This window comes from Reichenbachiella sp. MALMAid0571, from assembly GCF_040151475.1.
GTDB lineage: Bacteria > Bacteroidota > Bacteroidia > Cytophagales > Cyclobacteriaceae > CAXBNB01.
In genome coordinates this window covers 1-57,671 of the sequence record NZ_JBDKWG010000111.1, presented here as the reverse complement: position 1 = coordinate 57,671, position 57,671 = coordinate 1, and the positions used below count along the sequence as shown (strand labels likewise).

The 57,671-nt window shown below is 38.5% G+C and carries 32 protein-coding genes (1 of these 32 running past the window's edge); 30 read left to right on the top strand and 2 right to left on the bottom strand.

What is annotated here, in order from left to right; all coding sequences use genetic code 11:
- Both AAOP42_RS06430 and AAOP42_RS06425 read left to right on the top strand, forming a co-directional pair.
- Positions 1–1,016, top strand: partial view of a SusC/RagA family TonB-linked outer membrane protein gene (locus tag AAOP42_RS06430; RefSeq protein WP_349527650.1) — the 3' end only. The gene continues 2,326 nt to the left of window position 1, outside the view; 1,016 of the gene's 3,342 nt are visible here — the last part of the coding sequence; its start codon lies beyond the left edge, outside the window; it ends in the stop codon at positions 1,014–1,016.
- 12 nt (positions 1,017–1,028) lie between these two features.
- Complete coding sequence (locus AAOP42_RS06425) at positions 1,029–2,528, top strand: RagB/SusD family nutrient uptake outer membrane protein (RefSeq protein WP_349527649.1); 1,500 nt, start codon at positions 1,029–1,031, stop codon at positions 2,526–2,528.
- A gap of 118 nt (positions 2,529–2,646) precedes the next feature.
- Here the strand turns inward: AAOP42_RS06425 and AAOP42_RS06420 are convergent, their stop codons facing one another.
- Positions 2,647–3,285: a 3-keto-disaccharide hydrolase gene (locus AAOP42_RS06420; protein ID WP_349527648.1), complete on the bottom strand. Its 639-nt coding sequence runs from the start codon at positions 3,283–3,285 to the stop codon at positions 2,647–2,649.
- Between the two features lie 278 nt (positions 3,286–3,563).
- Here AAOP42_RS06420 and AAOP42_RS06415 point away from each other — a divergent pair, with 278 nt between their 5' ends.
- From AAOP42_RS06415 to AAOP42_RS06315, 21 genes are all read left to right on the top strand, one after another.
- Positions 3,564–4,187, top strand: a complete 624-nt coding sequence (locus AAOP42_RS06415) for an RNA polymerase sigma-70 factor (protein WP_349527647.1) — start codon at positions 3,564–3,566, stop codon at positions 4,185–4,187.
- 306 nt (positions 4,188–4,493) lie between these two features.
- A complete protein-coding gene (locus AAOP42_RS06410) occupies positions 4,494–5,489 on the top strand; it encodes a FecR family protein (protein WP_349527646.1) in 996 nt (331 codons plus the stop codon).
- 120 nt (positions 5,490–5,609) lie between these two features.
- Entirely contained in the window at positions 5,610–8,897 is a 3,288-nt protein-coding gene (locus AAOP42_RS06405; RefSeq protein WP_349527645.1) for a SusC/RagA family TonB-linked outer membrane protein, read from the top strand.
- A gap of 11 nt (positions 8,898–8,908) precedes the next feature.
- Positions 8,909–10,618, top strand: coding sequence for a RagB/SusD family nutrient uptake outer membrane protein (locus AAOP42_RS06400; protein ID WP_349527644.1), 1,710 nt, complete (start codon positions 8,909–8,911; stop codon positions 10,616–10,618).
- A 166-nt stretch (positions 10,619–10,784) separates the two neighbouring features.
- Positions 10,785–12,065, top strand: coding sequence for a polysaccharide pyruvyl transferase family protein (locus AAOP42_RS06395; RefSeq protein WP_349527643.1), 1,281 nt, complete (start codon positions 10,785–10,787; stop codon positions 12,063–12,065).
- Between the two features lie 90 nt (positions 12,066–12,155).
- Positions 12,156–15,317 (top strand): FAD-dependent oxidoreductase, encoded by a 3,162-nt coding sequence (locus AAOP42_RS06390; RefSeq protein ID WP_349527642.1) that lies wholly within the window; start codon positions 12,156–12,158, stop codon positions 15,315–15,317.
- A 6-nt stretch (positions 15,318–15,323) separates the two neighbouring features.
- Positions 15,324–16,298: a hypothetical protein gene (locus tag AAOP42_RS06385; RefSeq protein ID WP_349527641.1), complete on the top strand. Its 975-nt coding sequence runs from the start codon at positions 15,324–15,326 to the stop codon at positions 16,296–16,298.
- Between the two features lie 234 nt (positions 16,299–16,532).
- Positions 16,533–17,870: a Gfo/Idh/MocA family protein gene (locus AAOP42_RS06380; protein ID WP_349527640.1), complete on the top strand. Its 1,338-nt coding sequence runs from the start codon at positions 16,533–16,535 to the stop codon at positions 17,868–17,870.
- Between the two features lie 206 nt (positions 17,871–18,076).
- A complete protein-coding gene (locus tag AAOP42_RS06375; RefSeq protein WP_349527639.1) occupies positions 18,077–18,865 on the top strand; it encodes a sugar phosphate isomerase/epimerase family protein in 789 nt (262 codons plus the stop codon).
- 180 nt (positions 18,866–19,045) lie between these two features.
- Positions 19,046–19,597: an RNA polymerase sigma factor gene (locus AAOP42_RS06370; RefSeq protein ID WP_349527638.1), complete on the top strand. Its 552-nt coding sequence runs from the start codon at positions 19,046–19,048 to the stop codon at positions 19,595–19,597.
- Positions 19,598–19,669: 72 nt separating this feature from the next.
- Positions 19,670–20,653 (top strand): FecR family protein, encoded by a 984-nt coding sequence (locus AAOP42_RS06365; RefSeq protein WP_349527637.1) that lies wholly within the window; start codon positions 19,670–19,672, stop codon positions 20,651–20,653.
- Positions 20,654–20,795: 142 nt separating this feature from the next.
- Entirely contained in the window at positions 20,796–24,161 is a 3,366-nt protein-coding gene (locus AAOP42_RS06360; RefSeq protein WP_349527636.1) for a SusC/RagA family TonB-linked outer membrane protein, read from the top strand.
- Positions 24,162–24,183: 22 nt separating this feature from the next.
- Positions 24,184–25,800 carry a RagB/SusD family nutrient uptake outer membrane protein gene (locus tag AAOP42_RS06355; protein WP_349527635.1) on the top strand — a complete coding sequence of 539 codons (1,617 nt, stop codon included), beginning with the start codon at positions 24,184–24,186 and terminating at the stop codon, positions 25,798–25,800.
- Between the two features lie 31 nt (positions 25,801–25,831).
- A complete protein-coding gene (locus AAOP42_RS06350; protein WP_349527634.1) occupies positions 25,832–26,881 on the top strand; it encodes a glycoside hydrolase family 18 in 1,050 nt (349 codons plus the stop codon).
- Between the two features lie 38 nt (positions 26,882–26,919).
- Positions 26,920–28,134: a BT_3987 domain-containing protein gene (locus AAOP42_RS06345; RefSeq protein WP_349527632.1), complete on the top strand. Its 1,215-nt coding sequence runs from the start codon at positions 26,920–26,922 to the stop codon at positions 28,132–28,134.
- Positions 28,135–28,158: 24 nt separating this feature from the next.
- On the top strand, positions 28,159–29,154 hold the full coding sequence (locus AAOP42_RS06340; protein WP_349527631.1) for a discoidin domain-containing protein: 996 nt from the start codon (positions 28,159–28,161) through the stop codon (positions 29,152–29,154).
- A 488-nt stretch (positions 29,155–29,642) separates the two neighbouring features.
- Complete coding sequence (locus AAOP42_RS06335; protein WP_349527630.1) at positions 29,643–30,248, top strand: RNA polymerase sigma factor; 606 nt, start codon at positions 29,643–29,645, stop codon at positions 30,246–30,248.
- 66 nt (positions 30,249–30,314) lie between these two features.
- On the top strand, positions 30,315–31,322 hold the full coding sequence (locus tag AAOP42_RS06330; RefSeq protein ID WP_349527629.1) for a FecR family protein: 1,008 nt from the start codon (positions 30,315–30,317) through the stop codon (positions 31,320–31,322).
- Between the two features lie 156 nt (positions 31,323–31,478).
- Positions 31,479–34,931, top strand: a complete 3,453-nt coding sequence (locus AAOP42_RS06325; protein ID WP_349527628.1) for a SusC/RagA family TonB-linked outer membrane protein — start codon at positions 31,479–31,481, stop codon at positions 34,929–34,931.
- Between the two features lie 18 nt (positions 34,932–34,949).
- Positions 34,950–36,662, top strand: coding sequence for a RagB/SusD family nutrient uptake outer membrane protein (locus AAOP42_RS06320; protein ID WP_349527627.1), 1,713 nt, complete (start codon positions 34,950–34,952; stop codon positions 36,660–36,662).
- Positions 36,663–37,124: 462 nt separating this feature from the next.
- Positions 37,125–38,573 carry a carbon starvation CstA family protein gene (locus AAOP42_RS06315; RefSeq protein WP_349527626.1) on the top strand — a complete coding sequence of 483 codons (1,449 nt, stop codon included), beginning with the start codon at positions 37,125–37,127 and terminating at the stop codon, positions 38,571–38,573.
- A gap of 149 nt (positions 38,574–38,722) precedes the next feature.
- Here AAOP42_RS06315 and AAOP42_RS06310 read toward each other — a convergent pair whose 3' ends face one another.
- Positions 38,723–40,177 (bottom strand): Gfo/Idh/MocA family protein, encoded by a 1,455-nt coding sequence (locus tag AAOP42_RS06310; protein ID WP_349527625.1) that lies wholly within the window; start codon positions 40,175–40,177, stop codon positions 38,723–38,725.
- Positions 40,178–40,652: 475 nt separating this feature from the next.
- Here AAOP42_RS06310 and AAOP42_RS06305 point away from each other — a divergent pair, with 475 nt between their 5' ends.
- The 7 genes from AAOP42_RS06305 to AAOP42_RS06275 all read left to right on the top strand — a co-directional run.
- Complete coding sequence (locus tag AAOP42_RS06305) at positions 40,653–41,864, top strand: tetratricopeptide repeat protein (RefSeq protein WP_349527624.1); 1,212 nt, start codon at positions 40,653–40,655, stop codon at positions 41,862–41,864.
- 42 nt (positions 41,865–41,906) lie between these two features.
- Positions 41,907–44,954 carry a caspase family protein gene (locus AAOP42_RS06300; protein WP_349527623.1) on the top strand — a complete coding sequence of 1,016 codons (3,048 nt, stop codon included), beginning with the start codon at positions 41,907–41,909 and terminating at the stop codon, positions 44,952–44,954.
- 194 nt (positions 44,955–45,148) lie between these two features.
- Positions 45,149–46,261, top strand: a complete 1,113-nt coding sequence (locus AAOP42_RS06295; protein WP_349527622.1) for a tetratricopeptide repeat protein — start codon at positions 45,149–45,151, stop codon at positions 46,259–46,261.
- Positions 46,262–46,264: 3 nt separating this feature from the next.
- Entirely contained in the window at positions 46,265–49,342 is a 3,078-nt protein-coding gene (locus AAOP42_RS06290) for a caspase family protein (protein WP_349527621.1), read from the top strand.
- A gap of 158 nt (positions 49,343–49,500) precedes the next feature.
- Entirely contained in the window at positions 49,501–50,988 is a 1,488-nt protein-coding gene (locus tag AAOP42_RS06285) for a WD40 repeat domain-containing protein (protein ID WP_349527620.1), read from the top strand.
- Positions 50,989–51,078: 90 nt separating this feature from the next.
- Complete coding sequence (locus AAOP42_RS06280; protein ID WP_349527619.1) at positions 51,079–54,699, top strand: caspase family protein; 3,621 nt, start codon at positions 51,079–51,081, stop codon at positions 54,697–54,699.
- Positions 54,700–54,776: 77 nt separating this feature from the next.
- A partial coding sequence (locus AAOP42_RS06275) for a WD40 repeat domain-containing protein (RefSeq protein WP_349527618.1) occupies positions 54,777–57,671 on the top strand: 2,895 nt, incomplete at its 3' end.

The window sequence follows — 57,671 nt, the reverse complement described above, 5'->3', positions numbered from 1 at the left end:
AAGCAGGAGTTAATTTAAACAGACTCGTAGATCAGTCTTTACAATGGGAGACAACAACTATGACAGATTTTGGATTGGATGCCAGCATTAAAAATGGACTGTTCACATTCACTGTTGATTGGTATAACAAAATAACGGATGGTATCTTATATCAGGTTCCGGTACCTGCAAGTGTTGGGTTATCAGCTCCAACAGTTAATGGAGGGAAAATGAAAAATACAGGTTGGGATTTTGAGTTGGGACACAACCATAAAATAGGAGAGCTAAGCTATAATGTTAGTTTCAATTTATCAACCTTCAAAAACGAAGTATTAAGTATTTTAAGTCCTACTTTGGGTACATATACTGTTCAGGAGGGACTTCCTTATAATTCTTTGTTTATGGTCGAATGGATAGGGATTTTTCAAACTCAGGCTGAAATTGATGAAGGACCTCTGCATCCATATAATCCAAAGCCTGGAGATTTAAAATTTAAAGATCAGAATGGTGATAATGTGATTAATTCTGAAGACCGTAAAGTAATTGATGGGGCTTTTCCTGACTTTTATTATGGCGGTAGTATTAATGTTTCTTGGCGGAATTTTGATGTTTCAGCATTTTTTCAGGGAGTTCAGGGAGTTAAGAATTATGTAGTCAACTGGGGATTGACACCATTTGTCCAAGGGGCTGCACCCACACAGGAATTGGCTGATAACAGATGGACTGGTGCGGGTTCTACCAATGAATATCCTGCCATTTATCGGGCTGGTTATAATCCTGTTATGGGCACTACATCTACTTTTCTTCTGCAAGATGCTTCTTATCTGAGATTGAAAAACCTACGAATTGGATATAATATACCTACTGAAATAGTTGAAAAGATTGGGTTAAAGAATGCTCAGGTATATTTTTCAGGTGACAATCTATTAACATTTACCAAGTATCCCGGTTTGGATCCTGAAAGAATTGGTGGGGGCTCTTTTAGTGTTTTCCCACAACTTAAGACTTTGGCGTTCGGATTAAAGGTAAAACTCTAAAAATATTGAATTATGAAATATCTAATAAATAATATTAAAATTTTCTTTATTGCGATTTTTGCTATTTGTGTAAGTTCTTGTTCAGATTTTCTGGATAAGAACCCTCTTGATCAAATATCAAGTGAAACTTTTTGGCGAAACGAAAAGGAAGTAGATATGGCTTTGGCTGGAGTGTACAATAGACTAAACAGCTGGACATTTAGACATAAGGATGGGTCTTTGGACGTAATGGCAGGCGATGCTTATGGAACGGTAATCAATTTGGCACAAGGCCTTATTGAACCCACATCTGGCAGTATAATTAATACAATTTATAATGACTGCTATAGAGGAATTAGCTCATGCAATTTTTTTCTTGATAATGTGGAAAATGCACCATTGGATCCTGAAAGGATAGACGTGTATAAGGCAGAAGTGTATTTTTTAAGAGCATTGTTTTATTTTACACTCACAGAGTTTTATGGAGGGGTACCTTTATATGATCATTCGGTAACCATCGATGAGGCTATCGTGAAACAAAGTTCGAAGGAAACGGTAATAGCTCAAGTAATTAGTGACTTGGATTTTGCTATTGACCATCTTGATAATATTTCATATTCTGATGGACATGCAGTTAAAGGTTCCGCATTGACACTAAAAGCGAAGGTATTACTTCATCAAGGAAAATGGCAAGAGGCTGCTGATGTTGCAGATGAGGTAATTCAGGATAAAATATTTACACTTCATGATGATTTTCGTACATTATTTTTAGCTAGTGGTCAAAATGACAATCCTGAGATTATTTTTTCAACTCGGTTCCTAACTCCTAATTTTACAAGCGATCTGGATATTCGTTTTTCATGGCATGGAGTTCTTAACCCATTGCAGCAACTGGTTGATGCTTACGAATGTACCGACGGACTTCCTATTACATCTTCCCCCTTGTATGATCCTTCTGATTGGAAACTTAATCGTGATCCCCGACTTATAATGACGATAAAGGAATATGGTGAAACAGCTATTAATTCTGCAGGTGAAGAGGTGGTCTTTAACTATAATAATGTTTCTGGAACTCTTTACAATCCTGTTAAATATTGTAATTGGGATGCACTGCCCATTGATTACAGTACACAGAGTGAACAAGACTGGATACACCTCCGGTATGCGGATGTTTTATTGATGTATGCAGAAGCTAAAAATGAAGTTTCTGGTCCTGACCAATCTGTGTATGACGCTGTAAACGAAGTGCGTACCAGAACAGGTGTGGATATGCCAGAGTTACCTTTGGGATTAAACAAAGATGAAATGAGAGAACGAATTAGAAATGAGAGAAGGGTTGAATTTGCCCTGGAGGGAATTCGATATAGTGATGTAAAGAGGTGGAAAACCATAGAGGATTACGTTCCAACGATTCAGGATCCGGGAGGGGTAATGCGTATGTTTGACCCTAGTAAGCATTATTTATTTCCATTTCCTCAGAGTGAAAGGGATATTAATCCACTTTTGGATCAGAATCCAAATTATACTCAATAACAATGTGCCCGTTATATCAATAATGTAATAAAAAAATAGGAGGTCAGTATCTGACCTCCTATTTTTTTATTACGCCTAAGCGGTCTGTCCTATCAAAATACAGCCAATTAACTTCGAATTATTTCAAAGGTTTAACCATAATGTCTTTATAAAAAACAACACTTCCCGGATCGTGCGCCTGCAAGGCAAAGGTTCCCTCTGAAATCAATCTATGTGGATGATTTCCTTCTCGTTTTGGGTTCTCCGGTTCTGTATAATCTACGACTACAATATCATTTATTTTAATGATAACTCTTTTTCCCTCAACCTTGACATACTCCGTGTACCAAACATTGTCTCCTACATAGGTTTCTTTTACATCAACTATATCATATAAGCTACCAGTGCGTTTCCAATCCCCCTGTGTATTGTTTACCTGAACTTCATAGCCCATTGATGGCCATCCATCCTCCTGGTACTTTGTATGAAAATAAATTCCTGAATTGGCACTGGGTTTGGTCATAACTGTAGCTTTAAATTCGAAATTTTTAAACTCATGATTTTCTACATCGCCCATATAAAACAAATGTGCCTTAGGTCCGGCAACCTTAATAGTGCCATTTTCTACTGAAAAAGAAGCCGCATTTTCACCAACTTTCCAACCGTCTAAATTCTTGCCGTTAAACAATTGAATCCAGCCCTTATTTTCTTTTTGAGCAGAGGCAGTTGTTAAAACTCCCAAACTCAACACAAGCACTATTAAGCATTTTATTTTCATGGTATTATTTTTTAGTTTCAAATTTAGTAATGCTAACATATAAAAAATGACTTAGAATCAACCTACCAAATACATAAGTTATCCGGATTTCTTAGGATAAAGTATTTCATGTCCAAATATCTTTATTTTACAGGATTTCTTTGATACCAGAAGTCAACTATTCTGCTTTGTTGATATGATTTAGCTAATAGTGGTTGTTGAGTAATTCCTTTACTCTCGACTTTTTATTTTCTATTCTATTTATTATTCCTTAATTTGTCCGTAACAAATCACATCAAATGGAAGCATTTCAGGGCAATAAGGAACTACTCGGACGTATTGCATTAAAGGACGATGAACAGGCTTTTACTGTTTTTTTTGATCGATATCATACGAAGCTTATTCAGTTTGCTCTTCTTTTTGTTCCTCAAATTGATCAGGCAGAGGACGTTGTATCCAATGTATTGATACGCTTGATTAAGAACGCCAATAAAGTATTTGAAATGGATAATCTGGAAGGTTATCTTTTTATGTCAGTAAAAAATGAGTCCATCAATTTTATCAAAAAAGAGAACAAACACAAAATGAATATTTCCGATATCGACACGGATTTTTTCTCACATGAGTTTGTAGATCCGATGGAGAAGTTGATCGAAAAGGAGCTTCGGGCATTGATAAGTCATACCATTGAAGGTTTGCCCCTCAAACGCAAGATGGTTTACAAACTAATCAAAGATGAAGGCATGAAGTATCAGGAAGTGGCTGAGTTGATGAATATTTCCAAAAGGACGGTGGAAGTACATCTTAAATTGGCAGTGAAAGAGTTGAGAGCTACTGTTCGCAAATACTTATCTGAGAACGAAGACAAGCCCGGCTATATGGATGTGGTTAAAACCCTCTATGCAGTTTTGCTTGTAGGTTGATTTTTTAAAAGAATATCACTGATCTTAAATTTATTGAGGTGTGATTTAACTATTGATTATCAATGAGTTAATTAGAGTCTGTCTATAAAGTACTATCCACGCTTTACTAAGCTTTTAAAGATTGGTAAAGCTGTTAAAACAGTAAGCTTTAAGAATCCTGAAAGGCTTCTCAAAGCACATTATAGACAGACTCTAGTGTTTAAGGGATTATGTTTTTCATCTTCAGGAAAAAATAAAAAAAACTACATTTTCCATTACGTATTTTTTTCGTGGCTTTTGTTTTTATAGTTGAAGTTCAAAATGACTATGAATAATTACCACGATTTAGATGACATAATAAGCAAGAAACTTTCAGAAGGCTTATCTGAAAAGGAGCAGGCTGTATTTGAAAGTTGGCTTGAGGGCTCATCTGAAAACAAAAAGGAATTCGAATACTTATCAAAAATTTGGAAAGAAAAATCCAGAGAGCCCAAATTAATTAATTCAGAACTCAAAGCCAGAAATATCTGGGATCAGGCTAAAAATGGTTCGAAGGGTACTTTCGAAAAAGATACTCCAATAAATTTTTATCGATATTTCAAAATCGCTGCAATGATAGTGGTTGTGTTGGGCATTGCTTTTTTTACTTATCGGTTTAGTGTACCAAACCAGCAAAAGACAGTAGAAATAGCAAGCGATGAAATTGTGAGGAGTAGCAGTCCATCGGGGAGCAAAACGCGTGTGGCCTTGCCCGATGGATCCATAGCATGGCTCAATTCAGATAGCTATGTAGAGTTTCCGAGAAACTTCACTAACGATGCAAGGATCGTTGATTTGGTAGGAGAGGCCTACTTTGAAGTGAGAAAAGACAGTCTGAGGCCTTTTACAGTACGGAGTTTTGGAGCTAACACAACTGCTCTTGGTACCTCCTTTAATATTTCGGCTTTTCCGGAAAATGAAATTGTAGATGTTCACCTTATTACTGGTAAGGTGTTGGTGAATAATGTAGTGTTGAGACCGGGAGAAGGGGCTTCTTTTGACAGGAAAAATGAATTTATCAAAGTTTCACAAATAGATACAGATCAGGTGTTGGGCTGGAAGGATGGCATCTTGCTATTTGATGGAGACAATTTTCAAACCTTTATAAAGAAACTCGAGAGGTGGTATGGATTGGATATTACCGTAAATGGAAAGCCGAACAAGACCTGGTCGGTAAAAGGAAGATTTGAAAAAGAATACTTAACCAATGTGCTACAGGCCGTGGGTTTTAACAAGGCATTTACCTACAAACTGGATGATAAAAAACTGGAAATCAATTTCTAATCAAAACCAAATATATATGAGAAAGGAAAAATACCAGACAAAATAAAAAGCTGCGACAAGTGAGACGGCCACAGCTTTTATGAATGTTAATTTATTTACGACTAACAAACACTTAAAATTATGAAAAAAAAGTATTTACGCATAATTAGGATGACATTATTCTATTCAACACTATCGATTTGTCTTCAATGCATTTTTCTTCAAATACTCATTGCCGGAGATTTAAAATCTCAATCTGCAAAAAGTGTGAAGCAGGTTTACCTTGAAGTAGAGTTTGAAGATGCCCAATTATTGGAAGTTTTCAGGGAAGTGGAAAACAAAACCGAATACAAGTTCTTTTTTGATAAAAAGGATGATTTCTTGAATAAAAAATTCAACTTAAAAAGAGGAACGTTGACAGTTGAAAACCTGCTTTTAGCGGTGGCCAAAGAATCAGATGTTAAATTCAGACAGGTCAATAACAATATCAGCGTATTTGGTAAGGGCAGAGAACAGGATTCTATTCTGGAAGTAGAAATAATGGCAGATGTTGAAGTATCAGGAACCATCACAGATGAAAATGGTGCAGGACTACCAGGTGCTTCTGTAATAGAAAAAGGTACCACTAATGGAACTACTACTGATTTGGAAGGTAATTATAGACTTAGCCTCTCTGATGATGCTACTCTTGTAGTTTCTTTTGTAGGGTATAAAACTTCAGAGATTATACTTGGGGGCAGGTCAACTGTTGATGTACAAATGGAACTTGATTCGGAGCAGTTGGAGGAGATAGTGGTGGTGGGATATGGTACTGCCAAAAAGAAAGATTTGACAGGAGCTATTGCTAGTGTGGATTTGGATAAAACCAGAACTATTCCTAACACAAATGCAGTTCAAAGTTTACGAGGAACCATTGCAGGTGTTACGGTTACTGACAATGGAAGACCCGGATCGGATGCTTCTATCCAGATTAGAGGAAGAAATTCCATTACTGCAAGCAATGCTCCTCTCATTGTTTTGGATGGAATTATTTACGCCGGAGGCAGATTGTCCGATATCAATCCTGGAGATATCGAATCTATACATATTTTAAAAGATGCAAGTTCTACAGCAATTTATGGGTCGTTAGCGGCTAATGGTGTCATTGAGATTACTACTAAGAAAGGTAGCACAGATAAGCCAACCATTTCCCTGAATACCTACTATGGATCATCTGATTACGCCCATATTCCTGATTACCTCAATGCAGAGGAGTATCTGGCTGCCAGAAAAGATGCTGAAATTGCAGATGGAGGAGCTGTACCTTTCCAACCTATAGAACTAGAGAATATCGCTGCTGGAAAGACAATTGAGCCTTTTGAAGAGATAAAACAAAATGCACCTATGTTTAATGGTGAATTAAGTGTGTCAGGTAGAACAGAAGATATTAAATACTACATGTCTGGTTCGTATGCCAATACCAAGTCTCCGGTTATGGGAGATAATTTCAGTAGGCTATCCGGACGTTTGAATCTGGATGCTGCTGTTACTGATTGGTTGGCAATTGGATTAAATACGGGTTATACATCAAGGGACAATTCTGGCAACAGAGCTAATTTGGCTCATGCTAGTTGGCTGAGTCCTTATGCAAGTTTATATTATGATGATGGAGTGCCAAGAAAACAACCTCAGGATCTTGGTCTTGTTAGTAATCCGTTATATGCAACGCTTTGGAATCAAAATGAAAGTAAGCAAAAAACATTATTCGTCAATACTTATGCAGATGTACAACTACCACTAAAAGGACTGTCCTATCGTTTAAACGTAGGATACACGCAAAGAAATGATATAGAATTTAACTACAGCCCTTCTTATAACAGGGATGAGTTTTTTAATTTGGGTAGTGGAAATAAAAACCACTATGAAGCCAGAAACCTTACTTTGGAAAACATTCTGAAGTATTCAAAGTTCTTGGGACATCATGAAATCAATGCTACTTTGATGTATGGTATATACGAGCTTCATGATGAAAGTTCATATTTGAGTAGTAACAATGTTTTCAATGATGCATTGGGCTGGAATGCGCTGGAAATTGGGGAAAATTTCAACATCAACACCGGGGCTGGAGAAAGCCAGCAAGTATCAAGTATGGGCAGAATTGGATATCGTTACAAGGGCAAATACATTTTTGATGTCAGCTTGAGAAGAGATGGTTATTCAGCTTTTGGAGAGGGAAATAAATATGGAATTTTTCCTGCAGTAGGAGCAAGTTGGAACCTGATCGATGAAGACTTTATGGCCGGAGTTGAACTTATTGATAATTTAAAATTACGTGTGTCATGGGGTAAAAATGGTAACAGGGGGGTAGGCCGTTATTCATCTTTGAGCAATGTGAACAGTACCAAATATACTTTTGGAGATGGGACAGCTGCTACGGTTGGGTTGTATCCAACTTCTTTTGCCAACCCTAATTTAGGATGGGAAACAACTACCAGTACAAATATAGGTATTGACTTTGGAATATTTTCTTCCCGTATAAGCGGTTCGATAGAATACTATCGAAGTAATACAAGTAATTTGCTTTTAAGTCAAAAGATTCCAAACACCAATGGATTTGAAACTTTTTTGAGAAATATAGGAGGTACTTCCAACCGAGGAGTGGAACTTAGCCTTAACTTTACTAACATTCAGACTGGGGAGTTTACATGGAGTTCTAATGTGGCCTTTACCATGAATAGGAATAAAATTCAAAAGTTGACTGGAAATGATCTGGATGAAGATGGTATAGAAGATGATGATATAGCAAGTAAGTGGTTTATTGGCGAGCCTTTGGGTTCTAACTTTGATTATGTTTTTGATGGTATATATCAAGAGGGGAATGACTTTTCTGCTATACCGGGTACTCAGGCTGGCCATATCAAATTCAAGGACATTGACAATGACGGGGTGATTACTCCTGACGACAGGCAGGTGATCCATTCCGATCAGCCTAGCTTTACTATGGGGATTACTAATAGTCTCAGTTACAAGGGTTTCAACCTGATGGCAGTACTGAATATAAGACAAGGAGGCTATAGTGCTAATTCAGCAATTAACCCCGGAACCAATTTTTATGATCTGGCTAATATTTTTGATTTGCCCTATTGGACTCCAGACAATCCAATAAATACTCATGCTGCAATTAATTATAAAAACCCTCTTGGATATGGTTTTTATCAAAGCAGAAGTTTTGTACGCTTGCAAGATGTGTCATTGAGTTATTCTATTCCAAGTATCATAGTTGAAAAGGCGAGTTTAGGAAGTGTACAAGTATATGTAAGTGGAAAAAATCTGGCTACCTGGACCGATTGGATTGGTTGGGATCCTGAACATGGAGCAGGTGGTCTTGACCCGGGAAATAATGGGCCACTGATGAAAACATATACTATTGGTGTAAACATTCAATTCTAAAATCTAAAATCATGAAAAACTATATAAAACTTATTTCGGTATTCATATTTTTAACCGGAGTTATTAGCTCTTGTAGCGATTCTTATTTGGATGAAGCTCCATTGGACAGGTTTAGTCCTGAAAATTTCCTTGAGAACGAAGCGGGATATGATGCTGCAATTGTAGGTCTTTATCAGGCCGCAAGAGAAGAGCATCAAATTGCATCTAATAATTTTGAATACATGTCGGTAGGCACTGATCTTGCCCAATGGGGAAGAAACGACAGTCGTGGTTTGAAAGACTATTCTTTATTAAATTCAAATTACAGTGCAGCAATTATTTATTGGGATTGGGCTTATAAGGAAATGCTCGTTCGGACAAATTTAGTTCTTGAAGGTATTGATAACCCTGCCTTGGATATGACAGATGCGGTGAGAAACAATATTAAAGGGCAGGCATTGTTTTTCAGGGCTTATACCTACAATTTCTTAACCAACATTTATGGACAAGTACCAATTATAGATTCCAGATTGACGGAACCAAAATTTGATTTTGTGCGCACAAGTCGCGAAGCGGTACTCAGGTTTGCTGCTTCAGATTTGGAGGAGGCTACTCAGTTGTTGGCTATGGATGTTGACGATGGAAGAATTCCCAGAGCTGCTGCTTATCATTTATTGAGTGAGGTATATATCTCTTTGGGATTGGAGACAGGCGACAACTCTTTTTATGATCAATCAATTACAGCAGCTGGCAAGGTGATCAGTAAAGAAGCTGGAGATTATGAGATCATGATGAGTAGATTTGGGCCAGCGAGCGCAGAGCCGGGAGATGTATTCTCTGATGTATTTGCTCAGGGTCAAATCAACAAATCTTCTGGAAATAAGGAAGTAATGTGGGCATGGCAATTCGAATCCTTTACTCCAGGTGGAGGCAATGATTCCAATAGAGGAAATGGGGGGCCAAGGTATTGGGGAACCGAATATGATAAAATTACAACTCCTAATGGATTTAAGAATACTCCAGCGGATACTATTATAAGAGGGATAGGAGTGAATTCTCCTACCAATTATGTGAAATACGATATTTGGAAACTTGATCCAAATGACATGAGAAATTCCAAATACAATATCAGACGGACATTTTACTACAACAATGCGGATGATCCGGAGTATTTTGGTAAAGAAATTAAGGCAGCAAGAGGAGAAGATGGTAATCTGTATGTAGCAGAAAATGACGGAACTATCACTACTCAATTACTTGATACTTTGAGGGAATATTACCCTTGGATAAGGAAAATTGATGGTGCACCTTGGAACGATGATGTGGCTAGTGGAAACAGTTCAAAGGATTTTAGTAGAATGAGAGTTGCTGAAACTTATCTTTTGAGAGCGGAAGCTTATTTTAGAAAGGGCAATTTGGATGCAGCAGCACTGGATATCAATGTTGTAAGAGCCAGAGCCAATGCCATACAAATTTCGGGCTCGGATGTTACCGAAGACTTTATTTTGGATGAACGAACCAGAGAATTGATTGTGGAAGAACCAAGGGTAAGGACTTTAATACGCATGGGACGTTTGGTTGACAGAGTTCGTACTTATAATTCAGCACCATCGGTAATTGGTGGTGTTTCATCCGGTACTACCATTCAGGATCATAATAAGTACTGGCCTATACCACAAAAGGTGATTGATGCCAATGTTGGAGCAGATTTCGGCCAGAACGACGGTTATCCAGGTGGGTGACATATCTGATTTGTAGCAGTTAAGAATTAAATTTCAACAATGAAGAATAGTGAACATTCATCGTTCTTCATTGTTTTAAAGTTAGCAAATTGGACATGCTTACATTCTGGTATGCGCCTACCTCTGTGGAATGTATCAATAGAATATAATTAAGAAACCTGTAACTATGAATAATTACAACAGAAGAGATTGGTTGAAATCAGCTTCTATGGCGGGCATTGGGTTGGTCTTGCCATCAGGCATATTGTCATGTGTGAACAAAAAAAATCATCCGAGAACATTGTTGCTGGTATCAGGTTGGCAGGATGTCAATATTGGAGATATTGCACATACTCCAGGGCTGTTGAATGTGCTTCAAACATTTCTACCAAAAACTGAAATCATATTATGGAAAAGGAACAAGAGTGAGAAAGTCAAAACACTTTTGAATAAGAATTTTCCAAAAGTGAAAATTATTTATGGTAATGTGGATAAGGAATACAATGTGGATAGCTCTGAAGTAATTGATGCTTTTGATGCCGCTGATGTGATGATTCATGGATCCGGGCCATCAGTAGTAGGTAGAACAAATTTGGAGGCTTGGGTGAAACATTCCAACAAACCTTTTGGAGTATTTGGGACGACTATCCAGCATATAGACGGCTCACTACAGGTTTTGCTCAAAAAAGCCTCATTTATCTATACCCGTGAAACGCTTTCAATTGACGTTTTGAAAAAAAGTGGCATTAAAGGAGATCATATTTCGTTTGCCCCTGATGCAACTTTCTTTTTAAACATACATGATGATGCCACAGCCGATTCGTTTTTGAAAACAAATGGGCTGGAGGATAAAAAATTTATTTGTGCCATTCCTCGGCTGAGGTATACACCTTACCACAAGTTCAAAAAAGTCAATTGGACAGAAGAGAAAATCAAGCAAGTGGAAGAAGTGAATGCACTGAAAAAAGAAGCAGATCATGCTAAGATGCGTGAGGCGATGATTGCCTGGGTGAGAGAAACGGGTAACAAAGTACTTGTATGCCCTGAAATGACTTATCAGGTTGACATCATGGATGAATTGCTTATTAATCCACTACCTGATGATGTTAAGCCTTATGTCGTGAAAAGAGGTTATTGGTTGCCAGATGAAGCAGCCTCTGTGTATGCCAAAGCGCATACATTGTTGAGTTTTGAATGTCATTCACCGATCATAGCCGCAGTGGAGAGGACGCCTATGTTTTACCTACGGCAACCAGAGGACACCATTAAAGGCCACATGTATTATGACCTTGGTTTTGACGATTGGGTATTTGAAATAGAAGAAACAGAAGGCAAGCAAATAGCAGATGCCCTTCGGAAAGTTTGGCAAGACTATGAAGGAGCTAAATCCAAATTGAAAAAATCGAGAACGGAAGTTGAGAAAATTTACGAAAGAAGTACGGAGACCATCACCACATTATTAGGATGATTTTGGATGACTTTGCTTTTTCGAGGATTAAAGAATTAATAATAATTGAATAAATGTGTCATAGATACAATTCATAAAAAAACGCAAAAAATGAAAAGAAGGGAATTTTTGAACCTGAGCATACCAGCCACAGGTGCCATTTTGGTGTCGCCTGGATTTATCAATTACCAGTTAGAAAAAGAAATCAATGCACAATTTTCAAATGATGTAGCAATAGATCAATATGATTTGGTAATCAATGGGGCTGGTTTGTCTGGATATTTTGCAGCTATGGAAGCAGCGAAGCAAGGAAAAAATGTGTTAATTGTTGAAAAAAGGACAAGTCCCGGATACGAGATCACTGCCAAACAAAAATTGTGGATTGGTACAGAAGGTTTTGACTCGCTCAGTAAAGAACTGAAGCGACTATTGTTGCCAGAGGGTGAAAAAGATGAAGTTTTAAACTCAGAAGGGAGTGGTGTGAATGGCAGTCAGTTTGATGATGAGTTGCTGTTGTTTGGCGGAAGTATCAAAAAGGGCATGTTGCGAAACCTGCTGCAACAAAAGATTCATATCCTGCTAATGACAGATGTGTGTGGGGTACTTTCTGATGGTGAAAATATGCGAGGTGTTCTGTTGGCTGGAAAACATGGACTGCATACCGTTAAGTGTAATGATTTTATTGACAGCTCAGATAATGTGTTGTTCAGTCGTGGGTTGGTTGGAAATGATTATCAAATAGAAAAGGCTGGCTTTGTGATGGAAGTGTTGAAGGTAAAGAATCCACAAAAAAAGGAAATAGTTGCAGCAGAAAGCCTGGGACTGTGCGACCAAAAGATTCAAATTCATAGAGGCAAACATTTAAACGATCAGATATTCCTTGAATTCGAATATCCTGTCAATTCACAAAACATCAACGAAATTGAACATCAATCCAGGCTGTTTGCAGCTAAAATTAGCAAAGGATTTTCTGGTTTAGATAATTCTTTAGTGGAGGCTAAAGTGGAACAGTTCGCCTTGGAAAGTACAATTATTTTAAAAGACAATACACTTCCAAATACCAATTTAAAAGGACATTATTTGCTTGCAAACGATGCTGCTAATTTGAGCTGTGAAGAATTATTGAAAATAGAAGCGGATGCTAAGAAATTGGTTTCCAGTATTAGGACAATTAAAACTGAAGGTAAAGCCAATGAATTATTGGTTGTAGGGGCTAAAATCCCATTCGATCAATTGACCTTTTCTAACCCTGACGAACCGGGACTAAGTGTTCCCTTACAGCGATGTGATTTCGATTTTGCGAAATGGGTAACGAATAGGAACAAATGCCAGGTGTTGGTAGCTGGTGGCGGCACGGCAGGTGCTATGGCCGCTATGGGTTCTGTAGAAAAAAGTGCCAACACTATTGTTGTAGATTACTTCAATGATCTCGGAGGCACTAAAACAGTAGGAGGAGTTATGGGTTATTACCATGGTTACAAAGATCATAAATTCTTTAAAAAGCAAAATGAGATGGCTACTCAGGTGGCTTACGACCATCAGATGAATGGCAATACAGGTCGTAGATTATTTCACCTGATGGAAGTATTAAATGGTGGAGGGAAATTCATTTCTGGAGCCATCATGTGCGGTGCTATTGTAAAAAATAAAAGGGTTGAAGGTATTTTAATTTGTCGTCATGGCAAATTGGAATTGGTCGAAGGGGATATTACCATAGATGCTACTGGAGATGGAGATTTGGCGGCTTTTGCAGGAGCTATATTCAGCCATGGTGACTCCCGATCTGGTATGACCCAGGATTATAGTCAGTGGGATCAAAAGGGAGGAGCAAAGAAATTTCCATCTGCTACAGGCAGAGACTATGATATCATTGACAATACTAAAATCTCAGAATTGCAAAGGGGATTGTTTTTGTCTCATTATCAGGCTCATTATTATGATTTTTTTCCAATGCTTACTGTACGAGAGTCCAGACGAATAGAAGGGTTATATATACTAGACCTCATCGACTCTTCTGAGGGCACCCATTTCGACGATGTGATGACACTAACGAGTAGTGATTTTGACCCACATACCATTGGTAGTTCAGAGTACTCCAAGTGTGGCTTTCTATTACCCCATTCCAATGTAGTAGTGGTTGAAATTCCATATCGGTCTATCGTGCCAAAAGGACTGGATGGAATGCTAATTTCAGGACGAGGTATCAGTCAAACTCACAATGCATTGCAATTTACTCGTATGAGTGCCGACTTAGCAGTTTTGGGTTATTTGACGGGGCAGGTAGCGGCTGATCAGGCATGGAACAAGATACAGCCAAAGGATTATGATGTTTCTGCCCTTCAAAAGGAATGGCAGGCTTTGGGTTATTTGACCGAAGACTGCATGTCCAAACAACCAGGGAATCTGGTTAATGATGACAAAGAAATAACCAGAAGGGTGAAAATGTTATCGACAGGTGCACCAGAATACCTTTACGAATGTGTAAAACTTCCAAAGGACAAAGCCCTACCGGTATTAAAAGAGTACTTCAATAAATCAGACGGTAATATGCTGTTACTAGCCAAGGCATTGGCATGGTTTGGGGAGAAAGAAGGAAATGATTTGATCGTAGAGGAGTTGAAAAAGATGTATGTGCAGGAACAAAAGGAAGGTTACCTAGGAGGTTATGTAGATACTTACGATGATATCCGTGGTAGAGAGAAAAATATACTGTTAGGATTGTTCTGGAAGATAAATCAAAATATTGCTTTGCTGGCTATGGCTCAGAATACCGATTGCAAACATTTGATTCGTCACATATTAGGCAATACCGAGTCAGGAGGAGGAATGGTCGAAAGGGAAAACGAATACTTCAATGGCAGAATTGATTTGAAAATCATTCCCAACTTCAATAGGATCATGGCGATATGTTTTTATGCAGAAAGGGTTCCTAATACACTTTTTGAAGATGGATTTAAGAAATTGTTGAAGGATAAAAATATAGGTGGTTTTATCACTCAGGAGTATCAAGAAACAAGATGGAGGGTCTATGGTGGTGATTTGGAACTTTTTATAGCCTCTGCAATGGCTAGGTGTGGCTCCAAAGTAGGTTATGATTTATTAGCAGACTATCTGGATGACATTCATTACAATTTCAAAGATTTTGCTTCAAAGGAATTAAAAGCACTTACAAGTAAGGATTACCAATTCGACAGCAGGGTATGGAAGAAACAATTGAGCAAATTGTCCTATCCTCGTCCGACAGTAAAACTGGTTAAGGAAGTAGAGGTGTAATCAACTATGCTGATCCAATTTATCCTTTTGTTTTTTGCGACCCACTTTTCTCAAAAGGATGTAGTCTTTTTTCAGTCACAGGAATTAAAAGGTTTGGAGTTAACCAGTCAGGAGCAGGAATTCGTTATTCTCGATGATCAGGAACATGAAATTCCAATACTTGAATATAGAGACAGTTCAGGTTTGATCTATTGGTATCGTAGGGTATTAACTCCTGTTTGCCTGACTGGTGAGTGTCTGCTTATTGATATTGGTATTTACTGGGATTGTACTGGAGATTTTTTTGGGCTTGAAGTACATGGTGAGCACTTGACAAAAACGGATCACAGTATTTTTTCGGTAAAAGATTATCAACATTTGATGGGTATTTTGAAGAATGATTGGTCTGTATTGAGAGAATATGAGTTCACCAATTTGGTGGAGCAGCAGGAGGGAGATGGGGTTGATGGAATATCGGGAGCGACGAAAACGGAAATTGCTATGGAGACCGTAAAAGATGCTGTTTATACTACCTACACCATTTGGCATCTTGCCCACCTGGGAGAAAAAGAGCAGCTTGTTGAGTTAACTGCTAATCAGTTAAATGAAAAGAATCTAATTCTCAAAGCACTTGTCACAAATAAGGATAGCAAGTACCGTTATTTCATTCTTGATTTATTGTCAAATGGAAAACTAACATCCACACCTGAATTGGATTCATTGGTTTTGGAGGGACTTAGGTCTTTTGAAGATCCAAAATTTAAAAAACTATCCTATAATGCTTTGAGTAAAATCGGCTTAAACCATCAAATTCAAAAGTCTTTGATTTCAATCTATTTAATTGCATCTATTCAGGATAAAATCCAGATTCTGACCGCTTTTGAAAGACCGATCAAATTAACACCTGAGCTACATGCTTGTTTTTCGAATGACCTTACCATAGACAATGACTGGTTTCTGGTGAAATTGAAAAAAGTAATAGAAGCAAAAAGACAGTTCTGATTTCTAATAATTATAAATTTCACCTAGCTACGGAAATGGCTGTCACAAAAGCCATGATGATACGGAACAACTACTATCTGAGTATGGTAAGCAGAAATATCAAATGTTGATCCTATGATAGCTTTATGAAAAGAATAGAAAATATTCCTAAATTAGTCACCTGATCATATTAATTTTATCAGATGAGTTAATAGAGTATTACATTTTAAGTATCCAATATATATAACAATCATTATGAATTTAGCACGAAGAGATTTTCTTAAAAAGACAATGGCTGCCGGATCAGTAGCAATTATTGCCCCCACAATTATCCCCTCTAAAGTTTTTGGAGCGAATGACCGAATAAATGCAGCCGTATTAGGCATAAACGGCCGGGGTAAAAGTCATATCAAAAGCCTGATGGTTCAGGATAATGTTCAGATCACTACTTTATGTGATCCGGACATGAATCTATTGAAAGAAAGAAAAAAGAGTTTTAAGGAAACCTACAACAAGGATGTTGCCCTTGAACAAGATCTTCGTCGTGTTATTGACAACAAAGACATTGACGTGATAAGTATCGCTACCTGCAACCATTGGCATGCATTGGCTACTATATGGGCTTGTCAGGCAGGTAAAGATGTATATGTGGAGAAGCCAGGGTCTCATAATATATGGGAAGGGCGTAAAATGGTGGAAGCCGCTCAAAAATATGACCGTATAGTTCAGCATGGTGTTCAGTTGAGGAGTTCTCCTGCTGTACAAGAAGCCATACAATTGATGCGTGAAGGTTATATTGGTAAAGTATATATGGCTCGTGGACTTGTCTTTCGTTGGAGAGGCGATATAGGTGATCAGGGATTCTCTCCTGTACCTGATGGTTTGGATTATGACCTGTGGACCGGTCCGGCGCAAAAACGCCCATTCACTAAAAATCTCGTTCACTACAACTGGCATTGGCATTGGGACTATGGTAATGGTGATGTTGGAAACCAGGGTATTCATGAAACCGATCTATGCATGTGGGGATTGGATGTAGGACTTCCATCACAAATCACTTCCATGGGTGGCAAGTTCCTTTGGGACGATTGTAAAGAAGTTCCGGAGGTATTGACATCCGTTTATAAATACCCTGACGAAGGTAAGATTATCCAATTCGAAGTACGTCCTTGGTGTACAAATACTGAAGAAGGAGCCACAGTAGGAAATATTTTCTATGGTGACAAGGGAATACTTGTTGTGGACGGTTATGATAAGTATAGTACCTATTTGGGAAAAAACAGAGAGCCGGGAAAATCGGGTACTGATGGTGGGAAATCTGCCACCGGAATGGATCGTGGCGATGGAGGAACTGATGGGCATTTTGCCAATTTCATTGAAGCTGTTCGTAAGCACGACAAGTCTATCCTTAATGGGCCTGTAGAGTCAGCACACCTGTCTTCAGGATTGGCTCATTTAGGTAACATTGCCTACAAATTGGAAAGGGTATTGAATTTTAACCCTGCCTCTGAAACATTTGTAAACGATCCTGAGGCAGACAAGATGCTTACCAGAAATTACAGAAAAGGCTTTGAAGTTCCTGATAAGGTATAAAAATTCTAGTACTCATATAAGAAAAATTAAATAAAGTGATGGCATAAAGGGTGGGCGTGAATTTCCGCTCATTTTTTATGCCTTTTATCTAATCAACCCATTCTAAAACTATTATGGATAAAAATAATTAACGTCGCAATTTTCTCCAAAAAAGTGCAGTAGCAGGTGTAGGGCTTTCGTTAATCGATCCGTTTTCAGTACAAGCCATGCTTAAAAAATCGGAAATGAAGCTGGGCTTAGTCACCTATCAGTGGGGTAAAGATTGGGATCTACCAACTTTGATTTCAAATTGTGAAAAGACAGGCCTTTTGGGAGTAGAATTAAGAACTCAACATGCTCATGGAGTAGAAACAAGTTTGAACGCCAATCAGCGATTGGATGTTAAAAAGCGCTTTGCAGATAGCCCGGTTACCTGTTTGGGTTATGGATCCAATTTTGATTATCACCATGTAGATCAGGCGGAGGTTCGTAAGAACATTGAAGGAACAAAGGAATATCTGAAGTTGTGTAAAGATATTGGAGCGACGGGCATTAAGGTAAAACCTAATGCCATACCCAAAGAAGTGCCAAAAGAAAAAACTATTGCTCAAATTGCAGCTTCTTTCAATGAAATAGGGAAATATGCCAGTGATTTAGGGCAGGTAATCAGGGTTGAAGTACATGGCAAAGAAACTCAGGAAATCCCCAATATGAAAGCCATATTTGATCAGGTAACGGAGAAAAGTGTTAAGATGTGCTGGAATTGCAATGATGAGGATTTATTGTCACCTGGGCTGGAAGCTAATTTTCATTCCGTAAAAAAATGGTTTGGAGACACAGTTCATATTCGTGAATTAAATGTGGGGGAATATCCTTACCAGCAGCTCATGGACTTATTTTTAGATATGAAATATGAAGGCTGGATTTTACTGGAAGCCAGAACAACTCCAACCGATAGGATTGCAGCCATGAAAGAACAAAAGGCTATTTTCAATTCTATGATCGGAATGAAATAGAATCATCACGATTTTATATCGATCATCATATTCCCGCATTATTTTGGGAACATCAGGTTACTTTATTTCCAGCTCGGGTCTTCGAGTTGGCAAACCCTGTCATATCTATTTAAAAAAATGCTATATCATTGCAGTATTCATCCGTTATCAATTTATTGATCGTAGCTCAGGATAATTTGCATGTATTATTTAGACAAAAAGGTAAAATATAACAGTCCGGATTTTAAAGCATTATTCAATGCCTATTTTCCTACATTGTGCTTGTATGCCGAAAGAATAGTCTCTGATAGTGATGCGGCAAAAGATGTAGTTCAGGAGGTTTTTATTAAGTTGCTGAAGTCAGATGCCATGTTTGAGAATGAAAAGTCAATTAAAGCCTATTTGTACATATTGACCAGAAACAGTTCAATTGATAGCATTAAGAAAAACAGAAATAGTTTACGTTTGACTGATGATGAATACTTTTCATATTCAGAGAATGATTTTCTGGAAGACATAGTTAAAGAAGAAACCTATAGAATGTTGGATGTCGCTATTAAAAAGCTGGGACTGCAAAGCCAAAAGATTATTCAATTATCGATGAATCAATTGAGCAATCCTGAAATTGCCGAAGAACTCGATATTTCAGTAAATACAGTCAAGACACTTAAGCTTCGTGCTTACAAGAAGCTTAAAAATATTCTGGCACATCAATTAATGTCTGTAATCTTACTAAATTTCTTATTGGAATAATTTTTTTCATGCAACTGTCACCCTGTTCATTGATTTTCTGGTTTTAGGGGTATCCAACTAGAAGCGTGACAAATGATCCAAAAAGTAAAAGAACATTTAAATGTAGCGAAGCTCTTCGTAAACGAAATATTTGGTCAAAATTCTGATGCTAAAAAGCAAGAATTGGGTCAATGGAAAGAGAATCACAAAGAAGTAACGGAAGATATTTATAACTGGGACAATTTCACCCAACACCAGATAAGTGCTTCCCAGATTGATACGAATAAAGAATGGGTCAGACTTGGAAAAGAATTAAATAAGGGAAATAAGACTCGTTTAATTATCAGGTATGCTGCGGCGGCAGTCATTCTTATTGCAACCGGGCTTTTCTACTATTACCCCACAGCGAACCAAACCGAGGTAGTAGCTGATATTCAACAGGTGATCAAGGAGAATCCTAAAGGTGTTAAATCAGAAATTCAACTGCCGGATGGTACACACGTATGGCTCAACTCGGCCAGCAGCATTTCTTATCAGATGGATTTTTCAGATAGTGTCCGTCTGATTACGCTCAAGGGAGAGGCATATTTTGAGGTGGTAAAAGATCCGAATCGTCCATTTAGAGTTAAATCAGAGGGTATTACTACTACAGCATTGGGGACAGCTTTTAATGTAAATGCATTTAAGGATGATGATATTCAGGTGTCCCTGCATGAAGGGAAAGTGAGGGTTGCAAAAGAGAACGCTCTGGAAAATACTATTTTATTACCCGGACAACAGGCGAATGCAGGCCCCACAGAATTTTCTGTGCTTGAGTTTGATGTAGAGGAAGTATTGGCGTGGAAAGACGGTATTATCTATTTCAATAATACAGATTTTGATAATATGCTTAGTACTCTGGAAAAATGGTACAATGTATCCTTTCGTATAGAAAGTTTAACAACAGAAAAAAGAAAGCAAATAAAAGTTACCGGAAAATTCAAAAATCAGACTTTGGTCAATGTACTCAAATTGCTTGGTCATTCTATGCACTTTGAATATACGATTGATCAAAAGATTGTTACACTTAGATTTTAATAAAAAGATGAACTAACAAACTATTTAAAAAAAAGAAAACCCCGGGTGCAAGGCATCCGAGGTAAGATGTTCCTGAATAGACACCTTCGAAAATGATTATTCAGAAAACAGCAAAACGTATGTTTCACTCAACACAAAGATAATGAATTTAAGATTACTTAGGTTATTGAAAATGACCATTAAATTTTCGACATGTGGTTTGATATTACAGGTTTTTTGTATGACGATGTTGTATGCTTATAATGGCAATGCACAATATACAAGTACCAGTGATATCATCATAAAAAACACCGTCAACGGGCTCAACATAAAAGAAGTGTTTGACCTCATCGAATCCAACTCTGATTTGGAGATGCTCTATTTGGAAAAGGATTTGCCCGAAAAAACTACTATCAACTTAAAACCTGGTTCATCCAGATCTGTGTATGATATCCTGATGGAAGTATCAAAACAGGCAAGTTTGAAATTTCGTCAGGTCAACAATGGAATTTCAGTTTCACCTATGTTGAAAGCCGAGGTGAAAAACAATGTAAATCGTATAGAAGTACTCGCAGATGTAGATATATCAGGTAAAATTACCGATGAAAATGGTGACGGACTTCCTGGTGCCTCCGTCATAGAAAAAGGAACTGCCAATGGTACTACTACTGACCTTGATGGCCAGTTTAAATTAAGCTTACCGGAAACTGCTACTCTCGTTGTTTCATTTGTAGGCTATAAAACTACTGAAATTACTTTGGAAGGCCGTTCTGTAGTTGATGTCCAGATGGAATTGGATGCCGAGCAACTGGAGGAAATTGTGGTTACTGCTTTGGGTATTGAGAAAGAGACCAGGTCTCTGACTTACAATGTTCAGGAAATTTCAGGAAAGTCAATTAATCAGGTTGCCAATGCCAATTTTGTAAACAACCTAAACGGTAGAGTGGCAGGGGTAACGATCAAAAGCTCATCATCCGGAGTAGGAGGTACCTCCAGAGTGGTTATGCGTGGTGTGAAATCTATTTCAGGAAACAACAATGCCTTGTATGTTGTGGATGGTATTCCAATGCCGAATTTATCTACAGCCCAACCTTCTGATCTTTTTTCAGGGGCAGGACAGACTGGTGATGGTATATCTAACCTGAATCCTGAGGATATAGAGAGTATATCAGTGTTAACCGGATCTGCTGCTGCGGCACTATATGGAAGTTCTGCTGCCAACGGAGTGGTTTTAATTAATACCAAGAAAGGAAGCAAGGAGAAAACGACCGTAAATATCTCAAACAGTACGATATTTTCATCACCACTTGTCTTACCGGAATTTCAAAAAACTTATGGGCAATCGGAAAGTGGAAGTTATTTCAGTTGGGGAGAAAAGCTTACTAACCCTTCTTCTTATGATCCGGCTGATTTTTTCCAAACAGGAGTTAATATTACTAACTCGGTGAGTTTATCAACAGGTTCGGAAAAAAGTCAGACTTACGTTTCTGCCGGTACAGTCAATTCAGAAGGAATAATACACAATAACAATTACGACAGGTATAATTTTTCTGTTCGTAACACATCAAAAATTTATGAAACCCTGACTCTGGACATAGGGTTCATGAGTAGTAATGTGAAAGAGCAAAACATGGTGGCTCAGGGGCAATATTTTAACCCATTCCTTGCTGTATATCTATTTCCCGCAGGAGATGATTTTTCTAAAGTAGAAGTTTACGAAAGATACAATGCTTCAAGAAATTTCAAAACTCAATTCTGGCCATACGGTGATCAGGGTATGTCTATACAAAATCCTTACTGGATAACAGAGCGGAATAAGTTTGTCAATAACAAAGAAAGGTACATGGGCAATGCGTCTTTGAAGTATCAATTTGCAGACTGGGCGAGTATTTCAGGACGTATCAAGATGGATAAAAGCAATGAAAAATACCAGAAAAAGTTCAGTGCTTCTACTAACCGGCTTTTTGCATCCGACAATGGATATTACGCTCTAAATGAAGCGGCTACCCGACAAATTTATGGAGAAGTAATACTAAACATTGATAAGAAAATTCAAGAGAGTTTCAATCTAACCGCAAACGTAGGATCTAACTTTTTGAATATTGATTATGATCAGAATATGTATGGTGGCAACCTGCTGGGTGTAGCCAACTTATTTACTTATTCTAATGTTAATCCTTCTACCGGGGAATCTTCTCAATCGGGATATGCTTCAAAAAAGCAATCAATTTTTGCAAGTGCTCAGCTGGGTTATCAGAACCTCGTTTATCTGGATGTAACAGGACGTAATGATTGGTCTTCTAATTTGGCTCAGTCGGATATCAGTTCTTTTTTCTATCCATCTGTTGGTTTGACTGGTATTATATCGGACATTCTGGCATTGGAATCTGATGTATTATCTTTAATTAAAGTTCGTACTTCCTATTCTGAAGTTGGTAACGAGCCCAATGTATTTCTTACAATACCCACCTATCCTTTGTCAAGTGGATATCCCCAAACACAGACAAGGATGCCGAACACAGATCTTCGGCCAGAAAGAACCAAATCCTGGGAAGTAGGGTTGAATTTGGGTTTGTTTTCGAATAGCCTTACTTTGGATGCAACATTCTACAAGTCAAGTACATATAATCAGTTTTTCGAGCCTACTCTTTCTGCTTCTTCCGGATTTACCAGTGTAATTGTCAATGCAGGAAAAGTCAATAACCAAGGTATTGAGCTAACAGCGAGATATAATAAAACAGTTGGGAAATTTGATTGGAACTCATATTTGACTTATTCCCTGAATAGAAACAAAATCATTGAATTACTTCCCGAATGGGAAAACCCTAAAACAGGAGAAATTATATCTCTCGACCAACTGGATATGGGTGGCACAGGTAGTTATAAAATGATACTGAAAGAAGGGGGATCTATGGGTGATATTTATGTCAACACCTTGAAAACAGACGAGCACGGAGCAATCTTTGTTGATCCATCATCACAAACTGTGGCAGCAGAGTCAAATGCTTTTGTAAAAGCAGGGAACAGTGCACCAAAATCTAATGTAGGTTGGGGTAACAATCTTAGTTGGGATCGATTCTCATTCAGCTTCTTGTTTACTGCTCGTTTTGGTGGTGTAGTGGTGTCCAATACGCAGGCCGTTATGGATGCTTTCGGTGTATCAAAAGCTTCGGAGGAAGCCAGAGATTCTGGTGGAGCACTTGTAAATGGGAAACGGATTCCTGCTAAGGAATACTATCAGACCATTGGTGGAACCAATGGAGGTATTGGATCTATGTACATTTATAGCGCAACCAATGCCCGGTTGGGTGAAGTAACACTAGGTTATGATGTTCCTGTTAATTCATTAGCCAATTGGATTCAGAGCCTTAATATTTCCTTTGTTGCGCGCAACTTGTTTATGATCTACAACAAAGCCCCCTATGATCCTGAGTTGACAGCTAACACAGGAACTTATTTTCAAGGGGTGGATTACTTTATGACACCTAGTTTGAAAAACATAGGGTTTTCTGTCAAGTTAAAGTTCTAAAAACCTAAAACTGTCAATAATTATGATTTTATATAAGATAATTAACTCGTATCGAGTTTCATGTTTGAGTCTGATTTTGATGACTCTGATGATTTCTTGTACAGATTCCTTTGAGGAGGCCAATACCAATCAGCATGAGGCCACAGAGGAGATGATGTCGAATGATAACCTTAAAACAGGTGCTTTTTTCTCTCAGATGCAGAGAAATGTAGTTTTATTTGATGATGGTAACAATTTAAGTAGTGATTATCAGGTAGCACAAGGTCTGACCAGCGATTTGTATTCAGGTTATATTGCACCAACCGGATCATGGTATAGTGGTGTACACAATGGTTCTTACTATTTTATTACAGGTTGGATCGAGAAAACCTTCACTTCTGGGTTTTCAAGTGTAATGCCTGCATGGCAATCCATAGTTGAGATAGCAGATGAACAAGGATTACCCGAAGTATCAGCGTTAGCCACAGTGATAAAAGTTGAGGCCATGCATAGGGTGGCAGATGCTTATGGGTCTGTTCCTTATATCAATTTTGGGAGTGGTTCTCTACAAAATGACTATGATGCCTTGGAAAATGTATATACTATGTTCTTTGAGGAGTTGGATTCATCGATAGATGAGTTGACTGACTATGTACTTGGCAATCCTTCTGCTACTATTTTGGCTAATTACGACTACATATATGGTGGTGATGCTACAAAATGGGTAAAATTTGCTAATACTCTCAGGTTGCGTTTAGCCATTAGAATTGCGTATGCAAATCCTGCTCTGGCGCAAGAAGAAGCCGAAAAGTCTATTAACAATCCAATTGGCCTTATTTCAAGTCCGGGTGAAGCAGCATCTTTAAAACACTCTTCCAATCTCACCTATTATCATCCTTTGTATGATATATCCTATAACTTCAATGACGGTGAGGCACGGATGAGCGCATCTATGGATTCTTATATGAATGGCTATGAAGACCCCAGGTTGGGAGCTTATTTTACTCCTACAGAAGATGGAGGGTATCATGGTGTACGGTTGGGAATTGAGACGTCAGTATGGTCGAGGTATGTGAGTGATAATATTTCGAATTTGAATGTAAATCAAAGTAACACTGAAATAGTATGGATGACTGGAGCGGAATCCTATTTTCTTAGAGCAGAAGGTGCACTTCGGGGATGGAATATGAATGGTACCGCTCAAGAATTTTACGAAGAAGGTATTAGTGTTTCATTCCTGGAAAATAATGTTGATGGAGCAGATAGTTATATTAATGATTCAGAAAGCACTCCGATTGCATTTAATGATAATGCCGAAGGTTCAAGTCTTAATGCTTCAGCTCCAAGTGATATTACTATAGCCTGGGATGAGGCAGATTCCTTTGAAAGAAATCTCGAAAGAATTATTACTCAAAAATGGATAGCCATTTTTCCTGATGGCCCTGAAGGATGGGCAGAATTTAGGAGAACAGGTTACCCAAGGCTATTACCAGTTGTTACTAACAATAGTAATGGCACGATCAATAGTGATCAACAGGTTCGTAGAATTCCCTTCCCTCAATCTGAATACATCAATAATCAGGCTGGGGTAACAGTAGGAGTCTCATTGTTAAGTGGCTCGGATAATGGAGGTACTAAACTTTGGTGGGACCAGAAATAATTCAGTGTTAAAAAATAAAAATTTGAAAATCATGAGAATAAAACTAATAGGTTTTTTGACTCTTTTCTCTGCAACTGTTTTTATGGCAGGGTGCGATACTGAGGTTGAGTCATTGGATATTCAAAAGTTAAAAACATACGATGAGCAGTACTTTGAAAACCTTAGAGCATATAAAAAATCTAATCATACATTAAGTTTTGTATGGTATGCAGCTTATGCCCCGTTGGAAGGTGTGGATGGTTACAAAGATCCTGCTTCATGGGGAGAACGCATTAAGGGGCTTCCTGATAGTTTGGACATCTGCTCATTGTGGATGGGTATTCCAAGTAATGATCCTCAAAGTGATAGTTATGCTCCTGTAGCTTACGAAGACATGAGGTATGTTAGTGAAAAGCTGGGAACACGTTTTGTGGCACCTACTATTACGAGAATGAATAAAGTTATTACCCTTAGAGATGGTACCGAATATGACCTTTCGGAAAATCATACAGATGAAGGGATAGAAGTTTATGGCCAGTATTTGGTCGATCAGGTTTTGGACGCTGACATTGATGGTCTTGATCTGGACTATGAGCCTGAAGGTGATTGGCTGCAAGGTGAGAATTTTACAAAACTGGTACAATACATAGGCCAGTATTTTGGTCCTATGGGACAATACCCCGATAAACTCCTTATAGTTGACTTTTACTCACAATATCCGGATGAAGAAACAGAACCTTATGTGAACTATTTTATTCGTCAGGCATATACTCAAGGTTTTAGTGAGCATTCTGGTTCCAGATTGCAAAGTTATTACAATTCAATTGACTGGGCTAAACCTAAAAAATTTATAGTAACTGAAAACTTTGGAAGCCATGCTGAAAACGGTGGTTCTCCTTTTGTAGAAGACGATGGAAACACCTTAACAACGGATGGAAGTCAAATGTATTCTTTGGAAGGTATGGCTCGCTGGAATCCTACTCAGGGTGCTAAAGGTGGTTTTGGAGCCTTCTATATAGGCCGGGAATATTCTAATAGCTCCGGCATTCCATATTATAACCTGAGACGTTGCATACAAATTGCCAATCCTGCTGTTCAATAATAGTTAGGTAGAATTTGAAAGTTTAAACAAACATGAAAATGAAAAAATATATAAATATAAGAACACTTCTGCTTTGCGCATTTGGCCTTGTGCTTTTTGTAGCGTGTGAAGATGATCTGGATTTTGGGAAAGAGGTTATTCTGGTTACCGGAACTGACAGTAATCCTTTAGTAAGTTTTGTAGTAGAGGATACGCCATCTTCATATATCGTGACAGCCTCAGCTACTGGTAAAGTAGATGGAGATGTCAAAGTTAGATTTGCCCTGGACAATTCTTTGGTGGAATCTTACAATATGAAGAATAAAACGAATTATTACCCTTTGCCTGAATCAGTGATTAACATGGATAAAACCGAGGCAGTGATAGAGGCAGGTAGTGCTGCATCTAGTGGAGTCACTGTTAGTATTACATCTGCTGATGAGTTTCATGATGGTCGAACTTATATGATTCCCGTAACTATTGAAAGCATAGAAGGAGGGGATATGGAAGTTTTAGAGGCTTCAAAAACAATCTATTTAAGAGTTTCACGAGTGATTCACTATAGTTCTTTGGACATGACCAATGTGAATTTTTACGGAAATTATTATGCAGATGAACCTGTTGAACTTCCCCAATTTACTTATGAAATCAAATGTTATATCAATCAATGGCATCCGGGGAATGAGCCTATCAGCCGATTGAGTAATTTTTGCCCGATTGATGAGTCAATCACCAATTTACTTCGTTTTGGAGAAAATGGTCAGGATGTGAATTCTCTGCAATGGGTTAGCCCAGGAGGAGGATTGATTTCGTCAACAAGGTTCAATACAGGTCAGTGGTACACCATTTCTCTGACATTTGACGGCAGTACATACATCATGTACGTTGATGGAGTAAAAGATGCAGAACTGGCAGGAACAAAAGGAACTGTGTTTCAAAGATTGGAATTGGGCATGTCCTGGTTTGATAGTGGCACGGCCTCCTCTTCTTATCCATACAGGCAAAGGTTTCTGGGCAGAATTGCAGAGATTCGTTTATGGGACAGAGGTTTAACATCAAGTGAATTGCAATTGGGGATTTGTGGGGTTGATCCGGCATCAGAGGGATTGCTTGCTTATTGGAAGTTGAATGACGGTGAAGGCCATGTGTTTAAAGATGCAACAGGCAATGGTTATGATATGGATTGGTCTGAGTCATGGCAAAATGGTAATCAGTATGACAAAACCGATTATGTGAATTGGATAGCTGATGACGAGAACAGATGTAGTAATTAACAGGACATTAGAAAAACTACGACGATGAAAAATATAATAAATTCGAAATATATAGCAATATGGTTTGCTGCGATTGGAATGTTATTGTTTCAGTCTTGCGAAGAGGAAGAAGCGTTCGATGTGGAAGGCACTGCTACGAATAAAGTGTATATCAACACTCCATTCTGGAGTCCCATAAATTTACCTAAAAACAGTGCCGTATTTAAAGTTATCAATACTCCTGCAGGGAGCGTATTGAGTAATTCAGACAAGCTGGAAATTAAATTAGCAGCGCAGTGTACCCATTCAGCTGAAAGAGACATTAAAGTAACTTTTGAAAAAGATAATTCTTTGATTTTGGAAGGATATAGTCCCTTACCGGAAGCTGTTACTTTGAACATGAATACTAATCAGTTAATGATTTCTCAGGGAACTGTGCAATCCAATGATAGTTTGACAATTTCAATAAGTTCGGAGGATTTACAGTTTTTGGATGTTAATTCTTACATGGTTCCTGTTAGAATCTCTTCTGTAGAAAACGCAGAAATAAGCTCAAACCTCAATATAGTTTATTTGGTTATTAATACAGAAGAGACGAACGTTTATACCAAACCGACTTCTGGTGATATGGAAGGAGATCTCATAGATGACAGATCCGAATGGTCTGCTACATTAGATATACCTATTTCATCGGGCTCTTTGTCTAATATCTTTAATACCAGTACCCGAAACTACTGGTTTGTAAATCCGGCAACAGAATGTACGCTTACAGTAGATCTGGCGGCCGAGTATTCCAATATTTCGGGTATTAGAATACATAGCTACAGTACAAGCTACTCTCTTAATTCAATAATGGTATCAACCAGTGTAAATGGAGAAGACTGGACATCTCAAGGTACTGCTGAGCTATCTACATCATCCTCTTATCAATATATTAAATTTTATTCTCCACTTAGTGCCCGGTATATAAAACTTCATATTGTCGGATGGAGTTCGAGTTTTGTAATTATGTCTCGGTTTGACGTTTATGAATTAGAGTAATCCAGCCTTGGCATATAATACCTGAGGCCATATATTTTGGTATGGTCTCAGGTTATTTAAATTTTGTTTTCTTTTTTAAATTCCGCCCAATAGTGGAATAAATCTGAATTACGTATCAATCAAAAACTCTTATCAAAAAGAATTTTCCAGATACTTGCATCGGTAAAAACTGCTAAAAAGCTTGAAAGCAGTAAGTTTTCATCAAAACAAAATTTTGATGAATACCCTGTCAGTTTGCTGTGAGGATAGTTATTGTCAGTTTTTTGTAAATGATCTCATGTAGTTGGTATGACTACTGAATCTGGATAACATTCTATCAATATTTACAGACCTATTGATTTTCAAAAAAAATCTACCCTTACTGTTCATTTATTTTTCATACTATCGTCAAATCGTTTGTTTTTCTTGAGATTAATGTAAATTGAAGCCCTTTATATGATCTGAAAACGAACTTTATTATTCCAGATCGGTTTAAATTTCAAATTTGAATGAAATCAGGGGAAAGCGATAGCAGCCAAATCCAACTTCTTGGTGAACTCCGAAAAGGAGATGTCAAGGCTTTTGAGGCTATTTTTGAAACCTATCGGGACAAAATTTACGCTTTTAGTTATAAAATCCTTAAATCCCGTGATTTGGCAGATGAGCTCACCATCAATGTGTTCTCTAAAATATGGGAAAAACGTGCCTCCATCCAACCAAACCTTGCCTTTCAGTCCTATTTATTCCGAATAGCTAAAAATCAAATAATCAATTTGGTGAATAAGGCTTCTCTTGATTCCAAACTGCAGGATCAATTGATAGTTTCCAGTCAATACTATCGCAATTCTACCGAAGAAGAAGTCATCTATAACGACTACCTCAGTTTAGCTGAACAGGTATTGAACAAAATGCCGAAACAAAGAAGAAAAGTTTTTAGGCTTAGAAATGAACAGGGATTGACATACGAAGAAATAGCAACCGAGCTGGGGATATCAAAAAATACTGTAAAAAGCCACTTAAAGGTGGCTACTGCGGAATTGAGAAAAACCCTTAATATGTACCCTGAGAAAACGTTTCTGTTACTATGCGTTTTGCTTAGGAGCACAGATATATAATTTTTTTTCTTACCCACTCACCCTTTTGGGTATCGACAATTGTATTAGAGGTATTAAAGCAATACCATGAAAGATACAGTTGACCTACAGAGTCTTTTTGATAAGTTTTTAAAGGATGAATGTTCCGACGAAGAACTCAAAGTTTTTTTTGATCATATCAAGGATCAACCAATTTCTGATGAACTCAATCCTCTTCTGGAAGATGTTTGGGAAAAGTTAAAAAAATATCCTTCTCTGAAACCAAAGCATTCTAAGCAATTATTAGAAAAGATCTTCCAAAAGGATTCCCCTAAAAAATCCCAACAAAGATGGCTGACCCCATTAAAGATCGCAGTATCCATAGCTGCTGTATTGGTGCTGGCATTTTTTGTGGGTATTCAGTCCGATAATCAAGAGAGCGAGGTGAAATACATCACCAAGACAACTCAAATAGGTCAAAGGGCTTCATATAAACTTTCTGATGGTTCTATGGTTTTTTTAAATGCCGGAAGTTCTATAAGCTTTCCAGAAATACAGGATGAAAAGACACGTAAAGTTATCTTGGCTGGGGAAGCTTTTTTTGAGGTAGTGAAAAATTCTGAAAAGCCATTTGTTGTAGAATCAGCTAACCTAAAAACGCAAGTTTTAGGTACTTCATTTAATATCAGAGCTTATCCTCAAAAAGATATTGAAGTGACTGTAGTGACAGGAAAGGTACAGGTTGAATCACTTAGTACTGAAACTCAAGGCAATGAAAAAATATTACTCACTCCCAATGAGCAGGCAGTATATAGCCGATCTCAAAACCGACTGTCATTTGCAAAAGTAGATGCGAGAAAAAGCTTGGCTTGGCATTCGAAAGAACTTCTTTTCGAAAATGTTGATATGAGAGAAGTACTTTCCATGTTGGAGATAAGGTTTGACCAAAAGATAATATTGGACAACAGCGGGATGGGCAATTGTATTATAAGAAAGGCAAAGTATGAAAAAGAAAGTCTTGAGACTATACTTAAAGGCTTACAATCATTATTGGATTTTAAATATGAATTTAATGGATATAACCAATGGACAATCTATGGAAAAGGATGCCAATAAAAGGAAAGGAGAAGATATGAAATAGCCTTTGACTCTACACTTTTCACAATGTGAGAATGAAAGAGTCTTAGACTACTGCAAATAGCCTAAGACTCATTTTCCCAAATTGAAGCTTCGGGAAGTAATCGATTTATTAATTACTCTAATTGTAAAATTATGAAATACATATTACTAAAACTAATAATGGATATCTCAAAATATTCGATCTACATTATGCTGATACAAGTTGTAACCTTGCAATTTGTGTCTGCAAATGAAACGAATGGCCAGTCCTTAAAATCGACAGAGGTCTCTATTATGGCAGAAAATGCCTCTTTGGAGGAGATCATAAGTCAAATTGAGAATCAGACAAATTTTGTTTTTACCGCTCAAGGCCAAATGGTAAATACGGATTCCCGGATCAATTTGAAATTGAAAAAGTCCAATCTAAAAAAGGTACTTGATCGACTTTCGGGAGAATTCGAATACAATTTCAAAAGAATAAATAACAATATATACGTTTGGAAAGGACAAAAAAGTACTGATTTTGTTGTTGAGGAGAGCTTTGACGATGTGGAAATTTCTGGAAAAATCACCGATGAAAACGGAGAAGGACTGCCGGGTGCTTCTGTGATAGAAAAAGGCACTACCAATGGCACTACTACTGATTTAGATGGAAATTATAAATTGAGCTTACCAGAAGGTGCAATGCTTGTAGTTTCGTTTGTAGGGTATAAAACCTCGGAAATTGCAATTGCTGGTAGGTCAACTGTTGATATTCAGATGGAACTGGATGCCGAGAAATTAAAGGAGGTAGTGGTAATCGGCTATGGTTCCAAAACCAAAGGGACTCTTACAGGATCCACATTTTCTGTAGGAGAGGAGATGTTTAAAAGCAGGCCTCAGACGGAGGTAGTTTCGTCATTGCAAGGTGAAATACCAGGTTTGTTGGTATTAAGAGGAGATGGAAGAGTGGGTAACGAAGGCAACTCTATAGAAGTGCGTGGAGTTACATCCAGGTCATCTCCGGGAGTGCTTATTGTTATAGACGGTATTCCCCAAAGAGAGTCTAATGCCAATGCATTAAACAAAATAAACCCTCAGGACATAGAGGACATCACAATACTGAAAGATGGTCAGGCAGCTATTTACGGAGCACGTGCCGCCGGTGGCGTTATACTGGTTACAACCAAAAAGGGCAGATCGGATCGGCCTGTCATCAGTTATGATGGGAATTATTCGTTCAACGTACCTGGGCTTACTCCAAAATCTACAGATGTAAGGCAGCACATGATCATGGCTTCAGAGGCTTTTGAAAATGATGGGAATAACAACCACTTTTTTGTGAATGTGAGAGATATAGTAACTGCTCCGGGGTTTGATCTTTCTAAGGGAGAGGTGGTAACCGGACCATTTGGGGACACTCCCACCATCTGGCTGGGACATACAGACTGGAGCAAAGAGATGTGGCAGACGGCCTTTATGCAGTCACACAACCTTAATGTATCAGGAAGTACCACTAATTCCAATTATTATATATCAGTGGGGATGTTGGATCAGGAATCAATGCTTAAGTATGGAAACAACTCAAACGAGCGATATTTTTCCAGGTTGAAGTATGATTTTGATTTAATTGATGGGCTACTCAATATTGGTACAAATATTTCGCTTGAACGTCAAAAAGTCATAGAACCTACCAATTATGGAGCTATTACGGAACGAATAGACCAGGCATGGACATCTATGCCACTCTCTACCCCCGAAGGCAGGTACTACAATTTTGGTGGTTTCAGCCCTCCTCATGCATGGGCAGAGGCAGGTGGTGATACCGAGATATTAAGATATAACACCCGGGCGCAATTCAACGCTGTTTTAACACCATTAGAAGGGTTGTCGATCACCGGAAGGTTTAGCACGGATCTGAATGTAGAAGATCAGTCTTTTCTGAGAGAAATTATTCAATTCCATAACTGGAACGAAAACCCTTCGTCTCGTTCTTCGGACAGAACACGAGCGGGTTCATCTTACTACAAAAATACCCATCAGGTTGCCGACTTTTTTGCCACTTATAATCGCAGAATAAACGATGTGCACAATATAGAAGTCACAGTTGGAGCTAGTCATGAAGAAACGGATAATCGTTTTTTTAGTGCCGCAAGAAATTATGTACCCGAAGCACTGCGAGTATTGGATCTGGGAGATTTGGAAGAACAATCTACCGATGAAACTAAAAGCCAATATGCTATCAGCTCGTATTTTTCGAGATTGAGCTATAACTATAATGAAAAATACCTCTTTGAGGTAAACTACCGTAGAGACGGTTCATCTCGTTTTGCAAAGCAATTCAGGTGGGGTGATTTTTATGGTGTTTCAGCAGGCTGGGTTATTTCAAATGAAGACTTCCTGAAAAACAATTCTTTTGTGAACAATCTCAAACTGAGAGTGTCAAAAGGACAACTAGGAAATCAAAACAATGTGGGACGATTTGATCATTTCTCAAGAATAAACATTGGTGGGGTGTACATATTTGGGAATCCTGTTAGTCCGGTTCAGACGCAGGGTGCTTCAGAAGCATCGCCATTAGCTAGCCAAAACCGAACGTGGGAAATAGTCAATATAAACAATTTTGGACTGGATTATTCTATACTCGATTCCAGGCTATCGGGTAGTTTAGATTATTTTATAAAAAACACTGAAGGAATACTAATCAGTCAGGAATTTCCAACAGTGCTGGGCATAGCCCCGCCCACTGTCAATGGAGGTGAAATACAAACCAAGGGAATAGAAGTAGCTCTTACGTGGGCAGACAAAGTAGGAGACTTTAACTATTTCATAAAAGGTGTATATAGTAACGATAACAATACAGTAACTAGTCTGGAAGATGCTATTTTGCCAGGATTTGGATACAACAGCTATATAGAAGGCTACTCAACAGGCTCGTACTTTGGCTATGAGTATGGTGGACTGATTACAGATCAGACTACTCTGGACGATTACAAAAATGTGCAGGGGGTACCCGGGAACCTCAGAATAGGAGATGCTATGTGGGTTGACAAAGATGGCGATGGGGTACTGGAAGGAGGTAGGTTATACAAGCCGGGAGATCCGGATTCGGGAGACCTGATATTGCTGGACAACAACAGGATCAACCATCAGTACTCCGTTACTCTGGGGGCTAGTTACAAAGGGTTAGATTTCAATGCTGTTTTTGTAGGAGTAGGTAGCTGGAAGGTGATGAATGGAGATAGCCCACTCGGTGGTAACTGGTGGGAGCAGCCTTGGGGCTATGAGTGGCAACAGACATACCATGAAGAGGATAGGCCGAATGCAACCTGGCCAAAAATGACCAGCAATGGTGGTATAGATGATTGGAACTGGACTACTTCCGCTGCACCCTATAAGATGTACAACAATGCCTACTTGAGGTTGAGAAACCTTCAGATTGGTTATACATTGCCCCTACAGCTGATTGAAAGGTTAAAAATCACTAGCCTGAGGGTATATGTAAGTGGAAGCAACTTATGGGAAACGCACAACCTACCCGATGGATTTGATCCCGAAAAACCATTTGGTTTTAATTATACACCTTTTCCCAGACTGTATTCTACTGGTATAAATATTACCTTTTAAACCTTAACCGAGATGACAATGATGAAAAGAATATATATAATATGTGTATTGGCTTTGTTAGGTTTTTCTTGTGAGAAAAACCTTGACCTGACACCTGAAGATGTATTGACAGAAAGTAGTTTCTTTTTGAGTGCCAACGACTTTAGGTTGTTTGCCAACAATTTTTACGATGCGCTACCCAACCAAAGTCAGGGACTGAGCGACAGGCAAACAGATATAGGGTATACCGAGGGTGGAAATGATGTGAGTAGAGGCACACATCAGGCACCTCAGAATAGCAGTACTTGGGATGGAGCCTACGCTAACATTAGGAAGTACAATTTTTTGCTTGAAAAAATAGAAGAGGCAGATGAGAATCTGCAGGTAGAGGTGGAAGCTTTCAAAGGAGAATCCTTGTTTTTTAGGGCTTACACCTACTTTACGCTATTGAAAACCTACGGAGGGGTGCCTATTATTACACAGACACTCGATACCGATAGTGAAGATTTGCAAAAAAGCAGAGACAGCAGACAAGATGTAGTAGCTCGTATTGTTCAGGATTTGGATATGGCTATTAGCCTACTACCAACTTCCAATACTGGTAGCGATGTAGGAAGAGTTTCTTCCTATGCTGCTTTGGCTTTCAAGGCTCGTGTGGCTCTTTTTGAGGGTACATGGAGGAAATTTCACGGGTTGGCTGATGTAAATACCATGTTGGATCAGGCAATGGCTGCAGCCGATCAGGTGATACAGAATGGTGGTTTTGAATTGTTTGACCGTAGGGATGTGCTGGGTGACGATAGTTATCGCTACTATTTTTTGCTGGACGGTGATGGCAGGACCAACCCTGCCGGAATTACCAAAGCCGAGGATAAGGAAGCCATTCTGGTAAGGAGACAGGACAGAGATCTGAAAAGTACAGGCAATCCTTTTCCATTGGTAGATGTTCGCCAACAAAATCCAACAAAATCCATGATGGATTTGTACCTGTGCAATGACGGGTTGCCTATTGATAAATCACCCAATTTTATGGGATATGATAATACTGATTCTGAATATCAAAACAGAGATCCGCGGTTGGGTCATATGATGGTTCCAGACCAACGTTATTGGTCTTTTCAGTTTGCTGAGTGGTGGAAAAACTGGGCAAATCCTACTGCTAATGGTTTTGTCTATATGGAAGACGGGGATGACTGGGGAGGTAGAACAGCCACCGGGTATCAGGGTACTAAAATGACACCAGAAGTAGAACAACCCTTTGGGATAGAGTTCGCCGTGATTCGCTATGCGGAAGTACTGTTGATATATGCGGAAGCTGCTTTCGAAAGAAATGGCAGCATAAGCGATCAGGACTTGGACAAATCCATAAATAAACTCAGGGATAGGGTGGGCATGCCTCACCTGACCAACACATTTGTAAATACTAATAATCTGGATATGCAGACCGAAATACGAAGAGAACGAACAGTAGAGTTAGCGTTTGAAGGATTTAGGTACGATGATTTACGTAGATGGAAAACGGCTGAAACTGTATTGCCTCAACCCATTAAGGGGATAAAGTTTGATGGAACGCAATGGTCTATTGATCCACGCTATTCCAGCAATAATTTTACAACTGATGCTAATGGTTTTGTGATCGTTGAAAGCATCAGAACTTTTGATCCCCAGAAGCATTATTTAATGCCATTACCTATCAGACAGCTTATTTTGAATCCAAACTTGGAGCAGAATCCGGGTTGGCCAGAGCAATAAAACCAATGAGTTGCTTCCGTAAATTAATTGTGTGATTTACGGATAGTACTATTATACAGGCACATTAGCAGGTACATTGATCATATATTTATTTAGAATGATCAATGTACCTTTGGTTTTCCAAGAAACATTTTTGACTCCTTAAATTTCTAAGCGATCGAAACTGCATATTTTATGGCTATCAATATATCATGTAGTTGGAAAAACGAAATATTAACTGTAGTTAACACTAATTCAATAGTGGTTTTTTAGTACACATAACCAGATAATAAAATTTCTTAGAATCACCTATGGATATAGTGAATCCTAACTACATTCATAATGAAGACATACTACATCCCTCAAAAATTGCTTCGAGAATCCTTAGATTAGTTTTCAGAATGGGATAGTTTTACGAACTTACGTTTTTTACAAAATTGCGACGTTAGCCCAAACTATCGACTAATCACTTACTATTAAACTATGATCACTCTTTGCATTGCAATTTTAGTCCTTATTGCGGGCTATTTTATTTACGGTAAAATAATAGAAAGAACTTTTGGGATCGAACCTGATCGTCCCACACCAGCCATATCCAAAGCCGATGGTGTTGATTTTGTTACTTTGCCTTCCTGGAAAATTTTCCTCATTCAGTTTTTGAATATTGCCGGACTGGGACCAATATTTGGGGCAGTGGCGGGAGCACTTTGGGGGCCTCCTGCTTTTCTATGGATTGTGTTTGGGTGTTTGTTTGCAGGCGGGGTGCACGACTATTTTTCAGGTATGTTGAGCATCCGTCATGGAGGACAAAGTATTTCGGAAGTATCTGGTTACTATCTGGGAAATGGTGTGAAGCAGTTCATGCGATTTTTTACTGTATTGTTGATGGTTATTGTCGGTGCGGTTTTTTTGCTGGGACCGGCAAAAATTCTTACCGGCATGACGGGTGACTATATGGGACTTGGTGTCTGGATAGCGATTATATTGGTTTACTATGTTCTTTCTACTATACTTCCAATCGATAAGGTGATTGGAAAGCTGTACCCGGTCTTTGGGCTGGCCTTGATATTTATGGCTGTGGGTTTGTTTATTGCCATGTTTACCCAAGGAATGAAAGTGCCCGAACTCACCATGGCCAGTCTCAGTAACATGCATTACAGGAGCGATGACTTTCCTTTGTTCCCGATGCTATTTGTGACCATAGCATGTGGCGCAGTTTCAGGTTTTCATGCTACCCAGTCACCCATTATGGCACGCTGTATGGGGAATGAAAAGCAAGGGAAAAGCATTTTCTATGGAGCAATGGTAACAGAAGGTGTTGTGGCTTTGATCTGGGCAGCCATCAGTATGAGTTTCTTTGGAGGGGTCAAAGAGCTAAACATGGAAATGCTTAGTAACAACGACAATGCCGCCTTGGTGGTCAACACCATTTCTAATACTACATTGGGCAAAATTGGTGGGCTTCTGGCCATACTGGGTGTAGTAGCTGCACCGATCACGTCGGGTGATACATCTTTCAGAAGTGCCAGAATTATTATAGCCGATTTTATGAATAGCGATCAAACTTCCATCCGAAACAGGCTGTTGATCAGTATTCCCTTGTTTGTAGCAGGCTTCCTGCTTACTCAGGTCAACTTTGGCGTGATCTGGAGGTATTTTGCCTGGACAAATCAGACCCTTGCTACCATTGTACTTTGGACAGTTACTGCATATTTACTGAAGTCTAACAAAAACTATTGGATGGCACTTATACCTGCGGTATTTATGACTTGTGTCGTTGTGTCCTATATTTTGGTAGCACCGGAAGGGTTTAATCTGGACACCAATTTATCTATTGGAGTAGGAGTGATTACCTCTTTTGTGTTAATGGTTTTATGCGTTTTCAAAAGAAAAACCTATCGACAGGCAACTCTGAATGCAGTTAAAGCATAACGAAAGTCCGGTGTAACGATCTGTTCTACATCAGAGACAAAAAATAAGGTTGATGTCTTTTTAAAACATCAACCTTAAAATTATGTTACAAACTTTGGATGAAAAAGACAAGAATATTAGTTCCCTTATCTTTATAATTCTATGAGTATTTAACCCAATGAATATCCTTCTCTATAGGTACGTTTTACGTAATTGTTGGCAGGTTCAAAGTTGGTTACCCTCATGTTTTTGGCATCCCATCTCAATCGTTTCCTTCCATTATATTTTGAACCACCCCAGAAACTTTTGTTTTCAATAGTTGGATCTTCTTCAAAATAGGCTTTCAATGCAAGGTTGCCTATAAGTATGCTTTCGGTAAAGGGACCCGCATAATCAAAAGAAGAACTGGTTTCTGCATTTCCATACCCAGCGATACAAGCATTCACCCATTGTAGATAATGACCCTCAGGAACCCTAGGTAATGTTTCTTCTACTTTGATTTGTTCGTTCAAAGACAAGGGTAGCAACCTTGGCTTGGCTCCATAACAATCTGCCAAAATTTTTCCTTTGGTTCCAATAAAAAGAACACCACCGTCCCAGTTGCCTAGTGCCTCGTCATCTCCCAGTTCCTCTGGTCTCTCTGGCATAAGGCCACCGTCCATCCACGAAACTTTTACTGTCCCCTTACCATCGGTTCTGGGGTAGCTTAAGTGGATTTTGCTTGAAGTAGGAAAACTCTTCGGATAGTTTGCAGTTTCGAATTTGCCTTTGAAAGCATCAGCCACGCTACATTCTACCTGATCAGGATACAGGATTGGAAGAATTCTATAAACAGGATCCATAATATGACAAGCCATATCACCAAGTGCTCCGGTACCAAAATCAGACCAGCCTCTCCAGTCAAATGGTAAATAAGCATTGTTGTAATCACGATTCTCCGCTGTGCCTAACCATAAATCCCAGTTTAGGCCTTTGGGTATTTTGTCCTTTACAGTAGGTGTTTCAAGAGCCATAGGCCAAATAGCCCGATTGGTCCAACATTTCACAGTATGCACTTCCCCGATCAAACCAGCATCGTAAAGTTCTTTCATTTTGCGAACTCCGTCTCCAGAACCACCCTGGTTACCCATTTGAGTAACTACTTTGAATTTCTTAGCTGCTTCAGTGAGCATCCTTGCTTCCCAAATATCATGGGTAAGAGGTTTTTGTACATACACATGTTTTCCCATTTGCATAGCGGCATACGCTGCTACCGCATGATTATGATCCGGGGTTGATACAGACACGGCATCAATATTGTCTTTCTCCTTCTCAAGCATTATCCTAAAGTCATTATAATAATTGGCTTTAGGGAAGGATTCCCGTGATTTTACTGCCTGACGGTCATCGACATCACATAGCCCCACAATATTTACATTTGGACTTTTGGCAAATTCTGCGAGATCGCTTGTGCCTTTACCACCTGCCCCAATACCCGCTATGTTGAGTTTATCACTTGGAGCAACAAAACCTGTACCTCCTAACACGTGTCTCGGTACAATCATAATTCCGGCTGCTGCCACGCCTACGCCTTTCACAAAATTTCTTCTGGTCTGGCTCTTTAATTCCATCTTCTTTTTAGACATAATTTATTGATATTTTTGATTTATTTAGAATAGGAGTTAAATATAATTCAATTATTTTATATCACTGAAGGAAGTTATCATCTATCTGATTCTGCTGTTAGGTATTTTACAGATGATATATTGAATCTCTTCGTGTTAAGAGATCCACTATTTCGATATGATCGGCAATTTTTAACTTAATAAAAAAACATTCCATCACCGGATACCAATGGAGAGTAAAGGGTTTTCTTAGTGACCAATGATGATAATCTTAATTCTCAGCTTTTAAAGGAACTGATAGCTATATTGGAAACACATCCCGATGCAAAAGCCCAAACAGGAAGAAAATAAGATTTCTAAGTCATTTCAAACTGGTAATATAAAAAAACTAAATATACCCTGAAGGTGGTATAGACAAGAGCCTATTTCAGGATATAACTTTGTTCTAAAGTCGAGAGATCGATTCGAACATTTTGTAATCAAATAAAAACACTTCATGAACACCTCAAAGAGTCTTTTACAGCAATTTATTTTATCCTCTTTTTTCTTAGTATCAATATGTTCTTCTGCTTTAGCTCAGGATTGCTTTGATGCAAATGATTGTTACCTTCAAGGCGTTAACAAAGGGAATACGCTAGAGGCAATTGCTTTTTTCGATAAAGCGGAAGCACTAATGACATCCGATTCGAATAAGAAACTTTTGTATGATATTTTGTCTGGACGTGGCAATGCTTATTACACTTTGAAAGATTACACCAAAGCACTTCAAAATTACAACAAACTTATTCAGTTGAGACCTGACGACAAACAGGCCTTATCCGTAGGGTACTCAAATAGAGGAAATGTTATGAGCAGTAGTGGAAATCTGGAAGGAGCGATTGCTTCTTATACCAAAGCGATAGAGGTATTACCTCCCAATGTTAGTAATCTCTCTAGACGTGCTGGTGCATATCTTGAGTTAGGTAAAAGGGATGAAGCTTTAGCCGATTTAAAGCTTATGGCTGAACTGGGTGCCGAAAGTGCACTCTACCATTTACAAAAGGAGTTTAACATTGACTATCGTGAAGAACAAAAAGCGGCTTTGGCAAAAGATACACAATGGCAGGAAATACAAGCCAAGAAAGCACAGGCAGAAAAATATATAACTGACGAAAAATACCAGGAGGCCAATGACTTATTGATAGTAGTAGGAGATATGTTTAGGGCACGAAATGATAATGAGAATAAATTAGCTATATGGGCTGATGTAGCCCATGTTAAGAATCGAAAAAAGGACTACAGGGGTGCCATGACTTTCGCCTCAATGGTCATTGGTGGTGGTGCTCCTTCTGGTGCAGTTTACACGGAACTTGCATTGGCGAACTATTATGAAAACGGTATGTCTGCTGGGCTAAATGTTTGTGAGCAAGGGTTGGAGAAGTTTCCAAAAAGTTCTACTTTGATTGATTTTTACACCTATCTCTGTAGAACAGCTGCGGGAAATGCCTATCGAGAAAAAAACTATCAAGATGCATTCAGCTTTTACTATACTGCTTACGAATACAATAATAAAGATGCGGTATCAATTAAATATGCCGCACACTCCGCTTATAATGCTGGTTATTTTGGTAAGGCTTTGGAATGCTATAATAAGGCAGTAGCCGCTGATGCTTCGTTGAATGGGGAGCTCAAGCCATTCATAGATTATTGTAAGTCCAAGGTGAATTAAGTCGAGTTTATGAGAATCCTTTATTACGTTTGCTTGTGCCTTATGGCATTACCACTTAAGGCACAAGATGTAGCACCGGGAAAAAATCTGAGTTTTGTATTAAAACCCAATGGACATAAAGGATTGATCCAGGACCTAAGCCTGACGCCTGATGGGAAGCAGGTGATTACAGCAGGCAGGGACAAAACAGTGAGGATTTGGGATGTTGATAGTTATGAACAGCGTGGTGAAATATTGGGGCATGTTGGCGGAGAAAGTTATGGTGCTATAAACTCGGCTCGGGTTTCTCCGGATGGTAAGTACATAGCTACAGCCGGATTACTGGGCGACACCAATGACCTGAAATATCTGGCTGATATCCGAATATATGATTTTAGTACTCAAAAAATAGTACATGTTTTTCATGGACACAAAAAGTCCATCAATACCTTGCGGTGGAGTAGCGATAGCAAATACCTTATTTCTGCCTCCAACGATAACAAAGTCGGAGTTTGGGATGTTAAGAATTTTGAACTCAAAAATATGCTGGAAGGACATGGAGATGCGGTCTGGTGTGCAGATGTTTTTGGAGGAAAAATTGTAAGTGGTTCTCAAGACAACCTTGTCAATCTGTGGGATATGAATACGGGAACATTGCTTAACACTTCCTATGATCATGTAGGTATTGTAATTAGAGTCGCATTTCATCCGTCAGGGAAGTACATTTTATCAGGAGCAGATGACAATCAAATAAATATATATGATTCAGAACTCAAATTTTTGAGTTCTGTGTTTTTGGATCAAACGCCATCTACGATTACATTCGATAAGGCAGGAAAATTAGCTTTGATTGGCTTCAATAATGGGAGCATCAAGATTTATCAATTTGATCAGGGAAAGCTTACTGAAACTGCAACTTACCAACCTCATGAAGGAGCCTTTGTTGCCGGTATGGAAATCACACCTGATCAGCGAATTTTTAGTGCTGGTGGTACGGGCAGCAACATAGCTATCTATCAATATAAAGGTGGAGTTGTCGATAGTCTTACCAATATTGGGGGGAGTACTCAAAAAGTATGGGGTGCAGGATTGAATGACAACCTTTTAGCTTTTTCCACAGGGTCTAAACCTTGGGGGCATATCACAGGACTTAGAGATGTGGATTTTTCTCATGGATTTAACCTTGTCAGTCGGGATTACGGTAAAATGGATAAAGCCAACAATATTTACAAAGCAACTACAGGAGGTGCTTTCACTGAGCGGTCTGCTTCTTTCAAGGGTAAAACTTACGATTATAAAGTGCCTGTGGTGGACTTGGGAGGGTTGAGGGCCACTAAAAATGGCAAATCCGTTTTTGTTAAATACCTTCCGGACGCTTCATTGAATTATCAGTTAGAAAAGAAGGGTAAGTTTACTCATTTACAATTTGGAGAAATTCCGGTTTCCATCACCGATTTCGCAGAGAAGTATTCCATAGCTTTTACCCCTGATTCCTTGCTATTGGTCGGTGGTACAGCTGGATATCTAATGGCCTATGATCTCAATGGAAAAATGGTAACCAAACTCGAAGGACACGAGGATGTAGTTTTTACAGTCAATATGTCAACGGATAGTCGCTGGGTTATTTCCGGATCACATGACCAAAGTATTCGACTGTGGGATGCCAAAAAAGTAGGAGTTGAAAAAAACATTAGCCCAACTGCTACATGCTTTTTTAGCAAAGAAGGTGAATGGATAGTGGTGACAAACCAGAGATACTATATGTCTTCAACCAAAGGTGGGCAGTATGTAGGCTTCCATCAAAATCAGGGTTTTAGAAAGGAAGGCAAGTTTTATCCTTTTGAAAACTTTGACCTGAAATACAACAGGCCGGACAAAGTACTTGAAATTCTGGAGATGGGTTCTGAACAGTTGCGGGGTTTGCTTTATAAAGCTTATCAGAAAAGGGTGAAGAAAATGGGCTTGCGTGAAGAAGATATTTCTGAAGAGTTGAATTTGCCTACGGTTGTCATTGATGGAGTAAGCAAAACCGTAACGGACAAGTTTTATGACCTGAACCTTACAGTCAATGACGACAAATTGATGCTTGATCGAATCAATGTATATGTAAATGATATTCCGATCTATGGCATTAATGGGTTGTCCGTACGCAGCGAAAAAAAACGTCAGTTTATTACTAAAACTCTTCCTATAGAACTGACCAAAGGCAGGAACAAGATACAGGTTTCTGCTATGAATGTTTCGGGTATAGAATCACTGAAAGAGACAGTCAATATTTTTTATGATGGGGCAGAACTCAAACCGGATTTGCATGTGGTGGCTATAGGCGTATCCAATTACAAAGACAGTCAGTACAACCTGACCTATGCCAGTAAAGATGCCAATGACATCTCCAATTTATTCTTTAGTCATCATCAGCAGTATAACAAAATCCATGTGCATAGGTTCACAGATGCACTTGCACAGCGGGAGATGATTCTTGCTGTAAAAGAAAAGCTGCTAAAAACGAAAGTGGAGGATGAAGTCATTTTGTTTATGGCAGGGCATGGCTTACTTGATGGTAACCTGGATTATTATTTTGCCACTCAGGACATAGATTTCAACAACCCTTCAGGAAGAGGATTGAAATATGAAGAGCTGGAAGGTTTATTGGATGGTATTCCGGCACGAAAAAAACTGATGTTGATCGATGCTTGTCACTCTGGAGAAGTAGATAAAGAAGATACAAAATTGATTGCCTCTGCTGTCAGTTCATCGAATGTATCTACCCGGGGATTTACTAAAAAGCCACAGCCAGTGGGCATGGACAATATTTTTGAGTTGATGCAGGAGTTGTTTGCTGACCTGAGAAGAGGAACAGGAGCAATGGTTATATCCTCAGCATCAGGGGTGGAGTTTGCCTTTGAGTCAGCCGACTGGAAAAACGGGGTATTTACTTATGCTTTGATAGAGGGATTGAAGTCAGGGAAATGTGATACTAACAAGGACAAAGAAGTACAAATATCCGAATTGAAAAATTATGTTTTTGACCGAGTTTCAGAGCTCACTAATGGTAAGCAGCATCCAACGAGTAGAAGAGAGAATTTAGAGTTTGATTTTGTGGTTTGGTGACATCCGTGCAGGTGGGTATATGAGAATACACATTATTGCGTATTGAAATGAGTTTTTATTTTGAGTTGTTTTGATGAAATTAAAAAAACTCTAATATGAAACGAAATCAGCTCTGCCTATATAAATTTCTAACAATCAGTTTAGCCCTATTATTCATTAATTATCTTTCCTTATCACAGGATTGCACTTCTGCAATGCAATGCTATCAAAAAGGACAAGGGGCAGGGCACACTGACGAAGCTGTCGGTTACTTCACTAAAGCTGAGTCGCTTTGGACGGAGGCTGATGGAAAGGATAAGCTGATTTACATACTCAAGGCCAGAGGTAATGTGCATATTAGAATGCAAAATTATCCTAAGGCTATTCAGGATTTTAATAAAATTATTCAAACCAAACCGGATAATATCCGTCATCTTGCCGAAGCATATATGAGCCGTGGTGTGGTGATGTCTTATTCTGAAAATTTCGATGGAGCCATAGCTTCTTATAAAAAAGCCATTGAGACAGCCCCGCCTAACCTCATAGCGGTAAATAATCTTTCTATTGTATATAAAAAAGCAGGGCATAACGATCTATATGAAGCAAATCTTAAGAAAGCTGCAGAACTTGGTTCTCAGACTGCTATCTCTTCTTTGTATTATGACCTGAAAATAGACTATAGGCCTCAGCAAAAAGAAGCACTGGCAAAAGATGAACAATGGCAGCAACTCTTGACTCTTGAGAAACAAGGAAATGATTTACTTGATCAAAAAAAGAATGATGAGGCAATGAAGGTTTTTGTGGAAATGGAAGATATTTATCAGTTAAGGGGTGATGAGGAAAACAAAGTATACGCAGTGAATCAACAGTCTTACATTGAAAGAGAAAAAGGCAATTACCAAGCAGCCGAAAACCATGCTGTCCGGGCTGTATATAGTTCTTATCCCAGTGCCTTTTCATATACTCAACTGGGGTATGCCATGTACTACAATGGAAAACAAGTAGAAGCTGTAGATATCTGTAAAAAAGGTTTGCAACGATTTCCAGGTAATACAAGTATTAAAGGAGCAATCTCCTGGATGTACTCAAAAACTGCAGATGATTTTTACAATAATAAAGAATATGTGAAGGCATATAACCTTTATTACACTGCATTTAATGAAAATGATAAAGATGCTAATGCAATTAAAATGGCTGGTTATTCAGCTTATAATGCTAAAATGAACAAAGAAGCATTAAATTGTTTTTATATGGCTATAGGCACAGATGCTGGTTTGAAAGGAGAACTCAATCAATATGTTGAGTACTTGAAAACGGTAGTGAAATAATTGATGAGGTGTTCTTATATCCTAATAGCCTGGATATTTCTATCCAATGCCTATGCTCAAGATAGCAGTAATGAAATGGATCACCCAATGGTACTCAAGCCATCAGGGCACAAGGGGATTGTTTGGGATATGAGTCTTACATCTGACGGGAAGCATATCATTACTGCTGGTCAGGACAAAACAGTTAAGATTTGGGATGTGGAAAATGACTTTGAGCAAAGAGGGGAAATTCTGGGGTATATAAGCAGTGAAAACTATGGGTCTGTATATGCGGCAAGGGTATCTCCAAACTTAAAATATATAGCCACAACTGGATTTTTCGGAGATCGGGATCATAGAAAGCAGATCATGGATATCCGTATCTATGATTATTCGACTAAGAAAATCATTGGTATTTTAGAAGGTCATGCGGATGTCATGTCAGCCCTCAGATGGAGTGCAGATAGCAGGTACCTCATATCAGCTTCCCGGGATTACTCCGTTCGGATTTGGGATATTGAAACTCAACAACTAAAGGTGCTTTTAAAGGGGCATGGAGATCAGGTAAATTCAGCTGATATTTTTGGTAATCATGTTGTCACTGGCTCAAAGGATAATCTGATTATGTTGTGGGACATCAATACGGGGGCAAATATGGCAACTTCATTTGACCATCTGGATCAGGTTCGACAAGTGGTATTCGATCCTTCAGGTAAATATATTATTTCCGGTGGTTCTGATAATCAAATCAACATTTACAATTCGTCACTTCAATATATGAATGGCCTGTCTTTGAAGCAAACGGCTAGTGCCATGTCTTTTTCAGCAAATGGAAATTACCTGCTAACAGGTTTTAATGACGGTTCTGTTCAAGTGTTTGAATTTTCAGATGGTAACCTGACTGAAATAGCTACTACAAAGTCGCATACCGGAGGATTTGTGGCGGGTGTGGTTATGACCAAAAACAACCAAATCATAAGTGTTGGTGGAGCAGATGGTAATTTGGTTGTTTCCCAATTTATTGATGGTAAGATGAAAGAAATAATGCGAAAGACACCCAGCAACCAAAAAGTATGGGGTGCCAGTCTTAATGGAGACCTGATGGTGTTTTCCACCGAATCAGAATCTTTTATGCTTGGTACTAATGTTTATCAATTTAACAAGGGCTTCAACTTTGTCAGTCGGGATTATGAAGACTTAGATAAGACTGAAGATTTTATTACCATGACGATGGGCAAGGGACTATCTAACCGGACGGCAAGTTTTAAAGGTAAAAAATATGATTTCAGAGCTCCGATAGTCCAAATGGGAGCCTTATATGCCAGTGAAGTGTCAGATAAGATTGTCGTGACTTATAATCCGCCGGGCGAAGATACTTCCTGGCATGAACAAAAGGGGAAATATACCGGATTTAAAAGCGGTCAAATTGTAACACAGGTATATGATCGTACAAAAATATATGGGTTTACTTTCACGCCCGATTCCTTGTTGATTGTAGGTGGTTCATCAGGTTATCTGAAGGCTTTTAATCTCAATGGTAAAGTAGTGTCTGAACTTTTTGGGCACGAAGATGTCGTTTTTACAGTCAACATGTCTCAGGATGAAAAATGGATATTAACAGGATCACATGATCAAAGCATTCGAATTTGGGATGCAAGTCTCGTTGGTAAGCAAAAAAGTCTTGTACCTACTGCTACTTGTTTTTTTAGCAATGATGGCGAATGGATAGTTGTTACCGATCAAAAATACTATATGAGTTCAACTAAGGGCGGTAAGTATGTCGGTTTTCATCAAAATCAGGGGTTGAGAAAAGAAGCTAAGTTTTATCCATTTGAAAACTTTGACTTAAAATACAATCGTCCGGACAAAGTATTGGAAATCATGGGTCTGGGATCACAACGCTTAAGAGAATTGCTTTACCTCGCATATCAGAAAAGAGTGAAGAAAATGGGGTTGAAGGAAGAAGACATATCTGGTAATATCAATTTGCCTGAAGTGGTTATGAGTACTGTAAGTGAGACTGTAAAGGATAAATTTTACGAGATCAATATTCAGGCTTTGGATAAAGAATTAATGCTTGATCGTATCAATGTATTTGTAAACGATATTCCGATTTATGGTACGGGTGGTATTTCAGTAAGAAATGAGAAGAACAGGCAAAGTATCTCAAAAAAAATAATGATCGAGTTGATGTCTGGTAAAAATAAAATTCAGGTATCGGCTATGAATATTGCAGGTGTAGAGTCTCTTAAAGAAACAGTTGATGTGTTTTATGATGGAGAAAGACCCAAGCCTGATTTGCATGTAGTGGCTATAGGAGTGTCCAATTACAAAGACAGTCAGTACAATCTGACCTATGCCAGTAAAGATGCCAATGATATATCCAATTTGTTTTTTGGGCATCATCAACGCTTCAATAAAATCCACATCCATAAGTTTACTGATGCTCTGGCTCAGAAAGAATTGATTTTGGCTGTAAAAGAAAAGCTACTCAAAACTAAAATAGAAGATGAAGTAATCGTATTTGCAGCAGGGCATGGCTTGCTTGACGAAAATCTGGATTATTATTTTGCCACTCAGGACATAGACTTCAACAATCCTTCAGGAAGAGGATTGAAATATGAAGAACTCGAAGGTTTGCTGGACGGTATCCCTGCCCGTCAAAAATTGATGCTGATCGATGCTTGCCACTCTGGTGAGGTTGATAAGGAAGATACAAAATTGATTGCTTCTGCGGTCAGTTCTTCCAATGTATCCACCCGGGGATTTACCAAGAAACCACAGCCAGTAGGTATGGACAATGTTTTTGAGCTGATGCAAGAATTGTTTGCTGACCTGAGAAGAGGAACGGGAGCAATGGTCATATCCTCAGCTTCCGGAGTAGAGTTTGCCTTTGAGTCAGCCGACTGGAAAAATGGTGTGTTTACCTATGCCTTGATAGAAGGTCTAAAGTCAGGAAAATGCGACACCAATAAGGACAAGGAAGTGCAAATATCCGAACTTAAAAATTATGTTTTTGACCGTGTAGAAGAATTGACCAATGGCAAACAACACCCAACCAGTAGGAGAGAGAATCTGGAATTTGACTTTGTGGTGTGGTAACTGTTTTTCTTTTTCATTCTCTCTGATTTTCACCCACCCAATTCAAAAGTAATAAAGTATTTACATCGGCGATTTCCCTTACCTCATTATACCCAAGATAGGGTATAGTACTTAGCAGTATGATTTTCTAGCTTTACTTGCAAACAAAACGCTAAGTCATGGATGCTAATAAAAAAACAATTAAACATTGTCTTCTTTTGTTTATCTTTTGTGTTACACATCTGACTTTTGCGCAAACTCCTCCACCGCTTAAGAAAGTAGATGTAGAACAATACCAGTTGATGCCTTCGAGCAGCAAGATTTTCGGTGTTACCAATATAACTACTGTGAAGTTTAATCTGGAGGGAAACAAAATCTTGTTCCGATCAGGAAGTCATAGTGCTAAAGCGTGTAACGTATATTCAGGAGAAACACTGTGGGAGGTAGAAGGATCCGAATACGAGCCTATGGCCTCAACTATCCTAGCATCTGACCCCAGGTTTGTAATCATTGGGAATAACATATATGCTGGTGGCAAGATTAAAATGTTGACATGGGACGATGGGAAAGAAGCTGGATCTTTATCACCTTATGCTTCCGGTAGAAACGGACTGGATTATTTTTCATTTTGGGGAGATTTGGCGTGGACAGGGCCAAACGGCAATATTATGTCCTATAGTTTTAAGTCGAATACGTTTGGATCTAAGGGATTTGTAGGACATGACAGTGAAATTTGGGCTTTGAAATTCGATTGGATTGGCAATATTATCACCGCAGGTTTGGACGGAAAAATAATGAAATGGAATAGTGTCTATCCCAAAGACAAGGAATCGCCAAGAACGTTTCAGAGAGACAGTTCCGAGTTGATTTATGCATCATCAAAAAAGCTTATTTCTCTTGCCACTTTTCAGTTGAAAAAAGGAGACAGCAACCCATCTGATATTATTGTGGCAGGGGGTAATCATGGTACGGTCTTATTAATTTCTACCAAAACAAAACAGCTGGTGCATCAGTTCGAATTGCCTGATGGAACTGTCACGAACCTCAAATACCATCCGACAGATAATGACATACTGGTAGCTACAGGTAAAAATCATATCTACTTTTATAGTTTTTCAAGGAAACAGATCATACGTACAATACAGACCACTGGTGAAATTTACGGATTTGACATGACTTATAATGGAGACAAAATCGCTGTAGGTATGGCAGATGGAGTTTTTCAAATGTGGTCACTACCAAGAGAAAAAAGAGATATAATGGCATTTGACCTTTATGTTAGTAAGACTACTGCACCAGAAAGTTTGACAGGATCGCTTACCAAATATATGAGCTCAAAAGTTGTGGATATAGAATGTATGAATATACTTTCTGTGGAAGAGAGATCAGCAGCAGCAAAAGAAAGTGGGACTTTTGTGGGTAATTGGGCATCTAACCCTTACCTGGCTGAAAGAACAATTAAGGGTATTGACTCAGTTGATGGGTACATTACTTCCGCCCTGATGGATTCTGATAAAAACTCTGGAGGCTATGTCCTTTCTTTTGCTTATTTCACTAAATCCGAGGGGAAAGTCAATTACATGTCAAAAGAAGTGACCGGAAATATAGAGGCTTTAAAAGCTGCCATGGATGAGCATATATCGGAAGTCTGCAAGTTTGTTAGATAGGTGTAACAAAGAACCTAAATCATAGACTAAACTACTTTTGGATTGTAAAATTTGAAGCATGATCCTGAGGTAATTAACAAATGAAGAAAGATGAAAAAGTATTTCAATACGTATTGCTGCTTACTCATTATAGGATTAGAGTTTTTGATTTTTGAAGGAGGACTATGCCAAGAAGTAACTATCATTAAGAAACAAAAATATGGAGTCGCTACAGAAAGGAAATCAGACTTAGCAAATATAATTCCGCAAGATGGGCATACTGATCAGGTGAACTGCATACTTTTCACTCCAGATCAAAAATTTCTGATTTCAGCAGCAAGAGACAATTTGATTAAGATTTGGGACGTAGCGAGTGGTGGCATAGTTAGAACTATACCCAGTCCAGATAATAGTACAGTAGAATCCTTAGCCATTAGTCCAGATGGGCAGTTCTTGTTTGGTGGAGTGTATGGTAAGCGTAAGGGAGAAAATATCAAAGAGTATCAAAGCAATATCTATTTATGGGAAATGAGTAGTGGCAGACTTCTAAAAACTTTTGTTGGACACAATAAGCGAGTGTCAGATTTAAGTGTTTTGTTAGGTGGTAAAAGGTTTGTATCGGCTAGCGAGGATAAGACTATCAGGACTTGGGATATTCAAACCGCACGCAATATATTGACTATCAGTGGTCACCAGTATCCGATAAAAGCAATTGCACTCAGTGAAGATAAAAAAAGTGTTTATGCAGGAGGTGGAGAAATGGGGCCTATTTATGTTGCTAAATATGGAGAAAAATATAACCCACCACCAAAAAGGAAGGAGCTCATGCAGTGGGATTTAAAGACGGGAAAACTCATCAGAAAGCTGAACGGTACCGAAGATATTGTCAATGATATGACCTTCTTAAATGGATTCCATCAACTGGCAGTGGCTTCTGAAAGTGGTAGCATTGACATTTATGATACTGGTACGGGCTCGTTAGTTAATAGTTATCCAATTCCGAGAAGGCTTAAAAGCAAATCTGTTCCTGCTAAGACTGTGATTTCAAACCGAAGTTCAAACTTACTATTTGCTGCTGGGATGCGAGACTCTTTTCAACTTTTGGATGGAAGAAATATGTCCTTAATTAAGGATATCAGACCTGAAAGCAACCTTTCAGAATATGGGATTGATTATGTAGTAAGTGCTGATTTCAACGACGATCATGATCTCGTTGCTACGGCTTATTTCTTCAAAAATTTTGTTGACTTTCACGATATAAGCAGCGGACAAGAAATCCGAAAACTGACAGGCCAGAAACTACTGATTCCTTCTTTGATAAAAATAAGCACTTCTGGGAAATATGCAGCTATTGCTTACAGCCATGATGGATATGGAGGGTCAATAAAGATATTAAATTTACAAACAGGAGCAATCGAAAAAAATCTTACCGTCAGTCATGACAACATTGGTTTGCTTGTGGATTTAAAAAAGACACAAAGAAATGACTATAGCCTTTATTGGCATTCATTGGCTTTCTCACCAGATGAAAAAACAGTTCTTGCAGGGGCAGCTGAAACATATGTCGCATGGGATGTGAAATCAGGCAAAGATCTTTATTCAAAGAGGTATAATGATATCTTTCAATACAGTTATGGGGTTCACACTTCCTTGGATTATAGTCCTGATGGAAAATATCTAATTATTGGTCTGCGATCTGCTTTCGATATTTCTACATCAACCTTTAATCGCAAATATGTTGTTAAAAGTATGCAGAAAGGAATCGCTGATCCTTATGTTGTAAAAGGGAGCACTTACAGCACACGTGATGCTAAGTTTTCTCCCAACGGTAAATATTTTGCCACAGCGCATGTCAACAATGAACTTAATATTTGGGATACTTCGATTCTCAAATGGGGTGAATACGATGCAAATGTACCAGACATAAAACCATTCCGATCGATAAACATTACGGCTGATAAAATTGATTTTAGCCCATTTGGAGCAAGACTAGTTTGCATTACAAATAATAATGAAATCCAATCCTATGATGTAAAGACAGGGAAGCTTCTTTTTAAGCATACCTCGGAGAATGACGATATTCACCTTAGATACTATACTGATATAAAAGTTAACCCTGACGGAAAAACAATAGCTGTAAGCCAGGGTAGTGCCTCTGCTACCACCTTCATTTTGATTTACGATATTGTTTCTGGTGAACTTTTGAAAACGCTCAGGGGGCATTCAAAAATTATCTATAATATTGAGTTTACTCCTGATGGGAAAAGTCTGTTGAGTACTAGTGACGATGGCACAGTAAGGTTATGGGATGTTGAATCAGGACTTGAGGTGTGCTCCATTATTGCTACTGGTGGTACATCACGAGTGATCACAACACCTGAAAATTATTATATGAGTTCAAAAGATGCCATCAAGGCTATTGGATTCAATTACAATAGTTCTTTTTTTCCTATAGAACAGTTTGATCTGGCATATAATAGACCTGATTTAGTGGTCAAAAAAATGGGTTATGCTCCTTTGGAATTGGTGGATGCTTATCAAAAGGCCTATGAGAAAAGGGTTTTAAAAATGGGTTTTTCACCAGAAATGATTAGCACTGAATTTCACCTTCCGGAAGTAGAAATTCGAACTAAAGATGTACCCGTCACGACTAGAAATAAGAAGTTTAAAATTGAAATTCAGGCATCTGATTCCAAATATGATTTGGATCGATTGAATGTGTATATCAACGACATTCCTGTTTTTGGAGTAAAAGGTTATAGCCTGCGTGACAAAGGGAAGTCTTCTGTTGTGAAAGATTTTGATATTGAGTTGTCTGAAGGTCAAAACAAAATTCAGGTTTCTGCACACAATGTTCAGGGGACGGAAAGTTTAAAACAGATGATCAATATACAATATATAGGGGAGCCTGTCAAACCCAATTTATATATAGTGGCGATTGGCGTATCAGACTATATGGATAACGAATACGACCTGACCTATGCGGCTAAAGATGCCACAGATTTTGTTAATCTAATGAAAAGCAATACAGAGAGTTACAATAATATCATTCCTATTTTGATCACTGATAAAAGGGCAGTAAAACAAAATATTATGGCTGTAAAAGAGACACTTCTGGAATCCAATGTCGATGATGAAGTGATTCTTTTTGTAGCTGGTCATGGACTGGTAGATGACAATCTGGACTATTATTTTGGTACGTATAATGTGACCTTTGATATGCCTTCATTTAATGGCTTGCCTTATCATGAATTAGAAGGTTTGTTGGATGGCATTCCGGCCAGAAAAAAACTCATGTTGATTGATGCTTGCCACTCTGGTGAAATTGACAAAGAAGAGTCAACGGTATCTGTAGCTACTGTGAATACTACTGGTGTAAAATCACGTGGTTTCAAAACAGTTGAGAAAAAGAATCAGATAGGAGTTAAAAATTCCTTCGAAATGATGAAAGAACTCTTTGCCGACTTAAGAAGAGGCACGGGTGCTATGGTGATCTCGTCCGCATCAGGGGTGGAATTTGCATTTGAATCTGATGAATGGAAAAACGGAGTTTTTACTTATGCTATGCTCGAAGGACTAAAGTCGGGAAATTGTGATGCTGATAAAAGCGGTTCGGTGCAAGTATCAGAACTCAAAGATTATGTATTTGACCGTGTCGAAGAATTGACCAATGGCAAACAACACCCAACCAGTAGGAGAGAGAATCTGGAGTTCGATTTTGTGGTATGGTAGAGTTTAACATACTGAATATCAGTTGTTTGAATTGTTGCTGAGACTGGGTTTTATATATTTAAATAATATTTTTGACCATGAAAAAGACACTCACACTCATTTTATGCCTAAAAACCATATGTCATTTAGTTGCCCAGGATACTGGTAGTTATCAATTACAACTTCAGACTTTGCATAAGCCTATAATTGTTGCTATTGCCCATGACAATTCATTCTTTATCACTGGGGATCAAAAAGGATTGCTAAAGGTTTGGGAAACTTCGACTGGAAAGTTGCTACGAAATTATTATGGACAAGCCACAGGCAGAGACTATGCCCCAACTAAGAGGATTGTCATCAGTCCAGACAATAAGACTGTATATTCCTATTCATTGTCAATCCATGAGGCATTGCTAAATATTTGGAATGTTACTACTGGCGAAACTGTTTATAAAAAAAGTATTACATCTGGTATGTCAGGATTTCTTAACAATAACAATGTATCAGAAAATGGAGAAATAATTATTGAGAACACCAAGTATGTCTCCAAAACAAAAGACCCATCTAAGATTGTCTTTATGGTTCCCGCTAAGAATCCCGCAGGCTCAGATTTGGATTATAGCCTTTTATCAATCGATGGGAAGGCTGTTTATGCATTTTATTGGGATGGATCTATGGTGGAGTACGCCATAGAAACTGGCCAAATTCAATCGACACTTCCTACAGGCAGTTTTACCACGCAAGGTAAAAAGAGTGATTTTTATATTCATCCGGATGGTGGGAAGGTAGTTTATTCTACACTTTATTCTAACTACACAGGATATTTTGATATAAGACAAAAAAACGATGTACCACTTATTAATTCATTTGTACATGATTACTTTAAAATATTGAAAGATGGTCGTATGGTATCATCCGACATTCCCAAACTGTATGGTGAACACTCCAATGTGTTTTTATGGCAAGGGTCGGATAAAGAGCCAATCACAGACCTTTTTCTTAAGAACCTGAAGAATAAAAATTTGATTATAGAATGTTTGGATGTTTCAGACGATTCAAAATATTTGATAGCCTGTGGAGAAGGCGATTATTCTGGAATATTCATAGTTGACTTAGAAAAAAAGACCTTTCTAAGAGAATTAAAGGGAACAAAAAATAATATAAATGGGATGTCCACAGATGCCAAGGGTAGGTATATGGTTTTGTCAGGGGAAGATCAAGCTTGCAGGGTTTGGGATCTTAATCAAGGACGGGTAAACAAACTTTTCAATCAAAAGGGTATATCCAATGCTCTGATTTCCAATGACGGAAACAATGTCGTCTATATGAGTACGTATCTGTCACGAGAGCAGGATCCAGGCAACTCAAAATTTTATAAAACTATCAATGTTGAAAAAGCATTGAACTTTGAAAGACTGACAGGTAAGCAAATCCCAATTCGTTATTTGCATGATATTGCCAAAATGGACAAATCCAACGAATACTTTGGATGGGTGAAAATAACTGGCAAAATTGACTGGGTCAATCAGGGCTACTTACAGGAATATAGTCAAAATATGCTGGCTAGGGGGTCTTTTGGTAAAGACAATGCAACTAACTTAGTTCCTTATGGGTTTCATAGCAACGGCTCTAAAGAACCAGTGATTATTGAAGGGGTGAGTCTAAAAAAATTAGAAAATTCCTCATTTGGTATTATTCCTAACACTCGCAATAGTAAGATTTCTCCTTCAGGGGAAATCATATGGTTACGGGGTGGTTGGGATCAGCACTCGTCAAAACGAGGAAAGCATCCAGAATCAACAGCCAGTGGAATGAGAATATCGATTGGGGAAGAGTTGCTGATTCGCACGAAATGGCCGGAAGAACTTAATGTTGTCGATATTGTATTTTCGGTCGATGACCAATATGTTTTCGCATTTGATGCCAATACTAAAAACAATCTGGTATATATATTGGATAGCCGGACTACTCAAACTGTTCGAACAATTTCTACCCAGCATACTCAGATATTTTCAATAATTCCATTTCATCAAGGGTTTGACATCCTTATTTGCGGTGACAAAGGTTTTGATATTTATGATTACACCACTGGTGAATTGAAGAATACAATCTCAATGACTCAATCTGAGCAGTGTTTAGGCATATTGCCAGAGGATAAATCGATTGTTACGTCTATAGATTTCAATTCGGCTTTTCAAATCAGGTCTATTGAGAATGGCAAAATAATCCTAAACATCTATCCTACAGGGCCATTTGATCATGCAGTAGTGACTCCTGATGGTTTTTATGCTGCTTCAAAGGGCGTAGGAAGTTATCTTCATTTTGTCAATGGAATGAAAACATTTGGGTTTGATAATTTTGACTTGGCCTTCAACCGTCCCGATATTGTCATGCAACGATTGGGAAAATCAAATGCAGCAGAAGTATTGGCTTTCAAAAACGCTTACCTTAAGAGATTAAAGAAAGTCGGCTTTACAGAAGAACAAATTGGCAAAGAACAGCACCTGCCAGAGTTGGCGATAGTAACAAAAAACCTCCCAATTGAAACCCTTCAAGCCATGTTGAATTTTAAAATATCCGCATTTGACACCAAATTTTTGCTTGATCGGATCAACGTTTATGTCAATAGCGTTCCCGTTTATGGTATCAAGGGAATGGATATCCGACAGTTGAACTCCAAAAAGCTTGAAAAGGAACTCACCCTGCAACTTTCGTCAGGTGAAAACGTCGTACAAGTTTCAGTACAAAATGAAAAGGGCATGGAAAGCATAAAAGAATCCTTTTCTGTTTTTTACTCTAATCCTGTAAATGCCAGTACCTATGTTGTGACTATTGGTGTTTCTGACTACAAAGACAACAACTACGACCTCAACTATGCGGCAAAAGACGCCAATGATATAGCCGCCAAGTTCGGTACAGATGCTTCCAAGGTTTTCAAAATCACCGACACCAATGCCACCAAGGAAAAAATCCTGGCTGTCAAATCATCATTG

What these genes read in the sequence shown, in the direction of transcription:
- AAOP42_RS06310 (WP_349527625.1), bottom strand. Translation starts at nt 40,177, where the DNA reads ATGTCTAAAAAGAAGATGGAATTAAAGAGCCAGACCAGAAGAAATTTT.
- AAOP42_RS06330 (WP_349527629.1), top strand. Translation starts at nt 30,315, where the DNA reads ATGAAAGATACAGTTGACCTACAGAGTCTTTTTGATAAGTTTTTAAAG.
- AAOP42_RS06335 (WP_349527630.1), top strand. Translation starts at nt 29,643, where the DNA reads ATGAAATCAGGGGAAAGCGATAGCAGCCAAATCCAACTTCTTGGTGAA.
- AAOP42_RS06295 (WP_349527622.1), top strand. Translation starts at nt 45,149, where the DNA reads ATGCAATGCTATCAAAAAGGACAAGGGGCAGGGCACACTGACGAAGCT.
- AAOP42_RS06320 (WP_349527627.1), top strand. Translation starts at nt 34,950, where the DNA reads ATGATGAAAAGAATATATATAATATGTGTATTGGCTTTGTTAGGTTTT.
- AAOP42_RS06355 (WP_349527635.1), top strand. Translation starts at nt 24,184, where the DNA reads ATGATTTTATATAAGATAATTAACTCGTATCGAGTTTCATGTTTGAGT.
- AAOP42_RS06285 (WP_349527620.1), top strand. Translation starts at nt 49,501, where the DNA reads ATGGATGCTAATAAAAAAACAATTAAACATTGTCTTCTTTTGTTTATC.
- AAOP42_RS06420 (WP_349527648.1), bottom strand. Translation starts at nt 3,285, where the DNA reads ATGAAAATAAAATGCTTAATAGTGCTTGTGTTGAGTTTGGGAGTTTTA.
- AAOP42_RS06300 (WP_349527623.1), top strand. Translation starts at nt 41,907, where the DNA reads ATGGCATTACCACTTAAGGCACAAGATGTAGCACCGGGAAAAAATCTG.
- AAOP42_RS06380 (WP_349527640.1), top strand. Translation starts at nt 16,533, where the DNA reads ATGAATTTAGCACGAAGAGATTTTCTTAAAAAGACAATGGCTGCCGGA.
- AAOP42_RS06425 (WP_349527649.1), top strand. Translation starts at nt 1,029, where the DNA reads ATGAAATATCTAATAAATAATATTAAAATTTTCTTTATTGCGATTTTT.
- AAOP42_RS06405 (WP_349527645.1), top strand. Translation starts at nt 5,610, where the DNA reads ATGAAAAAAAAGTATTTACGCATAATTAGGATGACATTATTCTATTCA.
- AAOP42_RS06390 (WP_349527642.1), top strand. Translation starts at nt 12,156, where the DNA reads ATGAAAAGAAGGGAATTTTTGAACCTGAGCATACCAGCCACAGGTGCC.
- AAOP42_RS06290 (WP_349527621.1), top strand. Translation starts at nt 46,265, where the DNA reads ATGAGGTGTTCTTATATCCTAATAGCCTGGATATTTCTATCCAATGCC.
- AAOP42_RS06370 (WP_349527638.1), top strand. Translation starts at nt 19,046, where the DNA reads ATGTATTATTTAGACAAAAAGGTAAAATATAACAGTCCGGATTTTAAA.
- AAOP42_RS06315 (WP_349527626.1), top strand. Translation starts at nt 37,125, where the DNA reads ATGATCACTCTTTGCATTGCAATTTTAGTCCTTATTGCGGGCTATTTT.
- AAOP42_RS06280 (WP_349527619.1), top strand. Translation starts at nt 51,079, where the DNA reads ATGAAAAAGTATTTCAATACGTATTGCTGCTTACTCATTATAGGATTA.
- AAOP42_RS06360 (WP_349527636.1), top strand. Translation starts at nt 20,796, where the DNA reads ATGAATTTAAGATTACTTAGGTTATTGAAAATGACCATTAAATTTTCG.
- AAOP42_RS06350 (WP_349527634.1), top strand. Translation starts at nt 25,832, where the DNA reads ATGAGAATAAAACTAATAGGTTTTTTGACTCTTTTCTCTGCAACTGTT.
- AAOP42_RS06325 (WP_349527628.1), top strand. Translation starts at nt 31,479, where the DNA reads ATGAAATACATATTACTAAAACTAATAATGGATATCTCAAAATATTCG.
- AAOP42_RS06395 (WP_349527643.1), top strand. Translation starts at nt 10,785, where the DNA reads ATGAATAATTACAACAGAAGAGATTGGTTGAAATCAGCTTCTATGGCG.
- AAOP42_RS06410 (WP_349527646.1), top strand. Translation starts at nt 4,494, where the DNA reads ATGAATAATTACCACGATTTAGATGACATAATAAGCAAGAAACTTTCA.
- AAOP42_RS06345 (WP_349527632.1), top strand. Translation starts at nt 26,920, where the DNA reads ATGAAAAAATATATAAATATAAGAACACTTCTGCTTTGCGCATTTGGC.
- AAOP42_RS06340 (WP_349527631.1), top strand. Translation starts at nt 28,159, where the DNA reads ATGAAAAATATAATAAATTCGAAATATATAGCAATATGGTTTGCTGCG.
- AAOP42_RS06400 (WP_349527644.1), top strand. Translation starts at nt 8,909, where the DNA reads ATGAAAAACTATATAAAACTTATTTCGGTATTCATATTTTTAACCGGA.
- AAOP42_RS06385 (WP_349527641.1), top strand. Translation starts at nt 15,324, where the DNA reads ATGCTGATCCAATTTATCCTTTTGTTTTTTGCGACCCACTTTTCTCAA.
- AAOP42_RS06365 (WP_349527637.1), top strand. Translation starts at nt 19,670, where the DNA reads ATGATCCAAAAAGTAAAAGAACATTTAAATGTAGCGAAGCTCTTCGTA.
- AAOP42_RS06305 (WP_349527624.1), top strand. Translation starts at nt 40,653, where the DNA reads ATGAACACCTCAAAGAGTCTTTTACAGCAATTTATTTTATCCTCTTTT.
- AAOP42_RS06375 (WP_349527639.1), top strand. Translation starts at nt 18,077, where the DNA reads ATGCTTAAAAAATCGGAAATGAAGCTGGGCTTAGTCACCTATCAGTGG.
- AAOP42_RS06415 (WP_349527647.1), top strand. Translation starts at nt 3,564, where the DNA reads ATGGAAGCATTTCAGGGCAATAAGGAACTACTCGGACGTATTGCATTA.